Below are 54,676 nucleotides of genomic sequence, written 5' to 3' on the forward strand. Positions count from 1 at the left end.
ATCCGGTCAAGCCTTGATCGGGTCACGGCCTAGCGCGCGGGCTCACCGATACCGACCAGCGCGCGGGCGAAATCGCCGGCGTCAAAGGCATCCAGATCGTCGATCTGTTCGCCGACGCCGATGGCATGGATCGGCAGGCCAAAGCGGTCGGCCAGCGCCACCAGCACGCCGCCGCGCGCGGTGCCGTCCAGCTTGGTCATCACCAGACCGGTCACATCGGCCAGTTTCTGAAAGGTCTCGACCTGGCTCAGGGCGTTCTGGCCGGTGGTGGCGTCCAGCACCAGCAAGGTATTGTGGGGCGCCGAGGGGTCTTTCTTGCGGATGACCCGCACGATCTTGGCAAGTTCCTCCATCAGGTCCTGGCGGTTCTGCAACCGTCCGGCAGTGTCGATCATCAACAGATCCGCGCCCTCGGCCTCGGCCCGGGTCATGGCGTCGAAGGCCAGGCTGGCGGGGTCGGCGCCTTCGGGTGCGGTCATCACCGGCACGCCGGCGCGCCGTCCCCAAACCTGCAACTGTTCGACCGCAGCCGCCCGGAAGGTGTCGCCGGCAGCGATGACCACATTCTTGCCGGCGGCCTTGAACTGGCTGGCCAGCTTGCCGATGGTGGTGGTCTTGCCCGATCCGTTCACGCCCACCACCAGCACCACCTGCGGCCGCTTGGGGTATAGCGGCAGCGGCTTGGCCACCGGCGTCATGATCCGGGCGATTTCCTCGGCCAGCAGCTGTTTCAACTCGCTGGCCGAAATACGCCGCCCCATGCGACCTTCGGCGATATTGGCGGTCACGCGCAGCGCGGTTTCCACACCCATGTCGGCCTGGATCAGCATTTCCTCGAGCTGCTCGAGCATCTCGTCGTCAAGTTCGCGCCGCGGCTCGGCGCCGGCCTGTCCGAACAGGCGACCCAGCAGGCCGGACCGCTGGGCCTGCTCGGCCTCGGTCTGCGGCGCGGGTGGTGCTTCCGCAGGCGCGGCTGCGGCCGGGGCAGGGGTTTCGGCGGGCGCAACCGGGGCCTCGCCCGCCGTTGGCGGCGCGCCCTCGGCCACGATGTCGTCCAGCCCGGCGCCGATCCTTGACGAGGACCGCGTCAACCGGTCGCGCAGTTTGGAAAAAAACGACATGCACCCATCCTTCTGCCGATTGCCCGGAACCTAGGCGTTTCCGCCGCAAAGGAAAAGGGCGCCCCTTCGCGGGACGCCCGATTTGCGACAGGCCGACGCCGGTCGTGGCCGGCGCGGCGCGTGATCTCAGGCCTTGCCCAGATAGATGTCGACCAGCTTGGCCAGCATCGCCAGCGCATCCTCGCGCGAACGCTGGAAGCTGTTGCGGCCGATGATCGAACCGTTGCCGCCGCCGTCGCGAATGGCGCGGGCATCGTCATAAACGGCATCGGCTCCCTTGGCTGCCCCGCCCGAGAATACCACCAGCCGGCGGCCGTTGAAGGCCGCCTGCATGCAGTGCTCGACGCGCTTGGCCTGGGTCGAAATATCGATGCCCTTGGATTCGTATACTTTTTTCGCCTCGGGCAGTTCGAGGTGATCGGTGGACAGCTTGATCTTGATGATATGGGCGCCAATCAGCGCCGCGATCTGCGCGGCATAGGCGGCGATGTCGATGGCGGTTTCGCCATCCTTGCTGATCGCTTCGCCCCGCGGGTAGGACCAGATCACCGTGGCCACGCCCTTGGCAGCGGCTTCCTTGCGCATTTCCACGATCTCTTCGATCATGTCCAGCGCCATGTCGGACCCCGGATAGATGGTAAAGCCGATGGCCGAGCAGCCCAGCCGCAGCGCATCATCGACCGAGGCGGTGATTGCCTGGTTCTTGCCGGCGGTGTCCGACATCAGCGAATTGGCCGAGTTCACCTTGAGGATCGTCGGGATTTGGCCGGCAAAGGTGTCCGCGCCGGCCTCGATCATGCCCAGCGGCGCGGCATAGGCGTTCAGCCCGGCGTCGATGGCCAGCTGATAGTGGTAATGGGGGTCATAGCCCGCCGGGTTCGGGGCAAAGCTGCGCGCGGGGCCATGTTCGAAGCCCTGGTCGACAGGCAGGATGATCATCTTGCCGGTGCCGGCCAGCTTGCCGGTCATCAGCATCCGCGCCAGCTGGGCCTTTACGCCGGGGGTTTCCCCTTCGTAATTCGCCAGGATCTTGCGGACGGTGTCGGTCATCTGCATCGGGAACTCCATGTCTGAATGGCGGCTGATTAGCACGCCGGGCGGCAAGGGCAATCGGGATTGCGCTAACGGGAACCGGCCCCGCGCTGGCGCGTTGACTTCTGCCTCATACCTCAAGGAGGACGCCATGGCCAATGAGGATCCTGCGGGCATTCCCGAACAGATCAGGCAGAACCGACCGTTCTTTGCGGTGCTGGCGCTGGCATTCGTCATCGCCATCGGGACGTTCCTGTTCATCCTGTCGATGAATACCGAATCCCGCGACATCGAACGGAACGCGCCGCCGCCGCCGGCGGTATCGGCGCCCGCGCCGACGCCCGGCAACAACTGACAACAGACCAGGGGACGATTGCCCCCTGGCCCTTGCGTGTTCAGCGTTTCTGCAGCGCCGCGACGCCGGGCAGTTCCTTGCCCTCCATCCATTCCAGGAAGGCACCGCCCGCGGTCGAGATGAAGGTGAAGTCGCCGGCGACTCCGGCCTTGTTCAGCGCTGCCACGGTGTCGCCGCCCCCGGCGACGGAGATCAGCTTGCCCTCGCGGGTCAGGCGGGCGGCCTCTTGCGCGGCTGCGTTGGTCGCCGCGTCGAAGGGCGCGATCTCGAAGGCGCCCAGCGGGCCGTTCCAGATCAGGGTGCGCGCGGCCTCGAATACCTCGCGCAGGTGGGCCACGGTTTGCGGCCCGGCATCCAGGATCATCGCATCAGGGGGGCAGGCCTCGGCGGGCACGGTTTCGGCATCGGCGCCGGCCTTGAACTCGCGGGCGACCACCACATCGACGGGCAGGTGGATGCTGCACCCCGACGCCTCGGCCTTGGCCAGGATGTCGCGGGCGGTGTCGGCCATGTCGCGTTCGGCCAGCGACTTGCCGACCTCGATCCCCTGGGCGACCAGGAAGGTGTTGGCCATGCCGCCGCCGATCACCAGGTGGTCGACCTTGCTGATCAGGTTGCTGAGCAGTTCCAGCTTGGTCGAGACCTTGGCCCCGCCCACCACTGCCACCACCGGGCGCTGCGGGTTGCCAAGGGCCGCGTCCAGCGCCTTCAGCTCGGCCTCCATCAAGCGGCCGGCGGCGGCGGGCATCAGCCGGGCGATACCCTCGGTCGAGGCATGGGCGCGATGGGCGGCGGAAAAGGCGTCGTTGACATAGGCCTGGCCCAGCGCCGCCAGCGAGGCGGCAAAGGTCGCGTCATTGCTTTCCTCGCCCGGGTAGAAACGGGTGTTTTCCAACAGCAGCACGTCACCCGGCTGCAGTTCGGCCACGGCGCGCTTGGCCGGCCCGCCGATCGCCTCTTCGGCGAATTTCACCGGCTGGCCCAGGGCCTGTTCCAGCGCCGGAATCACGACACGCAGGCTCATGCTGTCCACGCGCTTGCCCTTGGGGCGGTCGAAATGCGCCAGCAGCACCGGGATGCCGCCCCGGGCCTGGATGTCCTTGACGGTGGGCACGATCTTTTCGATCCGGGTGGCATCGGTGACCTGACCGTTTTCCACGGGCACGTTCACGTCCACGCGGGTCAGCACCACCTTGCCGTCAAGATCCAGGTCGTCGATCGTGTTGAAATCCGCCATGTCGCATCCTTTCCTGCCGGGCTCACGCAGCCGTGCGCGGTTTTCCCGCATCATGACATTTTCGTCAACCGCCCCCGGCGGCGCCTTGCCGGGCAAGGCTGGCGTTGTCTGGCGGGCGCGAAATGCTTATCCATGACGCCAAGCCATCAGAAGGAGACGCCCATGGCCGAGATCAAGGATCCCGAAAACACCATCATCATCCAGCTCAAGGACGGGCGGGTGGTGATCGAACTGCTGCCCGATGTCGCCCCCAAGCACACCCAGCGGATGAAGGATCTGGCCCGCGCCGGGAAATACGACAATGTCGCCTTTCACCGGGTGATCGACGGTTTCATGGCCCAGACCGGCGATGTCGAACACGCCAACATGGAAAACAACTACAACCCGGGTCGCGCGGGCACGGGCGGTTCCGATTTGCCGGACCTGCCGGCCGAATTCTCGCGCTTGCCGCATGATCGCGGCACCCTGGGCGCGGCGCGGTCGATGAACCCCAACAGCGCCAACAGCCAGTTTTTCATCAACTTCAAGGATAACCATTTCCTGAACGGCCAGTATACCGTCTATGGCCGCGTCATCGAGGGGATGGAACATGTCGACAAGATCGCGCGCGGCGAGCCGCCGGCGAATCCCGATCGCATGATTTCGGTGAAGGTGGCTGCCGATGTGGAATAAGCTGCTGGCCCCGGCCCTGGTGTTCCTTGCCTGCGCCGCGCAGGCCGCGGGCCTGCCGGGCGTGACCGACGGCCCCGGCCCCAACCTTGTGATCGAGGTGGCCGACGCGTCCGGTGCCTCGAAAGGCAAGATCGTGCTTGACCTTTACAACGACAAGGCCCCCAAGCATGTCGAACGGCTGGTGACGCTGGCCAAGTCGGGCGCCTATGACGGGGTGGTGTTTCACCGCGTGATCGACGGCTTCATGGCCCAGACCGGCGATGTCGAATTCGGCAAGCACGGCGGCGACACCGTGCGCGCCGGCATGGGCGGGTCGAACCTGCCCGACCTGAAGGCCGAGTTCAACGACGTCAGCTTTCAGGCCGGCACGGTGGGCATGGCCCGCGCGCAGGATCCCGACAGCGCCAACAGCCAGTTCTTTATCGACCTGGCCCCGGCCGAGTTTCTGGACGGGCAATATACCGCCGTCGGGCAACTGGTCGACGGCTGGGACGTGCTGAACGCGATCAAGAAGGGCGATCCGGCCGCCAATGGCGCGGTCATCGGCCCCGATTACATGCTGAAGGTCACCGTGACCGAATAGGCGCGCTGATCTCGACCGGCCCCGCGCAATGCCGCTGGGCCGGTCGCCAAGTCCTGCGCGATGGCCATGGACAGCGGCCGCGGGGCGTGCATTGTCGCTGGCATGACCCGTCGCCTTTCACCCTATCTGACAAGTCTGCTGATCGTGGTGGCTGCCGCCGCCTGGCTGCTGTGGATCGGCCGCGAGCCGATCTGCAAATGCGGGCTGGTCAAGCTGTGGCATGGCCAGACCATGAGCCCTGAGAATTCGCAGCACATCAGCGACTGGTATACGCCTTCGCATCTGATCCACGGAATCCTGTTCTATGCGCTGCTGTGGCTGGTGGCGCGGCGGCTGCCGCTGGGCTGGCGGCTGGCCATCGCCACGCTGATCGAGGCGATCTGGGAGCTGGTCGAGAATTCCGACGCGGTGATCGAGCGCTATCGCGCGGTCACCATCTCGCTGGACTATTATGGCGACAGCGTGCTGAACTCGGTGGCCGATATTCTGGCGATGATGCTGGGCTTCTGGTTGGCGGCGCGGCTGCCGGTCTGGGCCTCGGTGCTGATCGTGCTGGGATTCGAGGCGCTGACCATCTGGATGATCCGCGACGGGCTGGCGCTGAACGTGCTGATGCTGCTGTGGCCGCTGCAGGCGGTGCGCGACTGGCAGGCGGGTCTGGCGGGGGGCGCATGACCACGCTTTACATCGATGCCGATGCCTGCCCGGTCAAGGCCGAGGCCGAGCGTGTCGCCACCCGGCTGCGCCTGCCGATGGTGCTGGTCTGCAACGGCGGCTTGCGACCGTCGCCCAATCCGCTGGTCACGGTGCAGATCGTGGCCGAGGGGCCGGATGTCGCCGATCAATGGATCGCGGCGCGCTGCGGGCCGGGCGATGTCGTGGTCACGGCCGATATTCCCTTGGCCGACCGCTGCCTCAAGGCCGGCGCGCAGGTGGTGCAGCCGGACGGCGAGGTGCTGAGCCCCGCCAATATCGGTGCGCGGCTGGCCACGCGCGACCTGATGCAGGACCTGCGGGCGGCAAACCCGTTCCTGCAAGGCCGCGGCGGTTCATTCGGCAAGGCCGAGCGCGCGCGTTTCCTGCAGGCGCTGGACCGGGTCTTGACCGCGGCGCTGCGGGGCAGGGGATAGACCGCCCCGGCGCTTGATTTCATTTGCCATGCACGCGGTTTCGTCGTGGAATAGGTCATGACAGACCCAGAAAACAGGCGAAATATCAGCCATGTGCATGACCTGCCTTGAACCCCATTCCGCCGGCGAAAAGCTGCGGTTTTGCCAATGCGGCAGCCCCGCCACCCTGGCCGCCATGGCCCGGATCGAGGCCGATATTTCCCGCCGGCAGATGATCGGCGGCATGGCGGCGGTGGTGGGGATGTTCGCGGGCTTCGGCCTAGCCCCGCGCGAATTGCGGGCGCAACCCGCCGACCGGCCGCTGCTTTTGACCAATCTGCGCTATTTCGACGGACATGCCGCGATCCTTCATGCCGGCAGCGACATCCTGGTCCAGGGCGGGCGCATCGTGGCTCTGCCACCCGGCGGACAAGGCCCGGCAGATGCCGAACGCATCGACTGCGGCGGGCGGACGGTGATTCCGGGGCTGATCGATACCCACTGGCATGCCACCCTGGTCGGGGTCAGCCAGATCGCGGCGATGACGCAGGACATCGGGTTTGTCCATCTGATGGCCGGCAAGCAGGCTGGCGATACGCTGATGCGCGGCTTTACCACGGTGCGCGATGTCGGCGGGCCTGCCTTTGGCTTGCAGGCGGCGATCGATCGCGGCGTGGTGACGGGTCCGCGCATCTTTCCCGCCGGGGCGATCCTGTCGCAAACCTCGGGGCACGGCGATTTCCGCTTGCGCAACGCGCTGCCGATGATGCCGTCGGACCCGGCCGATTACGCGACGCGCGAAGGCATGACCGCTTTGGCCGATGGTGTCCCCGAAGTTTTGCGGCGCACCCGAGAACAGCTGATGAAGGGCGCAAGCCAGATCAAGATTTCCGCCGGCGGCGGTGTCGCCTCGGCCTATGATCCGCTGGAGTCGCTGCAATTCACCGAGGCCGAGATGCGCGCCGCGGTGGATGCCGCGCGCGACTGGGGCACCTATGTCTGCGCCCATGTCTATACCTCGGCAGGGATACAGCGCTGCATCGAGGCCGGGGTGCGGTCGATCGAACACGGTCAGCTGGCCGACGAGGATACCGTGCGGCTGATGGCCGATACCGAAACCTGGTGGTCGATCCAGCCGTTCCTGGCAGACGAGGATGCCAATACCTACACCGATCCCGTCGCGGTCGCGGCGCAGAAGGCGGTGTCGGACGGAACCCTGCGAGCCTTTGAATGGGCCGACAAGCATCGCGTCAACTGGGCCTTTGGCACCGATATCCTCTTTGGCGGGGGCGAATCGCAGGGCCGGCAACTGGCCAAGCTGGCCCGTTTCATGTCGCCAATGGCGGCCTTGCATCGCGCGACCGGGGCGGCGGGGGAACTGCTGGCACTGTCGGGCGCACGCGCGCCCTATGACGGGCGGCTGGGCGTGATCGAGCCGGGCGCGCTGGCCGATCTGCTGGTCGTGGATGGCGATATCGAATCCAGCATGGACTGGCTGTCCGACAGCACCAACCTGCGGCTGATCATGAAGGACGGCCGGCTTTTCAAGAACAGCTTGTAACGGGGGATGATGATGGCACGCATGGCTTTGGGGTTGGGAATGGCGATCCTGGCGGGCGGAATGCTGCCCGCGGCCGCGCAGGAATGGAGCGGCCAGATCACTCCCTATGTCTGGGGGGTCGGGCTGGGTGGCGATCTGACGCCGTTTTCGGGTGCGCCGACGCTGTCCTTTGACCGTTCGCCGGCCGAGGTGATCAAGGACAGCCGCGGCGCATTCTTCGTGTCGGGGCTTGCGCGCCGGGACCGGCTGGTGCTGCTGGGCGACCTCAGCTGGTCGGAAAGCGCCAAGGATGGGCTGCTGCCCCCCGGGGTTCCGGCCGAAGGCAAGCTGACGCAGCGTTCGCTGACGCTGCTTGCGGGCTGGCGCGTGCATGACGACCAGCGCCTGACGATGGATGCGCTGGCCGGTCTGCGCGCCTGGCACATCCGGGGCCGCGTGGCTGTTGCCGGTGGTGCGGTGCAGTTGTCGCCAGGCAAGGATTTCGTGGACCCGATCGTCGCCCTGCGGGCGAATGTGAAGCTGGCCCCCGACTGGTCCGCCATATTCTATGCCGATGTCGGCGGTTTCGGCGCCGGATCGGAACAGACCAGTCAGTTCCTGGCAACGTTGAACTATCGCGTCAACGACCGGTTCTATGTCTCGGCCGGTTATCGGCAGTTGAATGTCGATTACCGCAGCGGTGGCACGCGGCTGGATGTGACCATGGCCGGGCCGATCCTGGGCGCGACCTGGCGGTTCTAAGGGGGCGGCAATCCAGGGGCGGACCGCCGCCCGCCGCTGTCAGGCCAGCTGCACCATCCGGTGCTTTTTCTTGCCCACCGAGACCTTCAGCCCGTCGCCGATCAGGGCGGCATCCACGGTCATCTGCGGGTCGCTGACAGCGGCGTTGTTCAGCCGCAGGCCGCCTTCGGCAATCAGGCGCTTGGCCTCCTTGCCCGAGGCGGTGATGCCCGTCTGCGCCAGCAGCTGGACGACGGTGATCCCCGATGCCAGCGCGTCGGCGGCAATGGTCACCACCTCAAGCTCGCCGCCGGCGCCGCCCTGCTCGAACACCTCGCGCGCGGTGGCCTCGGCGCGGGCGGCGGCCTCGGCGCCATGCAGCAGCGTCGTCACCTCATTGGCCAGAATGATCTTGGCGGCGTTGATCTCGGCCCCCGCCAGCGCGCCCAGACGGTCGCATTCGGCCACCGGCAGATCGGTATAGAGTTTCAGAAAACGGCCGACATCGGCATCGGTGGTGTTGCGCCAGAACTGCCAGAACTCATAGGGCGACAGCATGGCGCCGTTCAGCCAGACCGCGCCGCCCGCCGACTTGCCCATCTTGCGCCCGTCCGAGGTGGTCAGCAGCGGCGAGGTCAGGCCCCATATTTCCGCATCCAGCACCCGCCGCGTCAGGTCGATGCCGTTGACGATATTGCCCCATTGGTCGCTGCCGCCCATCTGCAGCCGGCAGCCATAGCGCCGATACAGTTCCAGAAAGTCATAGGCTTGCAGGATCATGTAGTTGAATTCGAGAAAGGACAGCGACTGTTCGCGATCCAGCCGCGACTTGACCGATTCAAAGGACAGCATCCGGTTGACGCTGAAATGCCGGCCGATGTCGCGCAGGAAATCCAGATAGTTCAGCCCGTCCAGCCATTCGGCATTGTTCAGCATCATTGCCCGGCCATCGCCGTAATCGAGATAGCGGGCAAAGACCTGCTGCATGCCGGCGATGTTTTCGTCGATCTTTTCGGGCGTCAGCAGCGGGCGCTCCTCGCTGCGGAAACTGGGGTCGCCGACCTTGGTCGTGCCGCCGCCCATCAGGGTGATCGGGCGGTTGCCGGTTTTCTGGAACCAGCGCAGCATCATGATGTTCAGCAGATGCCCGACATGCAGGCTGGCCGCGGTGGCGTCATAGCCGATATATGCCGTGACCGGACCTTCGATCAGCGCCTCGTCCAGGGCCTGCAGGTCGGTGCAATCCGCCAGATAGCCGCGTTCGATCATCACTTGCAGAAAGTCGGATTTGGCACGGTATGTCATGGGCTGTTCCTTTCCAATGGCGCGGATATACCGGGGGACGGATGAAAGGGGAACAGGCGAATGATCCAGGCTCTGGGGATGATGTCGGGAACCTCGCTTGACGGGGTGGATGCGGCGTTGATCGAAACCGACGGCATCCGCATCGGCGGCTTCGGACCCTGCGCCTATCGCGCCTATTCCGACAATGAGGCGGCGGTGCTGCATGCGGCGCTGGGTCAGTGGCCCGGTGGTGCCGGCGTGGCCGAGGCGGCCGGGCTGTCGGTGGCCGCGCATGCGGCGCTGGCCCAGGGCTTTCCGCAGGCGCAGGTGATCGGCTATCACGGCCAGACCTTGGCCCATGACCCCGGCGGCCGTGGCACGCATCAGGCTGGCGACGGTGCGGCGCTGGCCCGGCGGCTGGACCGGCCGGTGGTCTGGGATTTTCGCCGCGAGGACGTGCGGCAGGGGGGCGAGGGCGCGCCGCTGGCCCCGTTCTTTCATTGGGCCTGTGCCGAATGGGCGGTGGCGCGCGGAAAGCTGCCGCCGCGCCCCGTCGCGTTCCTGAACCTGGGCGGGGTCGGCAATATCAGTATCGTCGATCCGACTGCCCCTGGCCCCGAGGCGCCGGGCGCCTGCCTGGCCTTCGACACCGGACCGGCGAATGCCCCGCTGAACGATCTGATGCAGCGGCGCCGTCGCCAGGCCCGTGACGACGGCGGGGCGCTGGCCGAACAGGGCCGGCCGGACGAAGCGGTGATCGCAAAGTTTCTGAAACACCCCTATTTTGCCCGCCCCGCGCCCAAGTCCCTGGACCGCGATGCCTTTGCCAGGGCACTGGATGTCAGCGGGCTGGCCGATGCCGATGCCGCCGCCACCCTGACCCATGCCGCAGCGGCGGCGGTCGCGGCAGGGCTTGCGCAGGTGGCGGAAGCGCCGGATCTGGTGCTGGTTTGCGGCGGCGGGCGCCACAACCGCGCCATGATGGCGGCGCTGGCGGCGCGGCTTTCGGCGCAGGTGGCGCCGGTCGAGCAGGCGGGCCTTGATGGCGACATGCTCGAGGCGCAGGCATTCGGTTGGCTGGCGGTGCGGGTGCTGCGGGGGTTGCCGACCTCGGGGCCGGGAACCACGGGCGCGCCCGGGCCGGTCTGCGGCGGGCGGATCAGTCATCCGCCGCGTCGGGCATGACACGCGCAGGTGGCAAACCGGTGGGCGGATTCACGCCGGCGTGATCGCGGGGTGGGGACCATGCGGGAACAAAGCAAAGCTGGGCGACGTTAGGGGCGGGTAAGACGGCAGGCGCCGTCATCAACGAAAAGACAACCGGAAAGGACGCCGTCCATGAAACCTCTTGTCATCGCTGCCACCACGCTTGCCCTGGCTTCGCCGGTCTTTGCGCAGACCGCGACGCCCATGCCCAATGCCGAACAGGCCGCCGAGAACGCCGCCGCCACCGCGGAAACCGCAGCCGAGAACGCTGCCGAGGCGGCGGAAACCGCTGCTGACGAAGCCGGCGCCGCCGCCACCCAGGCCGCGGACGACGCCGCCGCCGCTGCCGACACGGCTGCGGATGCAGCGGCGACTGCGGCCGACAATGCCGCGAATGCCGCCGCCGGCATGGGCGAAGCGGCCGCCGAGAACGCTGCCGACGCGGCCGATGCCGCGGCCGATGCGGCTTCGGATGCTGCGGATGCCGCAAATGACGCTGCCGCGGCCGCGCCGGTGACGCCGCCCGATGTGAATCCGCCGGCGATTTCCGAGGCCGAGCCCGGAATGCTGTCCAGCTGGTTGACCGGCCGCCATATCTGGACCACGAACCAACCGTCCTCGACGGCCTGGGTCGATCCTGCCGTGACCGAACGTCCCGCGGATTGGCAGGATATTGCCAAGGTCAACGACATTGTTCTGGACGATTCGGGCCAGCTGGTCGGCTATGTCGCCGATATCGGCGGCTTCCTGGGCATTGGCGCCAAGAAGGTGCTGCTGGGTGCCGATGCGATTCACCTGATCACGGTGGGCAACGACACCTTCTTCGCCACCAACTACACCAAGGAAGAACTGCAGGCTCTGCCGGATTTCGACGAAAAGACGGTTCGGAAATAACCTTGATTTTCAATATCCATGGATTGAACGGGGGCGCCTTGCCGGGCGCCCTCGGCTTTTTTCCAAGATATGGTCTTGACGCCGCCTGCACCCGTGCGTAAACCCCCTCGCACCCCGGACGGCGATCTGGGGAAAGTGGTCTGCGCGGTTGTAGCTCAGTTGGTTAGAGTACCGGCCTGTCACGCCGGGGGTCGCGGGTTCGAGCCCCGTCAACCGCGCCACCACCTTAAGATATCGCCGGAAAAGATGCGCGGTTGTAGCTCAGTTGGTTAGAGTACCGGCCTGTCACGCCGGGGGTCGCGGGTTCGAGCCCCGTCAACCGCGCCAATTTTCCCGCAAACGATGCCGGGCGCCCCAGTGGCGCCTTTATCATTTTCCAGCCCCGCCAATCGCTTCGCCAGGGCTTTTCAAGCCGTCTCATTTCCCTATGCTGACCCCCAAAGGACGGAGGACGCCATGGCACGGGGAATCGATTACGGCGGAATGATGCACCGCGCCATGCAGCGGCTGATCGCCGATGTGCTGCAAGAGGTCGCCCGGCATGGGTTGCCTGGCGAGCACCATTTCTTCATCACCTTCGACACGCGCGACCCTGATGTCGAAATGGCCGACTGGCTGCGCCAGCGCTATCCCGAGGAAATGACCATCGTCATCCAGCATTGGTTCGAAAACCTCGAGGTGGACGAGGACGGGTTCCGCATCACGCTGAACTTCGGCAATTCGCCCGAACCGCTGGCAATTCCGTTCAGGGCGCTGCGCACCTTTGTCGATCCTTCGGTCGAATTCGGCCTGCGCTTTGAAAATCACGAGGAAGACCTCGACGAGGACGAATCCCCCGAGGACGATCCCGAAGAGGATCCTTCGGATGACAGCCCCAAGGGCGGGGCCGAGGTGGTCAGCCTGGACAAGTGGCGGAAGTAGCGGCGATTTCCGCATACCACGGCATACCGATTGCGAATCCCCACCGTTCTGCCTAGAACCCCACAAGATCGTGAGGGAGCAATGTCATGACCAAACCCACCCGCACCGAAACCGACAGCTTCGGTCCGCTGGAAGTTCCGGCCGACAAATACTGGGGCGCGCAGACCCAGCGTTCGATCCAGAACTTTCCGATCGGCTGGGAACGCCAGCCTGTGCCGATCATCCGCGCGCTGGGCGTGATCAAGCAGGCGGCGGCGCAGGTGAACATGGACAGCGGCAAGCTGGACCCGGCCATCGGCAAGGCTATGGTGCAGGCCGCGCAAGAGGTCGTGGCCGGCAAGTTCGACGACAACTTTCCGCTGGTGGTGTGGCAGACCGGTTCGGGCACGCAATCGAACATGAATGCCAACGAGGTGATCTCGAACCGCGCCATCGAGATCCTGGGCGGCGAGATGGGCAGCAAGAAGCCGGTCCATCCGAACGACCATGTGAACATGGGCCAGTCCTCGAACGACACCTTCCCGACGGCGATGCATGTGGCGATCGCCATGCAGGCGCGCGACGTGCTGCTGCCGGGTCTGGAAAAGCTGCACAAGGCGCTGGTCGCCAAGTCCGAGGAATTCCGCGATATCATCAAGATCGGCCGCACCCATACCCAGGATGCGACCCCGCTGACCCTTGGCCAGGAATTCGGCGGCTATGCCCATCAGGTCGCCAAGGGGATCGAGCGGGTCAAGCTGGCGCTGACCGACATCTACGAACTGGCCCAGGGCGGCACTGCCGTCGGCACCGGGCTGAACACGAAAAAGGGCTGGGACACCGCGATCGCGGCCGAGATCGCGCGCATCACCGGGCTTCCTTTCGTGACCGCGCCGAACAAGTTCGAGGCGCTGGCCGCGCATGATGCGATGGTGTTCTTCTCCGGCGCGCTCAAGACGGTGGCGGGTTCGCTGTTCAAGATCGCGAACGACATGCGGTTGCTGGGTTCGGGGCCGCGCTCGGGTCTGGGCGAACTGATCCTGCCGGAAAACGAACCGGGGAGCTCGATCATGCCCGGCAAGGTCAACCCCACCCAGGCCGAGGCGCTGACCATGGTCTGCGCCCATGTCATGGGCAACGATGCTGCCGTCGGCTTTGCCGGGTCGCAGGGCCATTTCGAGCTGAACGTCTATAACCCGATGATGTCCTACAATGTCCTGCAGTCGATGCAGCTTCTGGGCGATGCGGCCTCCAGCTTTACCGACAACATGGTGGTGGGCACCCAGGCCAATATTCCGCGGATCGAAAAGCTGATGAAGGAATCGCTGATGCTGGTGACGGCTCTGGCGCCGACCATCGGCTATGACAATGCGACCAAGGTTGCCAAGACCGCGCACAAGAACGGCACCACCCTGCGCGAAGAGGCGATTGCCCTGGGCTTTGTCGATGGCGAAACCTTCGACCGCATCGTGCGCCCCGAACAGATGATCGGCCCCGAGGATTGATCGGGAATGGCCGACAAGGTCATCAATCTGCGGGCGGCGCGCAAGGCGGCCGCCCGCGATGCCGCCCGGCGCCAGGGCGACGAGAACGCCGCCCGCTTTGGCCGCAGCAAGGCTCAGAAACAGGCCGAACAGCAGGCGCTTGACCGCGCGCGCCTGCATCTGGATCAGCACCGGCGCGACAGGGACGATGATTGACCGCCCGCCGCGTCCGCTGCCGCCGATGTCGGCACCCGGCAAACGGTCGGTGACGATCGGCGGCCATCGCACCTCGGTCAGTCTCGAGGATGGGTTCTGGCACGAACTGGGACGGATCGCGCGCCGCGAGGGCATGACCACTGCCGCGCTGATTGCCGCCATCGACGGCGTTCGTCCGCCGCAGGTGGGGCTGGCGACGGCGCTGCGGCTTTATGTGCTGGAGGATCTGCGCCAAATGCTTGCAGCGCAGGACCGGGCTGACTAAAAGCCGCTGCACAGATCCAGAATTTGGGATATATCATGGCAGGCCATAGCAAATGGGCCAATATTCAGCATCGCAAAGGCAAGCAGGACAAGCTGCGCTCGAAGCTGTTTTCTAAACTGGCCAAGGAAATCACCGTCGCCGCAAAGCTGGGCGACCCCGATCCCGACAAGAACCCGCGTCTGCGTCTGGCGGTCAAGGAGGCCAAGTCGAACTCCATGCCCAAGGACGTGATCGATCGCGCGATCAAGAAATCCCAGGGCGGCGATGCGGAAAACTACGATGAAATCCGCTATGAAGGTTACGGCCCCAACGGTATCGCGATCATTGTCGAGGCGATGACCGACAACCGCAACCGCACCGCCTCGAACGTGCGCAGCTATTTCACCAAATACGGCGGCGACCTGGGCCAGACCGGATCGGTCAGCTTCATGTTCGATCGCAAGGGCGAGATCCTGTATCCCGCCAGCGCCGGGGATGCCGATACGGTGATGATGGCCGCGATCGAGGCTGGCGCCGAAGACGTGGAAAGCGACGAGGATGGGCATTGGATCTATACCTCGGACACCGACCTGGCCGAGGTGGCGAATGCGCTGGAATCCAGTCTGGGCGAATCCGAACATGCCAAGCTGATCTGGAAACCGCAGGCGCCCACGCAGATCGATCTGGAAACCGCGCAGAAGCTGATGAAGCTGATCGACGCACTGGAAGAGGATGACGACGTCCAGACCGTCACCGGAAATTTCGACATTCCCGACGACGTCGCCGCCCAGCTGTAGCTTCGGGCCAGGAACCGACCGTCATCAGGGCCGCAGCAGTTCTGCTGCGGCTTTTTGTCTGATGGCGGCGGTCAGCGGGGCCAGTGCCGGTGCCATGGCGCGCTGGACGTGCCAGTATAATGGAATATCCAGCGGCAGATCGGGAAGCAGGGGCACCAGCCGCCCCTGATCCAGCGCCGGTTGCGCCATGGTTTCGGGCACCATGCCCCAGCCCAGCCCAAGTTCGACTGCGCGGGCGAAAGCTTCGGATGAGGGAATGGTGTGGCCGGTCGGATGCAGTCGTCGGCCGGTGGCCAGCTGCGCCCAGCGTGCCTGCGCAGCGTCCTTCATGTTGAAGATGATGGCCGGGGCGCGGCTCAGGCTGGCTTCGGTCAGACCTTGCGCGAAGTGCCTGGTGACGAACTCCGGCGTCGCCAGCGCCAGATAGCGCATATGGCCCAGCGCATGCACGTCGCAGCCCGGCACAGGATCGGCAACGGAGCTGATCGCGGCCGCCACCTCGCCCCGGCGCAGCCACTCGCGGGCGTGGTCCTGATCGTCCACCACCAGATCGTATAGCACCGCCAGCGCCTGCATCACCGGCGGGAACCAGGTGGCCAGGCTGTCGGCATTCACCGCCAGGCGCAGCATTGCCGGTCCCGTCTGCGGACGCAGGCCGGCGTCCAGGGTGGATTCCAGCAACCGCACCTGATCCAGATGCTGCATCAGCCGCAGCCCGATCTCCGTGCCGGTCGCCGGCGGGCCGCGATGGATCAGCACCTGGCCCAGGCGCTCTTCCAGGCTGCGGATGCGTTGCGACACCGCCGAGGGTGTGATCCCCAAGGCGGCAGCAGCGGCATCGAAGCTGCCGCGGCGGATGATTTCGGCAAGAGCGGTCAGGGCCTGATAGTCAAGCATTAGCAAAACTTAATCTGAACGACAATTTTGAATTTGTCTTAACGGTATCGAGATGACAACAACGGCCGCAAGGGGGTCGTCATGCACAGTTATCTTGCCGGAATGGGCACCAGCCTGTCCCTGATCGTGGCCATCGGGGCGCAGAATGCCTTTGTCCTGAAACAGGGTTTGATGCGGGCGCATGTGCTGGCGGTATGCCTGTTCTGTGCGCTGTCGGATGCCCTGCTGATCTCAGCCGGCGTGATGGGCGCGGGCGCGCTGGCCGCGCAGGCGCCGGGTGTGATGGCGGCGATGCGCTGGGGCGGGGTCGTGTTCCTGCTGGCCTATGGCGCGCGGGCCTTTGGCGCGGCCTGGCGCGGCGGCGATGCGTTGCGGGCCGGGCCGGGGCGGGCGACGGGTCTGGCGAGCACCTTGGCGGTGCTTGCAGCGCTGACCTGGCTGAACCCGCATGTCTGGCTGGATACGGTGGTGCTGATGGGCTCGATCTCGGCCAGTTGGCCGGACAAGCCCGCCTTTCTGCTGGGGGCGGTCACGGGATCGGTCCTGTTCTTCTTTGCGCTGGGCTATGGGGCGCGGCTGCTGGCGCCGCTATTTGCGCGGCCGGGCGCGTGGCGGGTTCTGGACGCGATGGTGGGTGTGGTGATGTGGACCATCGCGCTGGGGCTGATCCTGCACGGCTAAGCTTGCACCTGCGGTCAATCCCGGTCACGACTGTGGCATGACCGCAGTCGCGCCCAGCACACGCCAGGACATCATCGGCATCCTGTGGATGCTGACGGCGGGACTGTGTTTCGTGGCCGTCAACGGCACGGTGCGCTGGCTGGGTCAGGCGCTACCCGCCGCCGAGGGTGCCTTTATCCGCTTTGCCTTTGGTCTGCTGTTTCTGCTGCCGGTGCTGCGGCCCACGCAGTTGCGCGGCTTTTCGCCGCGAATCTGGCGGCTGTTCATCCTGCGCGGCGCGCTGCATGTGCTGGCGGTGATCCTGTGGTTCTTTGCCATGGCCCGGATTCCGGTGGCCGAGGTGACCGCCATCGGCTTTCTGAACCCGATCGTGGTCACGCTGGGCGCCGCGTTGCTGATGGGCGAACGCATCTCATGGCGGCGGGGCCTGGCCATTCTGGTGGCTCTGGCCGGTGCGATGGTGGTGCTGCGCCCCGGTTTTCGCGAGCTTGCGCCCGGCCATCTGGCGCAGCTGGGCGCCTCTGTCACCTTTGGCGCCTCGTATCTGGTCGCAAAGCGCCTGTCCGAGCGGGTGCCGGCCAGCGTGGTGGTGGCGATGATGTCGCTGACCGTCTGTATCGGGCTGGCGCCCATTGCGGCCTTGAACTGGGTGGCGCCCAGCCTGCTGCAATGCGCGACCCTTGCCTGCACCGCGTTTTTCGCCACCGCCGGGCATTATGCGATGACGCGCGCCTTTGCCAGCGCGCCCCTGCAGGTGACCCAGCCGGTTACATTCCTGCAACTGATCTGGGCCAGCCTGCTGGGCGCGCTGGTCTTTGCCGAGCCGGTGGACATCTGGGTGCTGGTGGGCGGCGCCATCATGATCGGCGCCATCAGTTATATCACCTGGCGCGAGGCGCGCCTGCGGCGGGGCCCGATCACCCCGCCGCCGAACGCCACACGCGACTAGCGCAGTTCCCAGGGCTGCGAGATCCGCGGCTGGGCCGGGTCCAGCCCGATGTCGCGCCGCAGATGCTCTGACAGGTGATCGACTGGCGGAGGTCGGTTTCGCCCCCGCCGCAGCGCCGCGCGCAGCAATTCACCCGTCACCCGCAGCAGGCCATGGGTGGCGATCAGTTCATCCAGAGGTGCGCGCAGATCCCGCGCGCGGGGCAGTTCGGACAGGGTCATGGAATCACGCCGCCGGCGATCGCCGGTCGGCCCCTTTTCAGATGGTTGAAAATGACGGCCATAGGCGCGCGTCGAGGCGCGGGCCGGTTGGACGTCGGGTCAGGGGGTGATCGGCGGGCCGGCCTGGCAGGCCACCGCTCGATCGGGTTCCGTCAGGCGCGCAGGGCGCCGTTTCGGCTGCTTCGCGAGGCGAAGATGCCGAACAGGGCTGCTGCCACAGCGGCGGTGTGCTTGCTCATGCCAGGGCCCCTTCTCTTGAGGTTGCGGAACAGGGGCTTGATAGGCACAGGCGCAGATTCGCCGCAACCCGCCCGGCACAGGAACCGGGCGGGTGATGGCGTTGCGGCAACAGGGGGTCAGGCGTGGTTTTCGACCGCGCCGCCGCGCTGGCGTTCGGCCACCAGCCGGCACAGGATGCCCTGGCGGGTGACGCGCCCGCCGCCTTGCAGCGGCAGGGCATCGACACCGGTTTCGGTCATCATGCGGATCACGTCGCGCACGGCAGTCTCGCGGTCGATGGGGGTGCCGGCGGCGGGCTCGGCCTCGGCCATGTCCTCGGCGGTCAGCACCGCCAGCGGATTCATGTGTGCGACGAAGTCCTCGACATAGGCATCGACGGGGTTGGCGATGATTTCGCGTGCGGTCCCGACCTGGACGATGCGCCCGCCCTCCATCAGCGCGATTCGGTTGCCGATGCGAAAGGCTTCGTCGAGATCGTGGCTGACAAAGACGATGGTGCGGCGGAACCGTTCCTGCAGTTCCAGCAATTCGTCCTGCAACCGGTTGCGGATCAGCGGGTCCAGCGCCGAAAACGGCTCGTCCATCAGCAGGATGGGGGCTTCTGTGGCAAAGGCCCGTGCCAGGCCCACGCGCTGCTGCATGCCGCCGGACAGATCGCCCACCCGGCGGTCGGCCCATTCGGTGAGGTTCACGGTCGCCAGCTGCGCGTCCACCCGTTGGGCGCGCTCCGCCGCGGGGACGCCGGCCAGTTCCAGCCCCAGGCCGACGTTTTCGCGCACCGTGCGCCAGGGCAGCAGGCCGAATTGCTGAAACACCATGGCCACACGTTCGCGCCGCAGCCTGCGCAGCTCGGCGCTGCCGGCCTTGCTGACCGAGGCCATGCGGTCGCCGTCCCAGATGCGCACCTCGCCCCGGCAGACGGCATTGAGCCCGTTCACCGCCCGCAGCAGCGTGGACTTGCCCGAACCGCTGAGCCCCATCAGCACCAGGATCTCGCCCTCGCGCACGTTCAGCGAACAATTGTGGACGCCCAGCACCTGACCGGTCTCGGCCTTGATCGGACCGCGCGCCAGCCCCTGATCCATCAGCGGCAACGCGGCCTGCGGGTTGTCGCCAAAGACGATGTTCACATTGTCGAATTCGACGGCGTTGCGATCAGTCATGATGTTTTCCCACACGCAGCATCCGGTCCAGCATGATGGCGACGACGACGATGATGAAGCCGCTTTCAAAGCCCAGGGCGGTGTTGACGCTGTTCAACGCCCGCACCACCGGCACCCCGAGGCCCGAGGCCCCGACCAGCGCCGCGATGACCACCATCGACAGCGACAACATGATGGTCTGATTGAGGCCGGCCATGATCTGCGAGGTGGCGCTGGGCAGTTCCACCTTCCACAGCAGTTGCCGTGGCGTGGCGCCGAAGGCGGTGGCGGCCTCGACCAGCGCCTGCGGGGTCGAACTGATGCCCAGATGCGTCAGCCGGATCGGCGCCGGCAGCACGAAGATCACCGTGGCGATCAGCCCAGGCACGGTGCCGATGCCAAAGAACACGATCGCGGGGATCAGATAGACAAAGGTGGGCAACGTCTGCATCAGGTCCAGCACCGGGCGCATCCAGGCGTAAAGCCTGGGCCGATGCGCGGCGGCGATGCCCAGCGGCACCCCGATCGCCATGCATACCACGCAGGCCGACAAGACCAGGGTCAGCGTCTGCATGGTTTCCTTCCAGTAGCCCTGATTGAGGATGAACAGGAAGCCCAGACCGACCAGAAGGCAGGTTTTCCAGCTGCGCTGCAAGAACCACGCCAGCACCACGGCCAGCAGCGTGAAGATCAGCGGATGCGGAAGTTCCAGCAGGTGCAGGATGGCATTGATAAGTGAATCCAGCACCTTGGAAATGAATGCGAAAATCACCGCTGCATGGGCGTTCAGCCAGTCGAAAGCGGCCTTGGCGGTCTTGCCGACCGGGATCTTGGTCTCGGTCAATAGCGCGGTAAGTTGGTCCATACGTCCTTTGCTACCGTTCTGGCGGGCCGGGCCGACCCGGATGTGTCTGAGTGGCGAAGTCGGGAAGTGGGATCGCTTCAGGGCGCCGGGCGCAGGCCGGGGCCAGGGCGGTCCGATGCGGGGCATCGCAGACGGGCGCGGCGGTGCGACCGAAGGGCAGGGGCGAACAAGGCCGCCCCTGGCGCGGGTGACAGGGTTGCGGGCAGTGCCGAACCTTGTCGCCTGATCATTCGGCCAGCGCCTTGTCCAGCGCGGCCTGGGCGTCGCCACCGTCAAAGGTGGTCACACCCGCCAGCCAGGGCTTGGCGGCATCGGGGTTCTTTTTCAGCCATGTCAGCGCGGCATCGCCCGGCTGGGCGCCGTCGTTCAGGATCAGCCCCATCACCTCGTTTTCCATGGGCAGGGTGAATTCCAGGTTCTGCAGGAACTTGCCGACATTGGGGCAGGCGGTGGCATAGCCGGCGCGGATGTTGGTATCGACGCGCGCCCCGCCGAAATCGGGGCCGAACACATCGTCGCCGCCCGACAGATAGGTCATCTGGAACTGGGTGTTCATCGGATGCGGTTCCCAACCCAGGAACACCACCGGCTTTTTGGCACTGTCGGCGCGTGCGACCTGGGCCAGCATGCCCTGTTCGCTGCTTTCGACCACCTCGAACGTGCCCAGGTCGAACTTGTTTTCGGCAACCATCTCCAGCAACAGTCGGTTGCCGTCATTGCCGGGCTCGATCCCGTAGATCTTGCCGTCCAGCTCGGCCTTGTGCGCGGCGATCTTGGAAAAATCGGTGATTCCCAGATCGGCGCCGGCCTTGTTGGTGGCCAGGGTATATTTGGCGCCGGTCAGGTTCGTGCGCAGCACCTCGACGGTTCCGGCGTCGCGATATGGTTTGATGTCGTTTTCCTGGCTGGGCATCCAATTGCCCAGGAACACGTCCACATCCTGCTTGGCCATGGCGGTATAAGTCACCGGCAAGGACAGGATCTTGGTTTCGGGCTGATAGCCCAGCGCCTGCAGGACGGTCGAGGCCAGGGCCGTGGTGGCGCTGATATCTGTCCATCCCACATCCGAAAAGACGACCTTGCGGCACTCGGGCGGCTCCTGCGCAAGCGCGCTGTCGGCAAGCCCCAGCGTTACGGCCAGTCCTGCGGCACACAATGCGGCGGTGCGGCAAAACGTCATATGGTATTTCCCCCTGTTTGTTGACTGGCGAGTCAATTAACACGTATATTGATTGACGAGTCAATCAAAGATCGGTTAGCCCGGTCTCAGATCCGCAAGTTTCACGAAATGAAGGCAAACGGTGTCCTGTCATGCCCAAGCTGGGTGCTGAGCCTATCCGAAAAGCCGCATTAATCAACGCCGCCATCGCGGCGGTGGGGCGGGCAGGCTCGTTGGACGTCACCGTTGCGCAGATCGCCCGCCAGGCGGGGATGTCGCCAGCCCTGGCCCATCACTATTTCGGCTCAAAGGAGCGAATCTTTCTTGCCGCGATGCGGCATATCCTGTCGCAGTATGGCGAGGCGACGCGTCAGGCCCTGGCGGGTGCCAACGGGCCGCAGTCGCGGCTGGCTGCCGTGGTTCATGCCAGCTTCGACGTGCGCAATTTCGACCGAGACACCATTGCCGCCTGGCTGAACTTCTATGCGCTGGCCCTGGTCGAGCCCGAGGCGGCGCGGCTCTTGCGTGTCTATCACCGGCGGTTGCGATCGAACCTGCTGGTGGGGTTGCGCCCGCTGGTGGCCGATCGCGCGGCAACCGTGGCCGAGACGTTGGCGGCGCTGATCGACGGGCTATACCTGCGCGCGGCGCTGGGCAGTGCCACCACCGCCGCCGAGGCCGAACGCATGACCCTGGATTATCTGGACAAGGTGCTGACATGAGCCATTCCGCCCAACCCGCCGCCAGCCTTTACATCGCCGGCACCCATGTCGAGGGGCAGGGGCCCGAGTTGCCAGTGCACTACCCCTTCAGCGGCGAGGTGATCGCCCGCCTGCACGAAGCCAGTCCCGAACAGGTGGCGCAGGCAACCGCGGCCGCGGCGGCGGCCCAGCCGGCCTGGGCGGCCTTGCGTCCGGTGGAACGCGGCCGGGTGCTGATCCGCGCCGCCCAGATCATCCGCGACCGGGCCGAGGAACTCGCCCGCCTGGAAACGCTCGATACCGGCAAGCCCATTCAGGAAACCCGGGTCGCGGACTGGCCCTCGGGGGCGGATGCGCTGGAATATTTCGGCGGGCTGGCTCCGACCGTCACCGGCCAGACGATCCCCCTGGGCGGGGATTTCGTCTATACGCTGCGCGAGGCGCTGGGGGTCTGCGCCGGCATCGGCGCCTGGAACTATCCCAGCCAGATCGCCTGCTGGAAGGCGGCGCCGGCGCTGGCCATGGGCAATGCCATGGTGTTCAAGCCCAGCGAGGAAACCCCCCTGGGCGCGCTGAAACTGGCCGAGATCCTGACCGAGGCCGGTCTGCCCCCCGGCATCTTCAACGTCGTTCAGGGACGCGGTGCGGTGGGCGCGGCGCTGGTCGCCGATCCGCGCGTGGCCAAGGTTTCGCTGACCGGATCCGTCGCCACCGGCCAGCGCGTCTATGCCGCCGCCGCACAAGGGATGCGCCATGTCACCATGGAACTGGGCGGCAAGTCGCCGTTGATCGTGTTCGAGGACGCCAATCTTGACGACGCGGTGGGCGCCGCGATCCTGGCGAATTTCTATTCCTCGGGGCAGATCTGTTCCAACGGCACCCGGGTTTTCGTGCAAGAGCCGGTGATGCAGCCGTTTCTTGAACGCCTGGCGGCGCGGCTGTCATCGGTGCGGATGGGCGACCCGCTGGACGAGACGACCCAGCATGGCCCGATCATCAGCCCCACCCAGGCCGAAAAGGTTCGCCAGGCCATCGCCCGCGGCCTGGATGAGGGCGCGCGGCTGGTCTGCGGCGGGCCGGGTGAGGGACCGTTCATTCCCCCCACGGTCTTTGCCGAGGCGCGCGACGACATGTTCATCGCGCGCGAGGAAATCTTTGGCCCGGTGATGACGGTGCTGGGCTTCGATACCGAAACCGAGGTGCTGGCCCGCGCCAACGACACCCCCTATGGGCTGGCGGCCGGGGTGTTCACGCGCGATCTGGCGCGCGGACATCGCATGGCCGCAGCGCTGCAGGCCGGCACGACCTGGATAAATGCCTATAACCTGACCCCGGTCGAGGCACCCTTTGGCGGCGTCAAGCTGTCGGGGATCGGGCGCGAGAATTCGGCCGCGGCCATCGAACATTATTCGCAACTGAAATCCGTCTATGTCGGCACCGGGGGTGTCGATGCGCCCTATTGAGTGAATGCAGGGCCGGATGGATCGAAACATCATCGCCCCTTGTGGGCACAAGGAGAGCAGGGATGACGCCTGATTATGTGATCGTCGGGGCAGGCTCGGCCGGCTGTGCGCTGGCCTATCGGCTGGTGATGGCGGGCAAGCGCGTCGATCTGATCGAATATGGCGGGTCGGATGTGGGGCCATTCATCCAGATGCCGGCGGCGCTGAGCTATCCGATGAACATGCGCCGCTATGACTGGGGGTTTTCCTCGGAACCCGAACCGCATCTGGGCAACCGCCGCCTGGTGACGCCGCGCGGCAAGGTGATCGGCGGGTCCAGTTCCATCAACGGCATGGTCTATGTGCGCGGCCATGCCAAGGATTTCGACCACTGGGCCGAAACCGGCGCAACCGGCTGGGCCTATGCGGATGTGCTGCCCTATTTCAAGCGCATGGAAACCTCGCACGGCGCGATCAGCGATTATCGCGGCACCGAAGGGCCACTGCATGTCACCCGCGGTTCGCGCAAGAACCCGCTGTTCAATGCCTTCATCATGGCGGGACGCCAGGCCGGCTATCCGCTTACCGAGGATTACAACGGCGCCCGGCAGGAAGGGTTCGGCGCCATGGAGGCGACGATCTGGGAAGGCCGGCGCTGGTCGGCGGCCAATGCCTATCTGCGGCCGGCCCAGGAAACCGGGCTGCTTCGGCTGCGTCGCGGGTTGGCGCAGCGCGTCGTGTTCGAGGATGGCCGCGCCGTCGGGGTCGAGGTGCGCAACACCCGCGGCGTCAACGTGTTCCGTGCCCGGACCGAGGTGATCCTGTCGGCCAGCTCCATCAATACCCCCAAGCTGCTGATGCTGTCGGGGATCGGCCCGGCCGACCATCTGCGCGAACATGGCATCGAGGTGCTGGCCGACCGGCCGGGGGTGGGCGCTAACCTGCAGGACCACCTTGAAATCTACATGCAATATACCGCGACCAAGCCGATCACGCTTTACAAGCATTGGAACCTTTGGGGCAAGGGTTCGATCGGGGCGCAGTGGCTGGCGACAGGGACCGGGCTGGGGGCCTCGAACCAGTTTGAAAGCTGCGGTTTCATCCGTTCGGCCGCCGGGGTCGAATATCCCGACATCCAGTATCATTTCCTGCCGCTGGCCGTGCGTTACGACGGCAAGGCCGCGGCCGAGGGGCACGGTTTCCAGGTGCATGTCGGCCCGATGCGGTCCAAGTCGCGCGGCACCGTGCGGCTGAAATCGGCCGATCCCAAACAGCCCCCCGAAATCCGTTTCAACTACATGTCGCATCCCGACGATTGGGCAGAGTTTCGCGCCTGTGTCCGCCTGACCCGCGAAATCTTTGCCCAGCCGGCCTTTGCCGAATACAAGGGCCATGAAATACAGCCCGGCGAGCATGTGCAGACCGACGAGCAGATCGATGCCTTCATCCGCGATCATGCCGAATCCGCCTATCACCCCTGCGGCACCGCCCGGATGGGCCGCGCCGACGATCCGATGGCGGTCGTCGATCCCGAATTGCGGGTGATCGGGGTCGAGGGCCTGCGTGTCGTCGACAGTTCGGTGTTTCCCCGCGTTACGAATGGCAACCTGAACGCGCCCTCGATCATGACGGGGGAAAAGGCGGCAGATCACATTCTGGGTCAGGGGATGCTGGCGCCGCTGAACCTGGGCCCCGAGATGTCACCGGACTGGCGCGAACGCCAGCGCAGCGCCTGAGGCCAACCCCTAGCCGGGCTTGGGCCCTTTCAGCAGGTCCGCCAGCCCGGCAAAGGGCCTGCGGGTCTGCCCGGCCGCTTCCTCGGTCGGGGCAGACTCGGGCGCATCCAGCGCCGCATCGGGCGCGCGCGGATAAAGCGGCAGCGCCAGTGTCAGTTCCTCGGCCAGAATCGCGGCCAGGTCGATGAACTGACCCAGGGGCTCAAGATCGTCGTCGGGCATTTCCACCTCGTCCGCATCGGGGATCGACACATGCGGCGAAAAGACCCGATGCACGTCCTGCTCGAGATCGGTGGTGACGGGGGCAAGTGTTACCACGCAAGGCTGAACCACACGTGCGCTCAGCTGACCCGACACCTCCCAGGCATCGCCTTCGACGGCGCGAATCTCGCCTTGAAAGCGCAGGCGCGACAGTCCCCTCAGGCCCAGATCGTCGGCCAGCGCCTGACGCGCCGCCGCATCCGGGGTCAGTGCGAAGCCCGTCGGCTGACGCGGGTTGAGATGCGCCACCCGAAGCCGGGTCTGCGGGGTCTTGCGGTCGGTCATGGCGGGCCTTTCGTCGTGCTGCGCGCGTGGCAGGGATATTCTTGAGCGCGGGGCACGAGTTTGCTAAGCCGGTCGCGCGGCGTCAACAGGCGCGTAAAGGGGCAGGATCGAGATGAAGTTTTCCCGGCGGCGGATGATGGGTGTTGCACTGATCGCGTCCCTGGCGCTGTCGGCCTGCCAGGCGACCTATCGCAACCACGGCTATGTCCCGCCGGAAGAGGATCTGGCTCAGGTCGTGGTCGGCCGGACCACCCAGCCCGAGGTCGAAAGCCTGATCGGGCGGCCGTCGGCGCAAGGCCTGCTGACCGGATCGGGCTGGTATTACGTCGGCTCGCGCTGGCAATTCTATGGGCCGCGGGAACCGCGCGAGGTTCAGCGTCAGGTGGTGGCGATCAGCTTCAACGAAAATGGCACCGTGACCAACGTCGAACGGTTCGGCCAGGAACGCGGTCGCGTGGTGGTGCTGTCGCGGCGCGTCACCGATACCGGCGTCACCAGTCTTGGACTGATTCGCCAGCTTCTGGGCAATATCGGCCGGGTCTCGGCAGGTCAGCTGCTGGATGACTGATCGCGCGCCGCAGAGCTGGCTCGTCCGCCGGGTTGGACGGCCGCTCAGGCCGGGTCGGGGACAAAGCGCAGCGCCACCCCGTTGATGCAGTAGCGCAGCCCCGTGGGCGGCGGTCCGTCGGGGAACACATGGCCCAGATGCGCATCGCAACGGTGGCAGCGGACCTCGGTGCGGATCATCCCGTGGCTGGTGTCGCGATGTTCGTCGATGGCGCCACCGGGGCGCGAAAAGCTGGGCCAGCCGCAATGGCTTTCGAACTTGGCATCCCCATCGAACAGGCGTGCCCCGCAGCAGACGCATTCGTAATGCCCCGGCCCGGCGGGAAATCCGGGATGGGAAAACGGACGCTCGGTGCCGGCCTGGCGCGTCACCCGATAGGTTTCGGGGTCCAGTTCGGCGCGCCATTCGGCATCGGATTTGATCACGCGATCTGTCATGCGGCCCCTTCAATCCTGTGCTGCTGCTGATACAAGATAGAAGCGCAAGGCGCAGGAACAAGACATATCTGATCACAGGCCGGACCCCTCATGGACAGCTTGCGCAAGGGGCGATACGAATTGCGCCCGGCCCTGGACGACAGCGATCTGCGCAAGACGCAGGCGTTGCGATGGCAGGCTTTTGTCGCCTGCCGAAGCGCGGCGGCCGAGCGCGAGGGCATCGAGGCGGACGATCACGATTCGCGCTGCCAGCACATGATGATCCATGATCTGCCTTCTGGGCGTCTGGTCGGCAGCTTTCGGTTGCTGCTGCTGGCCGGCGGGGCGCAGGTCGGCGACAGCTATGCGGCCGGTTGTTACGATCTTTCGGCCCTGTCGCGCATGCAGGTGCCGATGCTGGAGCTTGGCCGCTTCTGCATCCACCCCGATTGCCACGACCCGGATGTGCTGCGCCTGGCCTGGGGGGCATTGGCGCGGCTGGTAGATGCGCAGGGCATCGGCTTCATCTTTGGGTGTTCCAGTTTTGCCGGCACGCAGCCTGACCGCTTTCGGGCGGCCTTTGCCCTGCTGAACCAGCGTTATCTTGCGCCGCCCGCCTGGGCGCCGGGGCGGCGGGCGGAACGTATCTGTCCGCTGGCCTCGGGCGACGATGGCCAAGGCGGCGATCCGCGCCTTGCCCTGCAACAGCTGCCGCCCTTGCTGCGATCCTATCTGGCGATGGGCGCGCGGGTCAGCGATCATGCCGTTGTCGATACCCGCCTGGACACGCTGCATGTGTTCACGGGGCTGGAGATTGCGGCCATTCCCGCGAACCGCGCGAAACTGTTGCGCGCTGCCGGCGCATGAGCGGCTTTGCATCCGGCGCGCAAAGCGCCTATGTGCCCGGGTCATGAGCGACAGATTCCAGTTTACCCTGCAGGCCACCGACGGCCGCGCCCGCTGCGGCGTGATCCACACCCCGCGCGGCGAGATCCGCACCCCCGCCTTCATGCCGGTCGGCACCGCCGCCACGGTCAAGGCCATGTTGCCCGAATCGGTGCGCGCCACAGGCGCCGACATCCTGCTGGGCAATACCTATCATCTGATGCTGCGCCCCGGCGCGCAGCGAATCGCCCGGCTTGGCGGGTTGCACAAATTCATGAACTGGCCGCGCCCCATCCTGACCGACTCGGGCGGCTTTCAGGTGATGTCGCTGTCCAGCCTGCGCAAGCTGACCGAAGAGGGCGTGACCTTTTCCAGTCACATCGATGGCAGCAAGCATTTTCTGTCACCCGAAACCAGCATGCAGATCCAGCGCGATCTGGGCTCGGACATCGTGATGGCCTTTGACGAATGTCCGGCGCTGCCGGCCGATGATGCACGGGTGGCGCAATCCATGCGCATGTCCATGCGCTGGGCGCAGCGGTCGCGCGACGCCTTCGGCGACCGGCCGGGACATGCGCTGTTTGGCATCATGCAGGGCGGCGTCACGCGCGAATTGCGCGAGGAATCGGCCCAGGCGCTGCAAGCCATCGGCTTTGACGGCTATGCCATCGGCGGCCTGGCAGTGGGCGAGGGGCAAGAGGCGATGTTTGGCGTGCTGGACTATGCCCCCGGTCTGCTGCCCGCCGACAAGCCGCGCTATCTGATGGGCGTGGGCAAGCCCGACGACATCGTGGGCGCGGTGCAGCGCGGCGTCGACATGATGGATTGCGTTCTGCCCTCGCGCTCGGGACGGACGGGGCAGGCCTGGACCCGGCGCGGTCAGGTCAATATCAAGAACGCGCGCCACGCCGACGATCCCCGCCCCCTGGACGAGGCCTGCGGCTGCCCCGCCTGCACCGGCTATTCCCGCGCCTATCTGCATCATGTCTTTCGCGCCGGGGAAATGATTTCCGGGATGCTGCTGACCTGGCACAACCTGCATTATTTCCAGGAGCTGATGTCGGGCCTGCGCGCAGCCATCTCCGAACAGCGGCTAGAGGCCTTTGTCGCCGACTTCCACGCCACCCGCGCACAGGGCGATATCGCGCCGCTGTAACGGCGAGGGCGCGGGCTGTGTCGACGGCGATGCCGCGGCAATGCGGGCACATCCCGGCGATGATGCGCGGAAAACGCGGGGTATCGCCTTGAACTTCGGCGCGGCTTGGATAATTGCGGGGAATCGCCGGCGGACGATCCGCCACATCGAAAGAACCAGATGCCAGCAAATCAGACTGCGCCCCAGATCCGCACCATCACCACCACCGCCGAACTGGCCGAATTCTGCGCGCTGGCCAAGACCCATCCCTATGTGACGCTGGACACCGAGTTCCTGCGCGAACGCACCTATTATTCGCGGCTGTGCCTGATTCAGGCGGCGCTGCCGCCGGCGGGCAATGGCAAGACTCCCGGCGGGCCTGCGGTGCTGATCGACCCGCTGGTCGAGGGGCTGTCGCTAGAGCCGCTGTATGACCTGTTCCGCCACCGCGGCACGGTCAAGGTGTTTCACGCCGCGCGCCAGGATCTGGAAATCTTCTTTCACGATGCCGGGGTATTTCCCGACCCGCTGTTCGACACCCAGATCGCGGCGATGGTCTGCGGCTTCGGCGAACAGGCGGGCTATGAAACCCTGGTCAAGAAGATCGCGCGCCAGCCGCTGGACAAGTCCTCGCGCTTTACCGACTGGTCGCACCGGCCGCTGTCGGATGCGCAGGCCACCTATGCGCTGGCCGATGTGACGCATCTGCGCGCGATCTACGAATTTCTTGCAGCGCAGCTGGAAAAGACCGGTCGCGGTCCCTGGCTTGATGAAGAGGTCGCGGTGCTGTTGGACCCCGAAACCTATATCACCCGGCCCGAGGATGCCTGGGAGAGGGTGCGCACGCGGTCGGGTTCGCCCCGATTTCTGGCGGTGGTGCGCGAACTGGCGCGTTTCCGCGAGACATTCGCCCAGGAACGCGACATTCCGCGCGCCCGCGTGTTCAAGGATGACGCGCTGATCGAACTGGCCTCGACCAAACCCCTGACCGAGGCCGATCTGGCCAAGTCGCGGCTGCTGCTGCGCGATGCCCGGCGCGGCGAAATCGCCAGTGGCATCCTGGCGGCGGTCAAGGCCGGGCTGGACAGCAAGGATCCGCCCAAGCCGCAGCCCGAGGAACCGGGACGGCCGGGAAATGCAGCGCTGGCAGAATTGCTGCGCGTGCTGTTGAAGGCCAAGGCCGATGCCGCCGGCGTGGCGCCGCGCCTGATCGCCTCGGCCGCGGATCTGGATGCGATCGCCGCGGGGGCGCGCGATGTGCCGGCGCTGAGCGGCTGGCGGGCCGAGGTTTTCGGTCGTGATGCCTTGCGGCTGGCGGCGGGGGAAATCGCGCTGTCGGCACAGGGCGGCGCGGTCAGGGTGGTGCCGGTGGCGGGCTGACCCGCCCGCCGGCGCTATTTGCGCGCGGCCTTTTCGTCGATGCCCGAACGCCCTTCGCGGCGGTCCAGTTCCTGTTCCACCTCGGCCAGGGTCACGCCGCGCGCGGCCAGCATCACCAGCAGGTGATAAAGCGCATCCGCGGCCTCGCCGATCAGCTTCTGACGGTCGCCCCTCACCGCCTCGATGATCGCCTCGACCGCTTCCTCGCCGAATTTCTCGGCGCATTTTTCCGGGCCGCGGGCCAGAAGGCGCGCGGTCCAGCTGGTGTCGGGATCGGCGAACTTGCGTTCCTCGATCGTGGCGGCCAGGCGCTGCAATCCGGTCATGTCAACCTCATCGGGATGCCGGCGGCGGCCATGTGCTGCTTGGCCTCGCGGATGGTGAAGGTGCCGAAGTGAAAGATCGAGGCGGCCAGAACCGCGCTGGCATGACCCTGGATCACGCCTTCGACCAGATGGTCCAGCGTGCCGACCCCGCCCGAGGCGATCACCGGCACCTCGACCGCGTCGGCAACGGCCCGCGTCAGCGCCAGGTTGAAGCCGGCGCGGGTGCCGTCGCGATCCATGCTGGTCAGCAGGATTTCCCCCGCCCCCTTGGCCGCCACGGTGCGGGCAAATTCGACGGCATCGATGCCGGTGGGCTTGCGCCCGCCATGGGTAAAGATTTCCCATTTTCCCGGCGCGACGGTCTTGGCGTCGATGGCACAGACGATGCACTGGCTGCCAAAGCGGTCGGCTGCCTCGGCAATGACATCGGGGTTGGCGACGGCGGCGGAATTGAAACTGACCTTGTCGGCCCCGGCCAGCAGCAGGTCGCGCACGTCGCGGTGGCTGCGCACGCCGCCGCCCACGGTCAGCGGCACGAAGCAGGCCTCGGCCGTGCGGGTTACCAGATCGAACATGGTGCCGCGATTTTCATGCGTGGCGTGAATGTCGAGAAAGCAGATCTCGTCCGCCCCGGCCGCATCATAGGCGCGTGCCGCCGCGACCGGATCGCCGGCATCGACCAGGTCGACGAAATTCACCCCCTTGACCACGCGGCCGTCGGCCACGTCCAGACAGGGGATCACCCGCGTCTTGAGCATGCTGTCCCTCCGTCAGGCCAGGGCACGCAGCGCCTGACCAAGGTCGATCGCCCCATCATAAAGCGCCCGGCCCGAGATGGCACCCGCAATCACGCCGCTGTCGCGCAACGCGATCAGGTCATCGAGGCTGCTGACCCCGCCCGAGGCGATGACGGGGATGTTGACGGCCCGCGCCAAGGCCTCGGTCGCGGCAATGTTGGGGCCCTGCATCGCCCCGTCGCGGTCGATGTCGGTGTAGATGATCGCGGCCACGCCGGCATCCTGGAACCGCTGCGCAAGATCGGTTGCCAGCACATCGGTTTCCTCGGCCCAGCCACGGGTTGCGACGCGGCCCTGCCGGGCGTCGATGCCAACCGCGATCTTGCCGGGAAAGGCCATCGCGGCCTCGCGCACCAGTTGGGGGTTTTCGACGGCGACCGTGCCCAGGATGACCCGCGCCAGCCCGCGTTTGAGCCAGGATTCGATGGTGGCCATGTCACGGATGCCACCGCCCAGCTGGGCGGGGATGTCGATGGCGGCCAGAATCGCCTCGACCGCATCGGCATTGACGGGCCGGCCAGCGAAGGCCCCGTTCAGGTCGACCAGATGCAGCCATTCCGCCCCGGCATCCTGAAAGGCCCGCGCCTGCGCGGCCGGATCGGTGCCAAAGACGGTCGCCGCCTGCATGTCGCCGCGCAGCAGCCGCACGCAATTGCCGTCCTTGAGGTCGATGGCGGGATAAAGGATCATCGCATCTCTCCTGATAACGTCGCGTTCCTTTGCCACAGGATGCGGCGGACCGAAAGGCCCGGACCCGACGTCAGGCTTGATCGGCGGCTGCCCGCACCCGCATCCTGCGCCGGCAAACAATCCCTTGGGGAGGGGGAATCATCATGCGCAAACTGGCATTCGCCGCAGCCCTGATCGTGGCCGGCGGTGCGGCCCAGGCCGAAGGCATCAGCGGCATCTTTCAGACCCAAGCCAATGACGACGGCAATGTCGGCATGGTCCAGTTCTATGACTGCGGCGGCAAGTATTGCGGCAAGCTGATCAAGAGCTTTGACAAGACCGGCAAGGAGATCAAGTCGCCGCACACCGGCAAGAACATCGTTGCCGGCATGAAGGACGACGGCAATGGCCAGTTCTCGGGCGGCACCATCTGGGATCCGGGCGCAGACAAGACCTACAAGTCCAAGATGACGCTGAGCGGCAAGACGCTGAGCGTGTCGGGCTGTATCGCCGTTTTCTGCAAGACCCAGCGCTGGACGCGGGTGAAATAGCGGCAGGGCGCGCGCCGCCCGCCCCATCGAGGGCCGGGCGACGCGGGGGCTTCGCCCCGGGCGTTGGCACCGCCGGGTGCTGGCGCGGCGGCCTTAGGGTTGCCAGCGCAGGAAATTGCCGATGATGCGCAGCCCCACCGCCTGGGATTTTTCCGGGTGGAACTGGGTTCCGACGATGTTGTCGCGACCGACCACGGCGCTGACCGGCCCGCCATAATCGGCAATGGCCAGCTGATGCGCCGGATCGCTGACCCGAAACTGCCAGCTGTGCACGAAATAGGCGTGATCTCCCGAGGCGATGCCGTCCAGCACCGGATGCGGGCGCAGCACCACCAGATCGTTCCAGCCCATGTGCGGCACCTTGAGCCCCGGCGCGCGGATCGGGTCGATTTCGCCGCCGATCCAGTCCAGCCCGGCGGTGTCGCGGTATTCATGCCCCAATGTCGCCAGCATCTGCATGCCGACGCAGATGCCCATGAAGGGCACGGCGCGGTCCAGCACTGCCTCGCGCAGCGCCTCGACCATGCCGGGCACCGCGTCCAGCGCCGCGCGGCAGGCCGGAAAGGCGCCGTCGCCCGGCAGCACGATGCGGTCGGCACGAGCGACCATCTGTGGGTCAGATGTCACCACGACCTCGGCCCCGGCTTCGCGTCCCATCAGGGCAAATGCCTTTTCGGCGGAATGCAGGTTGCCGCTGTCGTAATCGACCAGCGCCACCCGCATTACAACGCCCCCTTGGTCGAGGGCAGGCTGCCCGCCATGCGCGGGTCCGGCTCGACCGCCTCGCGCAGGGCGCGGGCCACCGCCTTGAAGCTGGCTTCGGCGATGTGATGGGCGTTCAGCCCGTGCAGCAGGTCGACATGCAGAGTGATGCCGCCATGCGTGGACAGGGCCTGGAAGAACTCGCGCACCAGTTCGGTATCGAAATTGCCGATCTTGGCGCTGGGGAAATCGACGTTCCAGACCAGGTAGGGCCGCGCCGACAGGTCCAGCGCCGCCCGCACCAGCGAATCGTCCATCGCCAGATGAAAGCTGCCATAGCGGCGGATGCCGCGCTTGTCGCCCAGGGCCTGCGCCAGCGCCTGGCCAAGGGCGATGCCGGTATCCTCGACCGTGTGGTGATCGTCGATGTGCAGGTCGCCCTGGGCGCGCACGGTCAGGTCGATCAGCGAATGGCGCGACAGCTGATCCAGCATGTGATCGAAGAACCCGACCCCCGTCTGGTTGTCGTAGCGGCCTGTGCCGTCCAGATCCAGGCTAAGCTCGATCCGGGTTTCGGCGGTCTGGCGGGTGATGGTGGCGCGGCGCATCGCGTCTCTCCGTGCGGGGGCGGCTTGGCGCCTTATAGGCGGCGGACAGGCGGGTGAAAAGACATGCGGCGGGGATTGGCGCATCATCGTTGTCCCTGGCACATGTCCTTGTCATGCGGGCAGGGGGATGCCAAAACGGAGCGGGCGACACGCATGACAAGCAACCCGGGAAGGACCGTGGCTGATGAGAAATGACCTGAGCGCCAGCGAAAAGCGGCTGATTGCAGCCCTGGATCGCATCGACCGTTCGATCGATCGTGCCGCCGCGCGCGGTGCAGCCGCGCAGGGGGCTGTCGAGTCGGAACTGTCCGAGGCATTGGCCCAGGCGCGGGCCGAGAACCAGCGGCTGTCGCAGGAGCTTGTCGCCCTGCACGAAGCCCAGGCACAGACTCTGGCCAGTTGTGAATCCCGTCTGGCCGAGGCGCATCAACGTCTGGTCGCCAGCGGCCACGAGGTCGCGCGTCTGGCCAGTGCCAACGAGGCGCTGGTTGCCGCAAACCGGGCGCTGATGCAGCCGGGCGACAAGGCTGACGATGCGCTGCATGCCGCGTTACAGGCCGAAATCGATTCGTTGCGTGCATCCCGCGCCGCCGAACAGGCGCGTCTGGGCGATATGATCGACACGCTCGACCGCATGGTCGGCACGCCGAGGGGCCTGAACCCGCTGTCGGGCGAGGGTGAGGACAAGGCGGCCGCCGTGCCGGCGGTGCCGCATGTCCCGATGCCGCCCGACCCGGCCGCGCTGGCCGAGGCGATTGCAGAACATGTGGCCATCGACCACCGCCCCGAAACCGCGCAAAAGGATTGATCCAATGGCTGTGGTCGAATTTTCCATCGGACACAAATCCTATTCCCTGTCCTGCCAGGATGGCGAGGAGCGCCTGCTGAAGCGGGCCGCGGGTCTGCTGGACGCCGAGGCGCGGGTGATCCTGGAACAGGCGGGCCGGATGCCCGAGGCGCGGCTGCTGTTGCTGGCGGCGCTGATGCTGGCCGATCGCACCGCCGGGATCGAGGATCGGCTGGCCTCGACCGAGCGCGAACTGGCGCGGCTGAAGGCCAATCCGCCGCGAGTCGAGGTGCCGGTGGTGCCGGCCAGCCTGTCCGAAGCCATGGCCGAGCTGGCCGCCCGCGCCGAGGCGCTGGCCCAGAAGGCCGAGGATCAGATCCCGCGCGACTGACCGGGCAGGGGGCCGCGGCTCAGGCGCCGATGGCCCCGCCCAGCAACGTGGCGGCCACCACAGCCAGCCAGCATGCGGCCGCGCGCTGCACGATCAGGCCGTCGCCGCGACCGCAGCGCCCCAGGCTGCCCGCGACGCCCCACAGCGCCGCCACCATCGCCACCAGCAGGCAGAACCAGGCCAGCCGTGGCAGAAAGGCCGGATCGCCCATCGGCGGCAGGATCACCAGACCCAGGACCAGCGCCTTGGGATTGAGAAGGGTGGTGACAAGGATGCGTCGCGCCCCGATCCGCCCGCCATGGCCCGCCCGCGGGCTGATCCGCCACAGCCGCAGCGCCAGCCAGCCAACCCAGGCCGCCGCCGCCAGCTTCAACACCACCGCCGCGCCCGGGAAATGTGCCAGCAAGGGCGCACCCAGCCAGGTCAGGGGCAGGATCGCCGCCAGATAGCCGGCCAGTTCGGCCGGAATCAGGCGCAGCGGCCGCTGCCATCCGCCCTGAAGCCCCGCCAGCGCCATCAGCGTATTGGTGGGGCCGGGCGCCAGCAGCAGCGCCAGGACGGCCAGCAGGAATTCGGCTGTGGTCATTGTCAGGGCCTTCAGTCTGCGCGCAAGAAGCATTCCGGAAATGCCGTGTGCGGGCCGCGCAAGCCTTGATCTGGATCAGATCGCCGCCGATCTCGCCTGCAAGATCGTGACCGCCGGAAGCGTCCCGGCCGCTGGGGCGGTTTTTTCCGGATGGGCCCGGCGCGAACCCTTGCGACTTTGCCGCTCATGGCTATAACCCCGGTCGATTTACCTGCCGCCAGCCCGAGGGACCGCCATGCCGAAAAGAACCGATATCAAATCCATCCTGATCATCGGTGCCGGACCCATCGTCATCGGTCAGGCCTGCGAATTCGACTATTCCGGCGCCCAGGCCTGCAAGGCGCTGCGCGAGGAAGGCTATCGCGTCATCCTGGTGAACTCGAACCCCGCCACGATCATGACCGATCCCGAAATGGCGGATGCCACCTATATCGAGCCGATCACCCCCGAGGTGGTCGAAAAGATCATCGCCAAGGAACGCCCCGACGCGCTGCTGCCGACCATGGGCGGTCAGACCGGCCTGAACACCGCCCTGGCGCTGGCCGACATGGGGGTGCTGACGCGCTATGGCGTCGAGCTGATCGGGGCCCAGCGATCCGCCATCGAGATGGCCGAGGACCGCAAGCTGTTCCGCGAGGCGATGGAGCGGATCGGCCTTGAAAACCCCCGCGCCACCATTGTCGCGGCGCCCAGGCTGGCCAATGGCAAATACGACATTCAGGCAGGGATCGCCCAGGCGCTGGTCGATCTGGAACAGATCGGCCTGCCGGCGATCATCCGCCCGGCCTTTACCCTGGGCGGGACCGGGGGCGGCGTCGCCTATAACCGCGACGATTATGAGCGTATCGTGCGCTCGGGCCTGGAAGCATCGCCGGTGGCACAGGTTCTGGTCGATGAAAGCCTGCTCGGCTGGAAGGAATACGAGATGGAGGTCGTGCGTGACCGCAACGACAACGCCATCATCGTCTGTTCGATCGAGAACGTCGATCCCATGGGTGTTCATACCGGGGATTCCATCACCGTAGCGCCTGCCCTGACCCTGACAGACCGCGAATATCAGCGCATGCGCAATGGCTCGATCGCGGTGCTGCGTGAAATCGGCGTGGAAACCGGCGGCTCGAACGTGCAATGGGCCATCAACCCGCGCGACGGGCGCATGGTGGTGATCGAGATGAACCCGCGGGTGTCGCGCTCCTCGGCGCTGGCTTCCAAGGCCACGGGCTTTCCCATCGCCAAGATCGCCGCGAAACTGGCTGTGGGCTATACGCTGGACGAACTGGACAACGACATCACCAAGGTCACGCCGGCATCCTTCGAGCCGTCAATCGATTATGTCGTGACCAAGATTCCGCGCTTTGCCTTCGAGAAATTCCCCGGCGCCAAGCCCGAACTGACCACGGCGATGAAATCGGTGGGCGAGGTCATGGCCATCGGCCGCAGCTTCCATGAATCGCTGCAAAAGGCGCTGGCCTCGATGGAAAACGGGCTGACCGGGCTTGACGACATCGAGATCCCCGGCGCGCCCGACAAGGCCGCCATCGTCAAGGCGATCAGCGTTCAGACGCCCGACCGGCTGCGCCTGATCGCGCAGGCCATGCGCCATGGTCTGAGCGATGACGAAATCCAGCAGGCCACCAGCTTTGATCCCTGGTTCCTGGCCCGGCTGCGCGAAATCGTCGATGCCGAAAATACGGTGCGCGCAGGCGGACTGCCCGCGGATCTGGACGGGCTGCGCCGGCTGAAGATGATGGGCTTTACCGATGCCCGCCTGGCTGCCCTGACCGGGCAGTCGGAAAAGGCCGTGCGTGACGCCCGCCGCAAGCATGAGCTGCATCCGGTGTTCAAGCGCATCGATACCTGCGCGGCCGAGTTCGAGGCCCAGACCCCCTACATGTATTCCACCTATGAGATGCCCGCGATGGGCGAGGTGGAAAACGAGGCGCGGCCGTCGGACCGCAAGAAGGTGGTGATCCTTGGTGGCGGCCCCAATCGCATCGGCCAGGGGATCGAATTCGACTATTGCTGCTGCCACGCCTGTTTCGCACTGACCAAGGCCGGCTATGAAACCATCATGGTCAACTGCAACCCGGAAACGGTTTCGACCGACTATGACACCTCGGACCGGCTGTATTTCGAGCCTCTGACGCTGGAACATGTGCTGGAAATCCTGCGTGTCGAACAGGAAAACGGCACCTTGCACGGCGTCATCGTGCAGTTCGGCGGTCAGACGCCGCTGAAGCTGGCCAATGCGCTGGCCGATGAGGGCATTCCGATCCTGGGCACCAGTCCCGACGCCATCGACCTGGCCGAGGACCGCGAGCGGTTCCAGAAACTGCTGCACGATCTGGGCCTCAAGCAGCCGATCAACGGAATCGCCGCGACAGACGCGCAGGCCATCGAGATCGCCGAGCGCATCGGCTTTCCGCTGGTCATCCGCCCCTCATACGTTCTGGGTGGGCGGGCCATGGAAATCGTGCGCGACATGGATCAGCTGAACCGTTACATCCGCGAGGCCGTGAAGGTGTCGGGCGACAGCCCGGTGCTGCTGGACAGCTATCTGGCCGGCGCGATCGAGGTGGACGTGGATGCGCTGTCGGATGGCAAGACGGTGCATGTCGCCGGCATCATGGAACATATCGAGGAAGCCGGCGTCCACTCGGGTGACAGCGCCTGCTCGCTGCCGCCCCATACTCTGGACCAGGACACCATCGCCGAACTCAAGCGCCAGACCGAGGCCATGGCCCGGGCGCTGAACGTCGTCGGCCTGATGAACGTGCAGTTCGCGCTGAAGGATGGCGAAATCTATGTGCTTGAGGTGAACCCGCGCGCCAGCCGCACCGTGCCTTTCGTCGCCAAGGCGACCGACAGCGCCATCGCTTCGATCGCGGCGCGGCTGATGGCGGGCGAGCCGATGTCGAACTTTCCGGCGCGTCCCGCCTATCCCGAAGGTGTCGGCCCCGAGGACAGTTTGCCCTTTGCCGATCCGCTGACGCTGGCCGATCCGAACACGCCCTGGTTCTCGGTCAAGGAGGCGGTGCTGCCCTTTGCCCGCTTCCCCGGAGTCGACACGCTGCTGGGTCCGGAAATGCGCTCGACCGGCGAGGTGATGGGCTGGGACCGCACCTTTGCCCGGGCCTTCCTGAAGGCGCAGATGGGGGCGGGCACTCAACTGCCCGAAACCGGTCTGGTGTTCATTTCGGTGCGCGATGCGGACAAGACCGATGCCCTGGCCCAGGCCGCGCGGGATCTGACGCAAATGGGCTTTACGCTGGTGGCGACCCGCGGCACAGCCGAATTCCTGCGGGAAGCGGGCGTTGAAACCGAACTGGTGAACAAGGTCTATGAGGGGCGCCCGAACATCGTGGACCGCCTGAAGAATGGCGAGATCGCGATGGTGCTGAACACGACCGAGGGGGCACAGGCCATTGCCGACAGCCGCGACATCCGCGCCGTGGCGCTGAACGACAAGATTCCTTATTTCACCACCGCTGCCGGCAGTATCGCGGCCGTGGCGGCCATCCGTTCGCGCGGCGAAGGCGAAGTGGGGGTGCGCTCGCTTCAGGCCTGAGCCGCGGCCGGGCGGCTGAGCGCATCTTTGGAAATGTTCGCGGGCGTCGCGCATTGCGCGATGATGGCTGCTGCATGCCCGGGGCCTGCCCGAAGATGCCAACCCCTTGCCGGCCATGCGGAGCTGAAGGCAAGATCGTATTCCCGTGTTCAGGACAAGGAGAGTTTGCCGCCATGATTATCCGGATTTCCAAGGCATCGATGGTTCTGGCAATCGCGTTCTTCGCATCACTGGTGGTTTTCGGGAATGTCACCGATTACGGATCCAACTTCAACTTTGTCCATCATGTCTTTCTGATGGATACCATTTTCCCGGATGCGACGATCAAGTATCGTGCGATCGAAGCGACTTGGATCCACCATGCCGGATATATCTTCATCATCTCGCTCGAGGCGCTGACGGCGATCTTGTGCTGGATCGGGGGTATCCGGCTGCTTTCGGCGCGCAATCGTCCGGCAAGGGAGTTCAATCGAGCCAAGAACTGGGCGGTTGCCGGTCTGACGGTCGGCTTTCTGACCTGGCAGGTGGGCTTCATGTCGGTGGGCGGCGAGTGGTTCGGCATGTGGATGTCGAAGGAATGGAATGGCGTGCCCGATGCCTTCCGATTCTTCATGACCATTCTGGCGGTGCTGATCTATCTGGTTCTGCCGGATCAGGATGAGGCATGAGTGTGGGCGATCAACATGGAGCCAAATGAAAGGTTCTGTGCATTTTATTGATATCGCAGGGCAAAGGCGCAGGTTCGATGACCTGCGCCCTTGATTTTCAACCTGCTGCCAGGCGCGGGATGTCCCGCGAGCTTACAGCAGGAAGTCGCTTGCGCTGTATTGACTGGCGGTGACGGCGCCGTCGATGATGCGAATGGTCATCTCTGCCGCCGCATCGGCGTCTACATTGGCCATGACCCAGGTTTCCGCACCATTGTTGGTCACCCAGACCCTGCCCGCGCCACCGGCAGTCGTGCCGTTGAACACGAATGCCTGATTGCCCGCAAGCAGCGTATTGGCGTCGATGGCGAGCAGGTCGATGAGATCGCCGACCAATGCGCCGGGGTTGTCAAAGCCCTGGATCGCATCCAGACCCGTCCCGATGCTGGAATCGGTCAGCGAGGTAAAGCGAAACACGTCCGCGCCGCCCCCGCCGATCAGCAGATCGGCATTGGCACCGCCCAGCAGCGTGTCATTGCCCAGACCGCCATCAAGCCTGTCGATCCCCGCACCTCCGCCGAGGTAGTCGTTCCCGGCCGCGCCGACCAGCGTGTCATTGCCTGCCTGACCGAACAGGAAGTCATTGCCGGCGCCGCTGTTCAGCACATTGGCGCCGCTGGTGCCTGTAAGCGTGTCGTTGCCCGATCCGCTGAGGACATTCTCGAAGCTGACAAAGCTTTCTCCGACGAAATTGGTGGCGCCGGTGCCCAGGTTCATGGCGTAATTGCCGTTATAGGTGCGCAGATCCAGCGTGTCCGTGCCAAGTCCGCCGTTCAACGTCTCGTTCACGCCCAGACCGGCGATGACCCAGTCGTTGCCGTCCTCGCCGTAGTAAAGGCCGGCGCCGCTGGACGAAATCCGGTCATTACCGGTGCCACCGTAGACAGTATCGGTGCCGGTGCCCGCGGTCAGGGTGTCATCGCCCGCGCCGCCCGACAACAGGTCGTTGCCGTTACCGCCGCTGATGTTGTCGTTCCCGTCCTGGCCATACAGCGCATCATTCCCGTCCAGCCCGGAAATCACGTCATTGCCCGCGCCCGCCACGATCGTGTTGGCTGCCGCGGTGCCGGTCAGGGTGTCGTTGGCGGATCCTGAAACCAGGTGTTCGAAGTTCACGAAGCTTTCACCGCTGTAGTTCGTGACACCTGTGCCCAGGTTGATCGAATAGTTGCCGTTCCAGCTTGTGGTGTTCAGCCAGTCGATACCGGTCCCGCCATCCAGCGTCTCGCCGCCGCCGACACCGGCATAGACATAGTCATCGCCGTCACCGGCCGAATAATAGCCGTAACCGCTGGACAGCAGCGTGTCGTTGCCCGCGCCGCCATAGACGGTATCGGTCCCGGTGCCGGCGTTCAGGTAGTCGTTTCCATCGCCGCCCGAGATGTAATCGTTACCCGCAAAGCCGTAGATCTGGTCGTTGCCGGCATTGCCATACATGTAATTGGCCGCCGCGGTGCCATAAAGCGTGTCGTTGCCCGCGCCGGAATAGATGTGCTCGAAGTTGACGAAGCTTTCGAAGCTGAAGTTGGTTGCGCCCGTTGCCAGGTTCACCAGGTAGTTGCCGCTGTAGCTTGCGGTGTTCAGCCAATCGACCCCCGCGCCGCCATCCAGCGTCTCGCCGCCGCCGCTGCCGGCATAGACATAGTCGTCGCCGTCGCCTGCCGCGTAGTAACCCCAGCCGCTGGACAACAGCACGTCATTGCCGAATCCGCCATAGACCGTGTCCACGCCGGTGCCGGCGCTGATATAGTCATTGCCGTCGCCGCCGCTGAGATAGTCGTTCCCGGCGGCCCCGTAGATCGTGTCATTGCCGCCCAGACCATAGACGGTGTCATTGCCACTCAATGCGTAAAAGACTTCGCTGGCGGCGGTGCCAACCATGAAGTCGTTGCCATTCGTACCGGTCGGCATCCTCTCCTCCTGTCATGGGTGTTTTGTTTCGCGCGGGTCATCCCCGCTTCTGCACTATGCTCGGCCGGCGTGAAACCGGCGTGAATGGAATCCAGCCAGGGCAAGGCACCTGCGTTCGGGTGCGGGGGCTTGCCCCGGCTGCGGCGCGCCGCTATCGCAGGGGGAAAAGGGGGCCCGGAACCATGAGCTTCAATACCTTCGGTCGCGTTTTCCGCTTTACCACCTGGGGGGAAAGCCATGGTCCGGCATTGGGGGCGACGGTCGATGGCGTGCCTCCGGGGATTGCGGTCGACGAGGCCTATCTGCAAGGGTTTCTGGACCGGCGCAGGCCCGGCACCTCGCGGTTCACCACCCAGCGGCAGGAGCCCGATCAGGTGCGCATCCTGTCGGGCACCTTCGACGGCCGCACCACAGGCACGCCGATCCAGTTGATGATCGAAAACACCGATCAGCGCAGCAAGGATTACGGCGATATCGCCCAGGCATTCCGACCGGGTCATGCCGACATTACCTATCACCAGAAATATGGCATCCGCGACTATCGCGGGGGTGGGCGGTCCTCGGCCCGGGAAACGGCGGCGCGAGTGGCGGCGGGCGGCATCGCCCAGGCGGTGCTGGGCGAGTTGCTGCCTGACCTGCGCATCACCGCCTATATGATCCAGATGGGGGAGCTGCATCTGGACCGGGCGAGATTTGACCCGCAACAGATTGACCAGAACCCGTTTTTCCTGCCCGATGCCAGTGCGGTGCCTGAATGGGAAACCTATCTGGACGGTATCCGCAAGGCGCAGGACAGCGTGGGCGCGGCCATCGAGGTGGTGATTCACGGCTGCCCGCCCGGCCTCGGCGCGCCGATCTATGCCAAGCTGGACACCGATCTGGCGGCGGCGATGATGTCGATCAACGCCGTCAAGGCCGTAGAGATCGGCGAGGGCATGGCGGCGGCTGGGCTGACCGGCACTGCGAATGCCGATGAAATTCGCATGTCGGCCGACGGGCCGCAGTATCTGTCGAACCACGCCGGCGGCATCCTGGGTGGAATTTCGACCGGGCAGGACATTGTCCTGCGCTTTTCGGTCAAGCCAACCAGCTCCATCCTGACCCCACGCCGCACCATCAACCAGCGCGGCGAGGAAATTGACCTGATGACCAGGGGCCGCCACGATCCCTGCGTGGGCATCCGCGCCGTGCCGATCGCCCAGGCCATGGCAGCATGTGTGATTCTGGACCACCTGATGCTGGACCGGGCCCAAACCGGCGGGATCCGCGGAAAAATAGGGATCTGATTTCATCGGCTTGAGCGGCAAGGGCGGATTGTCGCACAACTGTCACAATTGTTTCGCATAAGCGTCGCATTCCGGGCCTAAACAGCGCCCAGGCCGCGAGGGCCCATGTGAAATTCAGGAGTGATCCGATGAAATCCGCCAAACTGACCGTATCGGCCCTGGCCGTTATTGCTGCCTCGGCCACCGTGGCCTCGGCGCGCGACCAGATTCAGGTCGCCGGTTCGTCCACGGTGCTGCCCTATGCCACCATCGTTGCCGAGGCTTTTGGCGAGAATACCGACTTCCCGACCCCGGTCGTCGAATCGGGCGGTTCCTCGGCCGGGCTGAAGAAGTTCTGCGAAGGTGTCGGCACCAACACCATCGACATCGCCAACAGCTCGCGCGCCATCAAGGACAGCGAGAAAGAGGCCTGCAAGGCCGCCGGCGTCACCGACATCATCGAGGTCCGCATCGGCTATGACGGCATCGTCTTTGCCAGCGACATCGCCGGCAATGAATTCGCCTTTACCCCCGCCGACTGGTTCAATGCCCTGGCGGCCGAGGTGGTCAAGGACGGCAAGATCGTCCCGAACCCCTACACCAAGTGGAACGAGATCCGCGCCGAACTGCCCGACCAGGAAATCCTGGCCTTTATCCCCGGCACCAAGCACGGCACCCGTGAAGTGTTCGAGGAAAAGGTGATCGCCGCCGGGTGCAAGGAAACCGGCGCCCAGGAACTGTTCGCGACCGAAAAGGGCGACGAGGACAAGGCCAAGGAGGCTTGCCTTGCGCTGCGCACCGACGGCAAGTCGGTCGACATCGACGGCGATTACACCGAAACCCTGGCCCGCATCCAGTCGGCCAAGAACGGCATCGGCGTGTTCGGCCTGTCGTTTTATGAAAACAACACCGACAAGCTGAAGGTGGCGACCATGGGCGGCGTCACGCCCAGCACCGAAACCATCGCTTCGGGCGAATACCCGGTGTCGCGGCCGCTGTTCTTCTATGTGAAGAAAGCCCATATCGGCCAGGTTCCGGGCCTGAAGGAGTTCGCCGAATTCTTCGTGTCCGATGAAATGGCTGGCCCGGAAGGCCCGCTGGCCGCCTATGGCCTGGTGGCTGATCCCGAACTGGCTGCCACGCAAAAGGCCGTGGCCGACGAGGCGACCATCGCCCAGTGATGCAGATGGCGCGGGCTGACCCCCGCGCCTTTTCCCTTTCCGCAATCGAGGGCACCATGCCAGTCCTGTGGACCCTGCTGATCGTGCTGATTCTGGCGATCGCAGGCTTTTTCGTGACCCGCGCCCGCGCAGTGGTCCTGGCCGACGGCGATACCCGCCGCCTGCATTCCCGCCCCGGCTATTACGGCTGGAACGCGGCGCTGCTGATCGCGGTTCCGGCGTTTCTGGTGATGGCGATCTGGCGCTTTGTCCAGCCTGCCGCCAATGGCACGCTGCTTGCCCTGGTGGCGATCGGGCTGGCGCTGGCGGGAATGGTCTATGCCTATGGCCGCACCGCACCGCAGTATCGCGCCCGCAATGCGGTCGAGACGATGGTGCGCGGGCTTTTGATCCTGTGTTCCTCGATCGCGATCCTGACCACTCTTGGCATCGTGCTGTCGATGCTGTTCGAGACCGGGAATTTCCTCAAGCAGTATCCGCTGCAGGACTTCCTGTTCGGCAGCACCTGGTCGCCGAAATTCGGCGGCGGCTCGCAGCTGGGCATGTTGCCGCTGCTGTGGGGCACGCTTTATATCTCGGCCATTGCGCTGGCGGTCTCGGTGCCGATTGGCCTGTTCGCGGCGATCTACTTGTCGGAATACGCCTCGGGGAGGCTGCGCAGCATTGCCAAGCCGGCGATCGAGGTGCTGGCGGGTATCCCGACCATCGTTTATGGCCTGTTCGCGCTGATTACCGTGGGGCCGTTCCTGCGCGACTATTTCGCCCAGCCGCTGGGCTTGGGCAGTTCCGGGTCGTCGGTGATGACCGCCGGGCTGGTCATGGGCATCATGCTGATCCCCTTTGTCAGCTCGCTCTCTGACGACATCATCAACGCGGTGCCGCAATCGCTGCGCGACGGGGCGCTGGGTCTGGGATCGACGCATTCGGAAACCATTCGCAAGGTGGTGCTGCCGGCGGCGCTGCCCGGTATCGTCGGCGCCGTGCTGCTGGCCGCCTCGCGCGCCATCGGCGAAACCATGATCGTGGTTCTGGGCGCGGGGGCTGCCGCCAAGCTGAGCATGAATCCGTTCGAGGCGATGACCACGATCACCGTGAAGATCGTCAGCCAACTGACCGGAGACACCGATTTCGCCGCCCCCGAAACCCTGGTCGCCTTTGCCTTGGGGCTGACGCTGTTCATCATCACCCTGGGGCTCAATGTCATCGCCCTTTACGTCGTGCGCAAATATCGGGAGCAGTACGAATGACCGATGCCACCCTGAATCCGGCGCCCTCGGGTTCGCTGCTGGTCGCCGATGCGCGCACCCGCCGGCGCAACGCGGCCGAGGCACGCTTTCGCGCCTATGGGCTTGGCGCGATCATCATCTCGATGCTGGCCTTGGTTGTGTTGCTGTTCACCATCGTGACCGGCGGGATCGGCGCCTTTCGCCAGACCTATCTGACATTGCCGGTCACGCTTGATGCCGCGCAACTGGACAAGCAGGGCAACCGCGATCCCGAACAGATCAAGAAGGTGCTGACCCTGACCTATGGCAAGCTGCTCGAGGACGCGCTGCGCCAGACCATCGCCCAGCGCAAAATCGATGTGCCGGACCTGAGCGACAAGGACATCGGCCAGCTGATTTCCAAAGAGGCGGCGGCGCAACTGCGCGCCCAGGTGCTGGACGATCCGCAGCTGATCGGCCAGACCATCGAGGCGCGGGTGCTGGTGAATGGCCGCATCGACGGCTATTACAAGGGCCGCGTCAGCAAGGACAGCGCCGCGCGCGACGGCAACACCTCGCCCGCACAGCTGGAACTGGCCGATGCGCTTAAGGCGCAGGGCCTGCTGGGCACGCATTGGAACTGGGCTTTCCTGACCAGTCCCGATGCCTCGGACCAGCGCCCGGAAGCCGCCGGGGTCGGGGTGGCGATCCTGGGCTCGCTTTACATGATGCTGGTCGTTCTGCTGCTGGCGGTGCCGATCGGTGTGGCCGCGGCCATCTATCTTGAGGAATTCGCGCCCAGGAACCGCCTGACCGATATCATCGAGGTGAATATCTCGAACCTGGCCGCGGTGCCGTCCATCGTGTTCGGCATCCTGGGCCTGGCGGCTTTCATCAACTTTGCGCATCTGCCGCAGTCGGCGCCTATTGTCGGCGGTCTGGTGCTGGTGCTGATGACGCTGCCCACGGTCATCATTTCGACCCGCGCGGCGCTGAAGGCTGTTCCCCCGTCCATTCGCGATGCGGCGCTGGGGGTTGGGGCATCCAGGATGCAGTCGGTGTTCCACCACGTCCTGCCGTTGGCGATGCCGGGCATCCTGACCGGAACCATCATCGGCCTAGCGCAGGCCCTGGGCGAAACCGCGCCGCTGCTGCTGATCGGCATGGTCGCCTTTGTCAAGAACTTCCCCGCCGCGCCGCCGCAGGGCTTGTTCGATCCCGCCTCGGCCTTGCCGGTCCAGGTCTATAACTGGACCCAGCGCGCTGACCCGGCCTTCATCGAACGTGCCTCGGGGGCGATCATCGTGCTGCTGGTCATGCTGATGTGCATGAACCTCTTGGCCATTTTCCTGCGCCGCAAGTTCGAGCGTCGGTGGTAAAACTGCAACGGAGACCCGATATGAACGACATGACCATGCTGGAGCGCGCCGTGCAGCAGACAGAAACCAAGATTTCGGCCCGCAACGTCCAAGTCTATTATGGCGACAAGCACGCCATCAAGGACGTGAACGTGGATATTCTGGACAAGGCGGTCACCGCCTTCATCGGGCCGTCAGGCTGCGGCAAATCCACCTTCCTGCGCTGCCTGAACCGGATGAACGACACCATCGACATCTGCCGCGTCGAAGGGCGGATCGCGCTCGACGGCGAGGATATCTATGACCGCCGCGTCGATCCGGTGCAGCTGCGGGCCAAGGTCGGGATGGTGTTTCAGAAACCGAACCCGTTTCCGAAGTCGATCTACGACAATGTGGCCTATGGGGCGCGCATCCACGGCCTGGCGCGCAATCGCGCCGAACTGGACGAGATTGTCGAGAACGCGCTGCGTGGTGCGGCGCTGTGGAACGAGGTCAAGGACAGGCTGTCCGATCCCGGCACCGGCCTGTCCGGTGGCCAGCAGCAGCGCCTGTGCATCGCCCGGGCGGTGGCTACCCAGCCCGAGGTGCTGCTGATGGATGAGCCCTGCTCGGCGCTGGACCCCATTGCGACCGGCCAGGTCGAGGATCTGATCGACCAGCTGCGCGCCCGCTTTTCGGTGGTCATCGTGACCCATTCGATGCAGCAGGCTGCGCGCGTCAGCCAAAAGACCGCCTTCTTCCACCTGGGCAACCTGGTCGAATACGGCGACACCGAGGACATCTTCACCCGGCCGCAGGATCCGCGCACCGAAAGCTACATTTCGGGCCGTATCGGCTGATCGGCAAAGGATTGCACATGAACAACGAACGCCACATCCTCTCTGCCTTCGACCGTGACCTGGAAAGCGTGCAGGCGCTGGTCGTCAAGATGGGCGGCATGGTCGAAAGCGCCATCCACGATGCCGCCATCGCCCTGGAAACCCGCGACGATGATCTCGCGCAGGATGTCCGCCGCCGCGACAAGGCCATCGACGCGCTGGAAATGCAGATCAACGAAGAGGCCGCGCGCCTGATCGCCCTGCGCGCGCCGCGGGCGACCGACCTGCGCATGGTGCTGTCGGTCATCAAGATATCCGGCATTCTCGAGCGGGTCGGCGATTACGCCAAGAACATCGCCAAGCGCAGCGACGTGCTGGCCGACCTGCCGGTGATCGACGGCGCCGGCATGGCGCTGCGCCGGATGTCGGCAACGGTCGAGACGATGATGAAGGATGCGCTGGACAGCTATATCCAGCGCGACGCCGCCCTGGCCGCGGATGTGCGCAAGCGCGACCTGGAAGTCGACCAGATGTATAACGCGCTGTTTCGCGAGTTCCTGACCCACATGATGGAGGATCCGCGTAATATCACCGCCTGCATGCATCTGCACTTCATCGCCAAGAACATCGAGCGCATGGGCGATCATGCGACCGGAATCGCCGAACAGGTGATATACTTGGCCACGGGCGAGCTGCCCGAGGACAACCGCCCCAAGGGCGAAAGCGTCCCGCGTCTGCAGGGGGCCTGAGCCATGGCGCAATCGCAGCCCTGCGTTCTGGTGGTCGAGGACGAAGGCGCGCAGCGCGAGGTGCTGCGCTACAACCTCGAGGCCGAAGGATTTCAGGTGGTGCTGGCCGAAAACGGTGACGAGGCCATGCTGCTGGTGGCCGAGGAGCAGCCCGATCTGATCGTGCTGGACTGGATGCTGCCGAATGTCTCGGGGATCGAGGTCTGCCGCCGCGTCAAGGCCGATCCCAGCACCCGCCAGATCCCCATCATCATGCTTTCGGCCCGCTCCGAGGAAGTGGACCGTGTGCGCGGCTTGGAAACCGGCGCCGACGATTATGTCGTCAAACCCTATTCGGTGGTCGAACTGATGGCGCGCCTGCGCACTCAGCTGCGCCGCACCCGCCCAGCCTCGATGGGCGAAAGGCTCAGCTTTGGCGACATCATCCTGGATGCGGCCGAACATCGGGTGTTCCGGGCCGGGCGCCCGCTGCATCTGGGGCCGACCGAATTCCGGCTCTTGTCGACGCTGATGGAAAAACCCGGCCGAGTCTGGACGCGCGAACAGCTGCTGGACCGGGTCTGGGGTCGGGACATCTATGTCGACACCCGCACCATCGACGTGCATGTCGGCCGGCTGCGCAAGGCGCTGATGGCCCATGGCGGCGCCAACCCCGTGCGCACGGTGCGCGGGACCGGCTATTCGCTGGGCTAACCCACCCGCCGCCGCATCAAGGATGTCAGATCAAAAAGAAAGCCAGCGCCGGGGCGCTGGCTTTTCTGTCTGGCTGGTTCGTGCGTTACCGCTGCGCCAGCAGGTCGGTGATGCGGCGCACGGCCACCCGACGGTTGGCGCGTTCCGGTCCTTCGGTCGGGACCAGCAGGAACTGTTCGCCATAGCCCTGCACCACCATGTTTTCCGGCGGCACCTGGAAATATTCGGTCAGTGCCAGCGCCACCGATTCCGCGCGCCGGTCCGACAACGCCAGGTTGGCCGCATCCGACCCCACCGCATCGGTGTAACCTTCGATCATGAAGATCTCGCGCGGGTTCTGGTCGATGCTTTCGCGGATCACCTTGCCCAGTGCTGCAAGCTGCTGCGCCTGGTCCGAGGTGATCGCTGCCGATCCGGTTTCAAAGGTGATCTGCGGCACGTTGACCGGCGCAACCAGGGCACGCACCTCGGGGATGTCGCGAATCTGGCCCAGGGTAAAGCGCCGGTCGATCGCCGCCTCGCGCCGCAGGGCTTCGCGCAAGGCCGCTTCGTCCATGCGATCGCGGTTGATCTGCACCTTGGCCGGGGGCGGCAGTTCGGACACGCGAACGGGTTGGGCCTGGGTATCATCGATCAGCACGACCTCGGTGCCATCAGGGCGTTGCAGTGTCCGCCGCAGGATGTTCATGTTCGCGTCGCGGATGGTTACCACCTGACTTCCATCTTCCCGCACAACCGTGGTGCGGGTCGAACCGTCTTGGAAGCTTTCGGTGCGAACGTTCGAGCCGGGGCGATAAAGCAGGGTGTTGTCATCCTTGATCAGCTGCTGGCTGCCATCGGGCAGGGTGACGACCACGCGATCCCCGGTGTTCAATGCGACCTGGCGATTGTCGGACAGCATCTTGCCCACCGCCATGCCGGCCGCGCCGGCAAGCAGCAGCTTCGCCACATCCTTAAGCCGGTCATCCTTGTCGCGCGCTTCGGGCTGAGCCTGACCTTCCTGCAGGCCCTGGGCCACGCTGGTGGCAAAATCCTCGGCCGAACTGCGGGCGTTTTCCTGGGTGATCTGCACCTCGGCGCTGTCGGCGACCTGGTCCTGAGCGGTGGCGGTCAGGGCAGCGGCGCTGGTCTGGGGCAGCTGTTCTGCGGCGCGCTCGGCAACCGCATTGGGGGTGGCCTGTGCCTCGGGCGCGGGTTGCGCCTGCGTCTGGTCGCCCTGTTGCTGAACGCTGTCAGTCGTCTTGGGCGCGTCCTGCTGCAGACGCTGTTCCAGTTCGGCCGCAGTCGGCGCCTGCGGCGCGGCAGGCGCAGGCGGCTGGGGCGCGGCCGGAGCAGGCTTTGGCGCCGGCTTTGTGGCGGTTTCGGGCTCGGCTGCGGTGTCAGCGGCAGAAGCGGGCTTCGGCGCCGGGGATTTATCTTCCAGCGCCTTTTGCAGGGCCTCGGCGTCCGGCAGATCCTCGGTTTGTGCCTTGGGCAAACGAGGTTTGGGCGCGGGTTGCTCTGCGCCAGCAGTATCGGGCACAGGTTGCGCAGCTGGCGCCGGCTCAGCCGGGCTTGCCGCCGGCTTTTCCTGCGGGGCCTCGGCGTTGACCACAGGGGGTTTCGGTGCGGGCTCTTCGGCCTGGGTCACTGGAGGCTTGGGCTCGGGTGCCGGCGCGGCTGTTGCCTCTGGCTGCGCATCAGGGTTGGTTTCGGTAGATTCTGCTGCGGGCTGTTCCGGTGGCGGGGCGGGTTCTGCGGGTTGTGTTTCCGCGGCAGCCGGCGCAGGCTCGGCAGGCTCGGCAGGCTCGGCAGGCTCGGCAGGCTCGGCAGGCTCGGCAGGCTTTGCGGGCTCATCTTCTGTCGGTTCAGCTGCCGGGGGTTCGGCCGGTTCAGCGGCTGTCGTTGGCTGACTTGCCGCATCGGTACCTGATTGGTCCTGAGCGTCGTCCTGCCCCTCGACCGGTGCTTCCTTCTTGGCGCCCGGGGGCAGGATCACTTGCTGTTCCGCTTCCTCCTGCTGCTGGTCCTGGGCGAGCGCCAGATGCGGCGTCAGAAGCGAAACTGAAGCCACGATGGCGGTGGTGGTGTTCAATATACGGCGCATGTCGGTCCTTCTCCGAATGGTCGTGTCATCGCAGCTTAACCGCCTTGCCCGTGGCGGGTTCCCAACAATGCTGTGACCGTTCCGTGACCGTTTACGCCAGACAAAGGGCCAGACGCCCGCCGGGCAACCGTTGCACCCGGCCGGAAAGTTCCAGGTTGAGCAAGGCCGGCGCCAGCGCGGCAGCGGGCACGCCAAGATCGCGGATCAACATGTTTTCTTCGGTCGGAGAGGGGCCCAGACTGGCAAGGATACGCCTTTCCAGATCGGCTGGCCCGCCGCTGTCGCGCGCAGTCATCGAAGAGGCGGCAGCACGCGGGGGTGCCATCGGCGAGGCTGCCCGGGGCGGAGGATGCCCGGGCGGCGTTGCCGTGCCGATCGCTGCCAGCACGTCGGCGGCGTTGCGCACCAACAGCGCGCCATCGCGGATCAACGCATTGCATCCCGCCGCCCGCGCATCCATCGGATGCCCCGGCACCGCCATGACTTCGCGCCCCTGATCCAGCGCGCAGCGTGCGGTGATCAGGCTGCCCGAGCGATGCGCCGCCTCGACCACGACCACCGCCCGTGCAAGTCCCGAAATGATGCGGTTACGGGCGGGAAAGTGTCTGGCGACGGGCTCGGTTCCGGGGGGCTGCTCGGAAATCAGCAAGCCGGTTTCGCATATGCTGGCGGCAAGGCCCGCGTTTTCCGAAGGATAGATCATGTCGATGCCGCCGGCCATCACCGCGACGGTGCCTGTATTCAGAGCAGCCTGATGCGCAATGGTGTCAACGCCCCGCGCCAGGCCGGCGATCACCACGGCACCGGCTTCCGCCAATCCCGCAGCCAGTCCGCGTGCCATGCGCAATCCCAGCGACGAGGCATTGCGGGCGCCAATGACGGCCACTGCCAGCCGGTCCAGCACGCGCAGGTCGCCCCTGACCCACAGAACCGGGGGTGCATCGGCAAGATCGCGCAAAGCCAGCGGATAATCCGGGTCGCCCCAGACCAGCAGCCGGGCGCCCGCGCGACGCCCTGCCTGGATTTCGGCCTGCGCGACCGCGGCGGGGCAGGGCTGATAATCCGCGATTCCGGCTGCACGTGCCAGTTCAGGCAATGCCAGCAGCGCCCGTTCGGCGCAGCCGTGTTCGCCCATCAGCCGATGAAAGGTCGTCGGGCCGACACGGCGCGAACGGATGAGGCGCAGCGTTGCCAACCTGTCGGCAGCCAGCCCGGCTGGTCTGTGGTGGGTATCGATTGCCTTGGGCCATGCTGTCATGGTCGGTCCCTGCCTCATCCGCAGGCGACTCATGGCACAGGATTGGTTAAAAATACGTTAGCGCTCGCCGACGCTGGCCGAGCCGCCGACGGTGAGCCCGCCAATGCGCAGCGTGGGCAGGCCAACCCCAACAGGCACCCATTGTCCCTGCTTGCCGCAATTGCCGATTCCGGGGTCCAGCGCCAGATCGTTGCCGATGGCGGAAACATGCTTCAAGGCCGTCGCGCCGTCGCCGATCAGCGTGGCGCCCCGGATCGGATCGCCAATCTTGCCATTGCGGACCTGATAGGCCTCGGTGCAGGAAAACACGAACTTGCCGTTGGTGATGTCCACCTGTCCGCCCCCAAAGCCGACAGCATAAATCCCTGCGTCCAGCCCCGACAGAATATCGGCAGGATCGTCGCGTCCAGGCAGCATGAAGGTATTGGTCATGCGCGGCATCGGCACATGGGCGTAACCCTGACGCCGGCCGTTGCCGGTGGGCTCGACGCCCATCAGCCGTGCATTCTGGCGATCCTGCATGTAGCCGACAAGAATCCCGTCCTCGATCAGCACGTTGCGCCCTGGGGGCGTGCCCTCGTCATCGACCGAGATCGAGCCGCGGCGCTGGGCCATGGTGCCATCATCGATCACCGTAACCCCCGGTGCTGCAACGCGCTGCCCCATCAGCCCCGCAAAGGCCGAATGCCCCTTGCGGTTGAAATCGCCCTCCAGTCCGTGACCGACGGCCTCGTGCAGCAGGATGCCTGGCCAGCCCGGGCCCAGCACGACATCCATCACCCCTGCCGGTGCCGGAACAGAACGCAGGTTTACCAGCGCGATGCGCAGCGCCTCGCGCACCAGGCCCTGCCAGTGATCGGGCGCAATCAGGCCATCCAGCATGATCCGCCCGCCACCGCCGGCCGTGCCTGATTCGCGCCGGCTGTTCGATTCAACGATCACCGAGACGTTGATGCGCGCCATCGGCCGAATGTCGGTCATCAGCCCCCCTTCGGGACGCAGGATGGCAATCTCCTGAAGCGAGCTGGCCAGGCTGGCCGATACCTGCACGACGCGCGGGTCAAGTTCGCGCGCAAAGGCATCGATTTCGCGCAGAAGCTTGACGCGGGCGGCAAAACTGATGCCTGCTGCGGGATCCTGCGCCGCATAGAGAGGCGTTGACGAGCCCGAAGGCGGCAAGGCCAGCTGCCCGCCACCGTCGCCCACTGCCAGACGCGCTGTTTCCGCCGCCCTGCGCAAGGCGGCGCGGCTGATCTCGGTCGAATGGGCATAGCCGGTGACCTCGCCCCGGACGGCGCGAAGACCGAATCCCTGCTGCGCGTCGTAGCTGGCGTTGCGCAGCCGGCCATCGTCGAAAACCAGCACCTCGCCGCGCGCGCGCTCCAGGAACAGCTCGCCGTCGTCGGCACCGGCCAGAGCCGTGCGCAGGATGCGCAGGGAATCGTCAAGATCCAGGTGGGTGTCAAAGGGCGAAAAAGCAGCGTCAGTCATGCGAGCGGTCCTTGCCTGAAAGCATCGCCTATGGGTTTTTTGGCAGGAAGTCGATAGCTATGGCTTGCCCGTGGCGGTAAGATATGGTTCTGAAACACCACCGATGCCGGCCAGGCTGCAAGACCATGGCCTGCCGGCGGCACAGTAGGTAACGGGATGGGAAGATGGCAATTGCGCAGATGCGCCGCGCGCTGGCGGCGGTAACTGGTCTTGGACTGGCAACGATGACCGCCTTGCCTGCCATGGCGCAGGACGTGCTGGGCGACCTGCCGGTGATCGGCAAGCCGCATAACGGCGGCATGGGCTTTCAGCCGGCTGCGACCTCGCTTGCGCATGAACAGCAATGGCTGGACCATTTTGTCCTGTATATCATCACGGCGGTGACGATCTTTGTCTGCCTGCTGCTGCTGATCTGTATCGTTCGCTACAATCGTCGTGCAAACCCGGTCCCGGCGCGGTTCACCCACAACACCCCGATCGAGGTGATCTGGACGCTTGTTCCGGTGCTGATTCTGGTGGCGATCGGTGTTTTCTCGCTGCCGGCGCTGTTCCGCAGTCAGGAAATGCCCAACGATCCTGATCTGGTCATCA

The 54,676-nt window shown here is 65.6% G+C and carries 58 protein-coding genes and 2 tRNA genes (2 of these 60 only partly in view); 39 read left to right on the forward strand and 21 right to left on the reverse strand.

The window, feature by feature from the left end; translation table 11 throughout:
- Positions 1-17, forward strand: partial view of a hypothetical protein gene (locus tag GB880_RS08500; RefSeq protein WP_154494477.1) — the 3' portion only. The gene continues 349 nt to the left of window position 1, outside the view; the window shows 17 of its 366 coding nt (coding positions 350-366); the start codon falls outside the window, past its left edge; its stop codon occupies positions 15-17.
- A 12-nt stretch (positions 18-29) separates the two neighbouring features.
- Here GB880_RS08500 and ftsY read toward each other — a convergent pair whose 3' ends face one another.
- Positions 30-1,121, reverse strand: coding sequence for a signal recognition particle-docking protein FtsY (gene ftsY / locus GB880_RS08505; RefSeq protein WP_263467049.1), 1,092 nt, complete (start codon positions 1,119-1,121; stop codon positions 30-32).
- A gap of 126 nt (positions 1,122-1,247) precedes the next feature.
- Positions 1,248-2,177, reverse strand: coding sequence for a class I fructose-bisphosphate aldolase (locus GB880_RS08510; protein ID WP_154494235.1), 930 nt, complete (start codon positions 2,175-2,177; stop codon positions 1,248-1,250).
- A 127-nt stretch (positions 2,178-2,304) separates the two neighbouring features.
- On the opposite strand from GB880_RS08510, the gene GB880_RS08515 reads away from it, so the two are divergent.
- Entirely contained in the window at positions 2,305-2,508 is a 204-nt protein-coding gene (locus GB880_RS08515) for a hypothetical protein (RefSeq protein WP_154494234.1), read from the forward strand.
- Between the two features lie 40 nt (positions 2,509-2,548).
- Here GB880_RS08515 and GB880_RS08520 read toward each other — a convergent pair whose 3' ends face one another.
- Entirely contained in the window at positions 2,549-3,745 is a 1,197-nt protein-coding gene (locus GB880_RS08520) for a phosphoglycerate kinase (RefSeq protein ID WP_154494233.1), read from the reverse strand.
- A gap of 162 nt (positions 3,746-3,907) precedes the next feature.
- Here GB880_RS08520 and GB880_RS08525 point away from each other — a divergent pair, with 162 nt between their 5' ends.
- The 6 genes from GB880_RS08525 (at position 3,908) to GB880_RS08550 (ending at position 8,411) form a co-directional block, all read left to right on the forward strand.
- Positions 3,908-4,417: a peptidylprolyl isomerase gene (locus GB880_RS08525; protein ID WP_154494232.1), complete on the forward strand. Its 510-nt coding sequence runs from the start codon at positions 3,908-3,910 to the stop codon at positions 4,415-4,417.
- Positions 4,407-5,000, forward strand: a complete 594-nt coding sequence (locus GB880_RS08530) for a peptidylprolyl isomerase (RefSeq protein WP_154494231.1) — start codon at positions 4,407-4,409, stop codon at positions 4,998-5,000. Before GB880_RS08525 ends, GB880_RS08530 begins: the two co-directional genes overlap by 11 nt.
- A gap of 102 nt (positions 5,001-5,102) precedes the next feature.
- On the forward strand, positions 5,103-5,675 hold the full coding sequence (locus GB880_RS08535; RefSeq protein WP_154494230.1) for a DUF2585 domain-containing protein: 573 nt from the start codon (positions 5,103-5,105) through the stop codon (positions 5,673-5,675).
- Positions 5,672-6,130: a YaiI/YqxD family protein gene (locus tag GB880_RS08540; protein ID WP_154494229.1), complete on the forward strand. Its 459-nt coding sequence runs from the start codon at positions 5,672-5,674 to the stop codon at positions 6,128-6,130. Before GB880_RS08535 ends, GB880_RS08540 begins: the two co-directional genes overlap by 4 nt.
- A gap of 97 nt (positions 6,131-6,227) precedes the next feature.
- On the forward strand, positions 6,228-7,670 hold the full coding sequence (locus GB880_RS08545) for a metal-dependent hydrolase family protein (protein ID WP_229774455.1): 1,443 nt from the start codon (positions 6,228-6,230) through the stop codon (positions 7,668-7,670).
- A 12-nt stretch (positions 7,671-7,682) separates the two neighbouring features.
- Positions 7,683-8,411 carry a hypothetical protein gene (locus GB880_RS08550; RefSeq protein ID WP_229774454.1) on the forward strand — a complete coding sequence of 243 codons (729 nt, stop codon included), beginning with the start codon at positions 7,683-7,685 and terminating at the stop codon, positions 8,409-8,411.
- 39 nt (positions 8,412-8,450) lie between these two features.
- Here GB880_RS08550 and tyrS read toward each other — a convergent pair whose 3' ends face one another.
- Positions 8,451-9,695, reverse strand: coding sequence for a tyrosine--tRNA ligase (gene tyrS / locus GB880_RS08555; protein WP_154494227.1), 1,245 nt, complete (start codon positions 9,693-9,695; stop codon positions 8,451-8,453).
- A 60-nt stretch (positions 9,696-9,755) separates the two neighbouring features.
- On the opposite strand from tyrS, the gene GB880_RS08560 reads away from it, so the two are divergent.
- The 9 genes from GB880_RS08560 to GB880_RS08600 all read left to right on the forward strand — a co-directional run bounded on the left by GB880_RS08560 (position 9,756) and on the right by GB880_RS08600 (position 15,415).
- Positions 9,756-10,859 carry an anhydro-N-acetylmuramic acid kinase gene (locus tag GB880_RS08560; RefSeq protein ID WP_154550654.1) on the forward strand — a complete coding sequence of 368 codons (1,104 nt, stop codon included), beginning with the start codon at positions 9,756-9,758 and terminating at the stop codon, positions 10,857-10,859.
- Positions 10,860-11,012: 153 nt separating this feature from the next.
- Positions 11,013-11,774 (forward strand): PRC-barrel domain-containing protein, encoded by a 762-nt coding sequence (locus tag GB880_RS08565; protein ID WP_154550653.1) that lies wholly within the window; start codon positions 11,013-11,015, stop codon positions 11,772-11,774.
- A gap of 144 nt (positions 11,775-11,918) precedes the next feature.
- Positions 11,919-11,995 (forward strand) — tRNA-Asp (locus GB880_RS08570).
- A 29-nt stretch (positions 11,996-12,024) separates the two neighbouring features.
- Positions 12,025-12,101, forward strand: a tRNA-Asp gene (locus tag GB880_RS08575).
- A 129-nt stretch (positions 12,102-12,230) separates the two neighbouring features.
- Entirely contained in the window at positions 12,231-12,695 is a 465-nt protein-coding gene (locus GB880_RS08580) for an SspB family protein (protein ID WP_154494456.1), read from the forward strand.
- Between the two features lie 86 nt (positions 12,696-12,781).
- On the forward strand, positions 12,782-14,179 hold the full coding sequence (gene fumC, locus GB880_RS08585; protein WP_154494455.1) for a class II fumarate hydratase: 1,398 nt from the start codon (positions 12,782-12,784) through the stop codon (positions 14,177-14,179).
- Between the two features lie 6 nt (positions 14,180-14,185).
- On the forward strand, positions 14,186-14,374 hold the full coding sequence (locus GB880_RS08590; protein ID WP_154494454.1) for a DUF4169 family protein: 189 nt from the start codon (positions 14,186-14,188) through the stop codon (positions 14,372-14,374).
- On the forward strand, positions 14,367-14,639 hold the full coding sequence (locus GB880_RS08595) for a ribbon-helix-helix domain-containing protein (RefSeq protein ID WP_154494453.1): 273 nt from the start codon (positions 14,367-14,369) through the stop codon (positions 14,637-14,639). Before GB880_RS08590 ends, GB880_RS08595 begins: the two co-directional genes overlap by 8 nt.
- A 35-nt stretch (positions 14,640-14,674) precedes the next feature.
- Positions 14,675-15,415 carry a YebC/PmpR family DNA-binding transcriptional regulator gene (locus GB880_RS08600; RefSeq protein ID WP_154494452.1) on the forward strand — a complete coding sequence of 247 codons (741 nt, stop codon included), beginning with the start codon at positions 14,675-14,677 and terminating at the stop codon, positions 15,413-15,415.
- Positions 15,416-15,439: 24 nt separating this feature from the next.
- Here GB880_RS08600 and GB880_RS08605 read toward each other — a convergent pair whose 3' ends face one another.
- Positions 15,440-16,312, reverse strand: a complete 873-nt coding sequence (locus tag GB880_RS08605) for a LysR family transcriptional regulator ArgP (RefSeq protein ID WP_154494451.1) — start codon at positions 16,310-16,312, stop codon at positions 15,440-15,442.
- Positions 16,313-16,393: 81 nt separating this feature from the next.
- On the opposite strand from GB880_RS08605, the gene GB880_RS08610 reads away from it, so the two are divergent.
- Positions 16,394-16,993 carry a LysE/ArgO family amino acid transporter gene (locus tag GB880_RS08610; RefSeq protein WP_263467050.1) on the forward strand — a complete coding sequence of 200 codons (600 nt, stop codon included), beginning with the start codon at positions 16,394-16,396 and terminating at the stop codon, positions 16,991-16,993.
- 37 nt (positions 16,994-17,030) lie between these two features.
- Positions 17,031-17,942, forward strand: coding sequence for a DMT family transporter (locus GB880_RS08615; protein ID WP_195840725.1), 912 nt, complete (start codon positions 17,031-17,033; stop codon positions 17,940-17,942).
- On the opposite strand, the gene GB880_RS08620 is transcribed toward GB880_RS08615, so the two are convergent.
- From GB880_RS08620 to GB880_RS08635, 4 genes are all read right to left on the reverse strand, one after another.
- Positions 17,939-18,163, reverse strand: a complete 225-nt coding sequence (locus GB880_RS08620) for a hypothetical protein (RefSeq protein WP_154493766.1) — start codon at positions 18,161-18,163, stop codon at positions 17,939-17,941. The genes GB880_RS08615 and GB880_RS08620 overlap by 4 nt on opposite strands.
- 356 nt (positions 18,164-18,519) lie before the next feature.
- Positions 18,520-19,566 (reverse strand): choline ABC transporter ATP-binding protein, encoded by a 1,047-nt coding sequence (gene choV, locus GB880_RS08625; protein ID WP_154493767.1) that lies wholly within the window; start codon positions 19,564-19,566, stop codon positions 18,520-18,522.
- Complete coding sequence (gene choW, locus GB880_RS08630) at positions 19,559-20,410, reverse strand: choline ABC transporter permease subunit (RefSeq protein ID WP_154493768.1); 852 nt, start codon at positions 20,408-20,410, stop codon at positions 19,559-19,561. The genes choV and choW overlap by 8 nt, the downstream gene beginning before the upstream one ends.
- Positions 20,411-20,636: 226 nt before the next feature.
- Positions 20,637-21,590: a choline ABC transporter substrate-binding protein gene (locus tag GB880_RS08635; protein WP_154550488.1), complete on the reverse strand. Its 954-nt coding sequence runs from the start codon at positions 21,588-21,590 to the stop codon at positions 20,637-20,639.
- 131 nt (positions 21,591-21,721) lie between these two features.
- On the opposite strand from GB880_RS08635, the gene betI reads away from it, so the two are divergent.
- The 3 genes from betI (at position 21,722) to betA (ending at position 25,448) form a co-directional block, all read left to right on the forward strand.
- Positions 21,722-22,291 (forward strand): choline-binding transcriptional repressor BetI, encoded by a 570-nt coding sequence (betI, locus tag GB880_RS08640; RefSeq protein ID WP_154493769.1) that lies wholly within the window; start codon positions 21,722-21,724, stop codon positions 22,289-22,291.
- Positions 22,288-23,733 carry a betaine-aldehyde dehydrogenase gene (betB, locus tag GB880_RS08645; RefSeq protein ID WP_154493770.1) on the forward strand — a complete coding sequence of 482 codons (1,446 nt, stop codon included), beginning with the start codon at positions 22,288-22,290 and terminating at the stop codon, positions 23,731-23,733. Before betI ends, betB begins: the two co-directional genes overlap by 4 nt.
- Positions 23,734-23,795: 62 nt before the next feature.
- Complete coding sequence (gene betA / locus GB880_RS08650) at positions 23,796-25,448, forward strand: choline dehydrogenase (RefSeq protein ID WP_154493771.1); 1,653 nt, start codon at positions 23,796-23,798, stop codon at positions 25,446-25,448.
- A gap of 9 nt (positions 25,449-25,457) precedes the next feature.
- Here the strand turns inward: betA and GB880_RS08655 are convergent, their stop codons facing one another.
- A complete protein-coding gene (locus tag GB880_RS08655) occupies positions 25,458-25,994 on the reverse strand; it encodes a YceD family protein (protein ID WP_154493772.1) in 537 nt (178 codons plus the stop codon).
- 112 nt (positions 25,995-26,106) lie between these two features.
- Between GB880_RS08655 and GB880_RS08660 the strand changes: the two genes are divergently transcribed.
- Positions 26,107-26,562 carry an outer membrane protein assembly factor BamE gene (locus GB880_RS08660; RefSeq protein ID WP_154493773.1) on the forward strand — a complete coding sequence of 152 codons (456 nt, stop codon included), beginning with the start codon at positions 26,107-26,109 and terminating at the stop codon, positions 26,560-26,562.
- A gap of 44 nt (positions 26,563-26,606) precedes the next feature.
- On the opposite strand, the gene msrB is transcribed toward GB880_RS08660, so the two are convergent.
- Positions 26,607-26,999, reverse strand: coding sequence for a peptide-methionine (R)-S-oxide reductase MsrB (gene msrB, locus GB880_RS08665; RefSeq protein ID WP_154493774.1), 393 nt, complete (start codon positions 26,997-26,999; stop codon positions 26,607-26,609).
- 90 nt (positions 27,000-27,089) lie between these two features.
- Here msrB and GB880_RS08670 point away from each other — a divergent pair, with 90 nt between their 5' ends.
- From GB880_RS08670 to rnd, 3 genes are all read left to right on the forward strand, one after another.
- Positions 27,090-27,845 carry a GNAT family N-acetyltransferase gene (locus GB880_RS08670; protein WP_154493775.1) on the forward strand — a complete coding sequence of 252 codons (756 nt, stop codon included), beginning with the start codon at positions 27,090-27,092 and terminating at the stop codon, positions 27,843-27,845.
- A 43-nt stretch (positions 27,846-27,888) separates the two neighbouring features.
- Positions 27,889-29,019 carry a tRNA guanosine(34) transglycosylase Tgt gene (gene tgt / locus GB880_RS08675; RefSeq protein WP_154493776.1) on the forward strand — a complete coding sequence of 377 codons (1,131 nt, stop codon included), beginning with the start codon at positions 27,889-27,891 and terminating at the stop codon, positions 29,017-29,019.
- A gap of 186 nt (positions 29,020-29,205) precedes the next feature.
- A complete protein-coding gene (rnd, locus tag GB880_RS08680) occupies positions 29,206-30,378 on the forward strand; it encodes a ribonuclease D (RefSeq protein WP_263467377.1) in 1,173 nt (390 codons plus the stop codon).
- Positions 30,379-30,392: 14 nt separating this feature from the next.
- Here rnd and GB880_RS08685 read toward each other — a convergent pair whose 3' ends face one another.
- Genes GB880_RS08685 through hisA form a run of 3 tightly spaced genes read right to left on the reverse strand, consistent with a single transcriptional unit; the run spans position 30,393 to position 32,191 of the window.
- Positions 30,393-30,704: a phosphoribosyl-ATP diphosphatase gene (locus GB880_RS08685; RefSeq protein WP_154493778.1), complete on the reverse strand. Its 312-nt coding sequence runs from the start codon at positions 30,702-30,704 to the stop codon at positions 30,393-30,395.
- Positions 30,701-31,462, reverse strand: a complete 762-nt coding sequence (hisF, locus tag GB880_RS08690) for an imidazole glycerol phosphate synthase subunit HisF (protein WP_154493779.1) — start codon at positions 31,460-31,462, stop codon at positions 30,701-30,703. The genes GB880_RS08685 and hisF overlap by 4 nt, the downstream gene beginning before the upstream one ends.
- Positions 31,463-31,474: 12 nt before the next feature.
- Entirely contained in the window at positions 31,475-32,191 is a 717-nt protein-coding gene (gene hisA, locus GB880_RS08695; RefSeq protein WP_154493780.1) for a 1-(5-phosphoribosyl)-5-[(5-phosphoribosylamino)methylideneamino]imidazole-4-carboxamide isomerase, read from the reverse strand.
- Positions 32,192-32,334: 143 nt separating this feature from the next.
- On the opposite strand from hisA, the gene GB880_RS08700 reads away from it, so the two are divergent.
- Positions 32,335-32,721 carry a DUF2147 domain-containing protein gene (locus GB880_RS08700; protein WP_154493781.1) on the forward strand — a complete coding sequence of 129 codons (387 nt, stop codon included), beginning with the start codon at positions 32,335-32,337 and terminating at the stop codon, positions 32,719-32,721.
- Between the two features lie 93 nt (positions 32,722-32,814).
- Here GB880_RS08700 and hisH read toward each other — a convergent pair whose 3' ends face one another.
- Together hisH and hisB are read right to left on the reverse strand one after the other, a co-directional pair.
- Positions 32,815-33,444: an imidazole glycerol phosphate synthase subunit HisH gene (gene hisH, locus GB880_RS08705; protein WP_154493782.1), complete on the reverse strand. Its 630-nt coding sequence runs from the start codon at positions 33,442-33,444 to the stop codon at positions 32,815-32,817.
- Positions 33,444-34,031 (reverse strand): imidazoleglycerol-phosphate dehydratase HisB, encoded by a 588-nt coding sequence (gene hisB, locus GB880_RS08710; RefSeq protein WP_154493783.1) that lies wholly within the window; start codon positions 34,029-34,031, stop codon positions 33,444-33,446. The genes hisH and hisB overlap by 1 nt, the downstream gene beginning before the upstream one ends.
- 184 nt (positions 34,032-34,215) lie before the next feature.
- On the opposite strand from hisB, the gene GB880_RS08715 reads away from it, so the two are divergent.
- Complete coding sequence (locus GB880_RS08715) at positions 34,216-34,839, forward strand: hypothetical protein (RefSeq protein WP_195840724.1); 624 nt, start codon at positions 34,216-34,218, stop codon at positions 34,837-34,839.
- A 4-nt stretch (positions 34,840-34,843) separates the two neighbouring features.
- Entirely contained in the window at positions 34,844-35,209 is a 366-nt protein-coding gene (gene zapA / locus GB880_RS08720; RefSeq protein ID WP_154493784.1) for a cell division protein ZapA, read from the forward strand.
- Between the two features lie 19 nt (positions 35,210-35,228).
- Here zapA and GB880_RS08725 read toward each other — a convergent pair whose 3' ends face one another.
- Entirely contained in the window at positions 35,229-35,795 is a 567-nt protein-coding gene (locus tag GB880_RS08725; protein ID WP_263467052.1) for a hypothetical protein, read from the reverse strand.
- Positions 35,796-36,030: 235 nt separating this feature from the next.
- Here GB880_RS08725 and carB point away from each other — a divergent pair, with 235 nt between their 5' ends.
- Complete coding sequence (gene carB / locus GB880_RS08730; RefSeq protein ID WP_154490985.1) at positions 36,031-39,363, forward strand: carbamoyl-phosphate synthase large subunit; 3,333 nt, start codon at positions 36,031-36,033, stop codon at positions 39,361-39,363.
- A gap of 173 nt (positions 39,364-39,536) precedes the next feature.
- Complete coding sequence (locus tag GB880_RS08735; protein WP_154490988.1) at positions 39,537-40,031, forward strand: DUF2165 family protein; 495 nt, start codon at positions 39,537-39,539, stop codon at positions 40,029-40,031.
- Between the two features lie 132 nt (positions 40,032-40,163).
- Here GB880_RS08735 and GB880_RS08740 read toward each other — a convergent pair whose 3' ends face one another.
- Positions 40,164-41,981, reverse strand: a complete 1,818-nt coding sequence (locus GB880_RS08740) for a calcium-binding protein (protein WP_154490991.1) — start codon at positions 41,979-41,981, stop codon at positions 40,164-40,166.
- Positions 41,982-42,163: 182 nt separating this feature from the next.
- On the opposite strand from GB880_RS08740, the gene aroC reads away from it, so the two are divergent.
- From aroC to phoB, 7 genes are all read left to right on the forward strand, one after another.
- On the forward strand, positions 42,164-43,267 hold the full coding sequence (gene aroC / locus GB880_RS08745) for a chorismate synthase (RefSeq protein WP_154490994.1): 1,104 nt from the start codon (positions 42,164-42,166) through the stop codon (positions 43,265-43,267).
- 128 nt (positions 43,268-43,395) lie between these two features.
- Entirely contained in the window at positions 43,396-44,427 is a 1,032-nt protein-coding gene (locus GB880_RS08750) for a substrate-binding domain-containing protein (protein ID WP_154490997.1), read from the forward strand.
- A 56-nt stretch (positions 44,428-44,483) separates the two neighbouring features.
- Positions 44,484-45,674: a phosphate ABC transporter permease subunit PstC gene (gene pstC, locus GB880_RS08755; protein ID WP_154491000.1), complete on the forward strand. Its 1,191-nt coding sequence runs from the start codon at positions 44,484-44,486 to the stop codon at positions 45,672-45,674.
- Positions 45,671-47,011, forward strand: a complete 1,341-nt coding sequence (pstA, locus tag GB880_RS08760) for a phosphate ABC transporter permease PstA (RefSeq protein WP_154491003.1) — start codon at positions 45,671-45,673, stop codon at positions 47,009-47,011. Before pstC ends, pstA begins: the two co-directional genes overlap by 4 nt.
- A gap of 20 nt (positions 47,012-47,031) precedes the next feature.
- Positions 47,032-47,829, forward strand: a complete 798-nt coding sequence (gene pstB, locus GB880_RS08765) for a phosphate ABC transporter ATP-binding protein PstB (protein WP_154491006.1) — start codon at positions 47,032-47,034, stop codon at positions 47,827-47,829.
- 17 nt (positions 47,830-47,846) lie between these two features.
- On the forward strand, positions 47,847-48,557 hold the full coding sequence (phoU, locus tag GB880_RS08770; protein ID WP_154491009.1) for a phosphate signaling complex protein PhoU: 711 nt from the start codon (positions 47,847-47,849) through the stop codon (positions 48,555-48,557).
- 3 nt (positions 48,558-48,560) lie between these two features.
- A complete protein-coding gene (phoB, locus tag GB880_RS08775) occupies positions 48,561-49,250 on the forward strand; it encodes a phosphate regulon transcriptional regulator PhoB (RefSeq protein ID WP_154491012.1) in 690 nt (229 codons plus the stop codon).
- A gap of 85 nt (positions 49,251-49,335) precedes the next feature.
- Here the strand turns inward: phoB and GB880_RS08780 are convergent, their stop codons facing one another.
- From GB880_RS08780 to tldD, 3 genes are all read right to left on the reverse strand, one after another.
- Positions 49,336-51,336, reverse strand: coding sequence for an OmpA family protein (locus GB880_RS08780; protein ID WP_154491015.1), 2,001 nt, complete (start codon positions 51,334-51,336; stop codon positions 49,336-49,338).
- 91 nt (positions 51,337-51,427) lie between these two features.
- Entirely contained in the window at positions 51,428-52,594 is a 1,167-nt protein-coding gene (gene dprA, locus GB880_RS08785) for a DNA-processing protein DprA (RefSeq protein WP_154491017.1), read from the reverse strand.
- Between the two features lie 57 nt (positions 52,595-52,651).
- The gene (gene tldD, locus GB880_RS08790) at positions 52,652-54,085 is read right to left on the reverse strand and encodes a metalloprotease TldD (protein WP_154491020.1); all 1,434 of its coding nucleotides are present in this window, start codon (positions 54,083-54,085) and stop codon (positions 52,652-52,654) included.
- A 164-nt stretch (positions 54,086-54,249) separates the two neighbouring features.
- Between tldD and coxB the strand changes: the two genes are divergently transcribed.
- On the forward strand, positions 54,250-54,676 hold the 5' portion of the coding sequence (coxB, locus tag GB880_RS08795; protein ID WP_154491023.1) for a cytochrome c oxidase subunit II. It continues 467 nt past the right edge of the window; 427 of the gene's 894 nt are visible here — the first part of the coding sequence; the start codon lies at positions 54,250-54,252; its stop codon lies beyond the right edge, outside the window.

It is taken from the genome of Paracoccus sp. SMMA_5_TC, assembly GCF_009696685.2.
Lineage (GTDB): Bacteria > Pseudomonadota > Alphaproteobacteria > Rhodobacterales > Rhodobacteraceae > Paracoccus.

Coding starts and splice junctions, on each gene's coding strand:
- hisH (WP_154493782.1), bottom strand. CDS start 33,444: ATGCGGGTGGCGCTGGTCGATTACGACAGCGGCAACCTGCATTCCGCC.
- GB880_RS08700 (WP_154493781.1), top strand. CDS start 32,335: ATGCGCAAACTGGCATTCGCCGCAGCCCTGATCGTGGCCGGCGGTGCG.
- choV (WP_154493767.1), bottom strand. CDS start 19,566: ATGACTGATCGCAACGCCGTCGAATTCGACAATGTGAACATCGTCTTT.
- GB880_RS08590 (WP_154494454.1), top strand. CDS start 14,186: ATGGCCGACAAGGTCATCAATCTGCGGGCGGCGCGCAAGGCGGCCGCC.
- GB880_RS08560 (WP_154550654.1), top strand. CDS start 9,756: ATGATCCAGGCTCTGGGGATGATGTCGGGAACCTCGCTTGACGGGGTG.
- GB880_RS08510 (WP_154494235.1), bottom strand. CDS start 2,177: ATGCAGATGACCGACACCGTCCGCAAGATCCTGGCGAATTACGAAGGG.
- GB880_RS08515 (WP_154494234.1), top strand. CDS start 2,305: ATGGCCAATGAGGATCCTGCGGGCATTCCCGAACAGATCAGGCAGAAC.
- GB880_RS08620 (WP_154493766.1), bottom strand. CDS start 18,163: ATGACCCTGTCCGAACTGCCCCGCGCGCGGGATCTGCGCGCACCTCTG.
- hisB (WP_154493783.1), bottom strand. CDS start 34,031: ATGCGCCGCGCCACCATCACCCGCCAGACCGCCGAAACCCGGATCGAG.
- msrB (WP_154493774.1), bottom strand. CDS start 26,999: ATGACAGATCGCGTGATCAAATCCGATGCCGAATGGCGCGCCGAACTG.
- GB880_RS08565 (WP_154550653.1), top strand. CDS start 11,013: ATGAAACCTCTTGTCATCGCTGCCACCACGCTTGCCCTGGCTTCGCCG.
- GB880_RS08535 (WP_154494230.1), top strand. CDS start 5,103: ATGACCCGTCGCCTTTCACCCTATCTGACAAGTCTGCTGATCGTGGTG.
- GB880_RS08740 (WP_154490991.1), bottom strand. CDS start 41,981: ATGCCGACCGGTACGAATGGCAACGACTTCATGGTTGGCACCGCCGCC.
- GB880_RS08615 (WP_195840725.1), top strand. CDS start 17,031: ATGACCGCAGTCGCGCCCAGCACACGCCAGGACATCATCGGCATCCTG.
- GB880_RS08520 (WP_154494233.1), bottom strand. CDS start 3,745: ATGGCGGATTTCAACACGATCGACGACCTGGATCTTGACGGCAAGGTG.
- fumC (WP_154494455.1), top strand. CDS start 12,782: ATGACCAAACCCACCCGCACCGAAACCGACAGCTTCGGTCCGCTGGAA.
- hisA (WP_154493780.1), bottom strand. CDS start 32,191: ATGATCCTTTATCCCGCCATCGACCTCAAGGACGGCAATTGCGTGCGG.
- betI (WP_154493769.1), top strand. CDS start 21,722: ATGCCCAAGCTGGGTGCTGAGCCTATCCGAAAAGCCGCATTAATCAAC.
- GB880_RS08600 (WP_154494452.1), top strand. CDS start 14,675: ATGGCAGGCCATAGCAAATGGGCCAATATTCAGCATCGCAAAGGCAAG.
- choW (WP_154493768.1), bottom strand. CDS start 20,410: ATGGACCAACTTACCGCGCTATTGACCGAGACCAAGATCCCGGTCGGC.
- GB880_RS08735 (WP_154490988.1), top strand. CDS start 39,537: ATGATTATCCGGATTTCCAAGGCATCGATGGTTCTGGCAATCGCGTTC.
- pstB (WP_154491006.1), top strand. CDS start 47,032: ATGAACGACATGACCATGCTGGAGCGCGCCGTGCAGCAGACAGAAACC.
- GB880_RS08610 (WP_263467050.1), top strand. CDS start 16,394: ATGCACAGTTATCTTGCCGGAATGGGCACCAGCCTGTCCCTGATCGTG.
- tyrS (WP_154494227.1), bottom strand. CDS start 9,695: ATGACATACCGTGCCAAATCCGACTTTCTGCAAGTGATGATCGAACGC.
- GB880_RS08750 (WP_154490997.1), top strand. CDS start 43,396: ATGAAATCCGCCAAACTGACCGTATCGGCCCTGGCCGTTATTGCTGCC.
- GB880_RS08605 (WP_154494451.1), bottom strand. CDS start 16,312: ATGCTTGACTATCAGGCCCTGACCGCTCTTGCCGAAATCATCCGCCGC.
- betA (WP_154493771.1), top strand. CDS start 23,796: ATGACGCCTGATTATGTGATCGTCGGGGCAGGCTCGGCCGGCTGTGCG.
- dprA (WP_154491017.1), bottom strand. CDS start 52,594: ATGACAGCATGGCCCAAGGCAATCGATACCCACCACAGACCAGCCGGG.
- aroC (WP_154490994.1), top strand. CDS start 42,164: ATGAGCTTCAATACCTTCGGTCGCGTTTTCCGCTTTACCACCTGGGGG.
- GB880_RS08540 (WP_154494229.1), top strand. CDS start 5,672: ATGACCACGCTTTACATCGATGCCGATGCCTGCCCGGTCAAGGCCGAG.
- phoU (WP_154491009.1), top strand. CDS start 47,847: ATGAACAACGAACGCCACATCCTCTCTGCCTTCGACCGTGACCTGGAA.
- GB880_RS08655 (WP_154493772.1), bottom strand. CDS start 25,994: ATGACCGACCGCAAGACCCCGCAGACCCGGCTTCGGGTGGCGCATCTC.
- GB880_RS08525 (WP_154494232.1), top strand. CDS start 3,908: ATGGCCGAGATCAAGGATCCCGAAAACACCATCATCATCCAGCTCAAG.
- phoB (WP_154491012.1), top strand. CDS start 48,561: ATGGCGCAATCGCAGCCCTGCGTTCTGGTGGTCGAGGACGAAGGCGCG.
- tgt (WP_154493776.1), top strand. CDS start 27,889: ATGAGCGACAGATTCCAGTTTACCCTGCAGGCCACCGACGGCCGCGCC.
- GB880_RS08660 (WP_154493773.1), top strand. CDS start 26,107: ATGAAGTTTTCCCGGCGGCGGATGATGGGTGTTGCACTGATCGCGTCC.
- pstC (WP_154491000.1), top strand. CDS start 44,484: ATGCCAGTCCTGTGGACCCTGCTGATCGTGCTGATTCTGGCGATCGCA.
- GB880_RS08635 (WP_154550488.1), bottom strand. CDS start 21,590: ATGACGTTTTGCCGCACCGCCGCATTGTGTGCCGCAGGACTGGCCGTA.
- carB (WP_154490985.1), top strand. CDS start 36,031: ATGCCGAAAAGAACCGATATCAAATCCATCCTGATCATCGGTGCCGGA.
- GB880_RS08725 (WP_263467052.1), bottom strand. CDS start 35,795: ATGACCACAGCCGAATTCCTGCTGGCCGTCCTGGCGCTGCTGCTGGCG.
- GB880_RS08685 (WP_154493778.1), bottom strand. CDS start 30,704: ATGACCGGATTGCAGCGCCTGGCCGCCACGATCGAGGAACGCAAGTTC.
- hisF (WP_154493779.1), bottom strand. CDS start 31,462: ATGCTCAAGACGCGGGTGATCCCCTGTCTGGACGTGGCCGACGGCCGC.
- GB880_RS08580 (WP_154494456.1), top strand. CDS start 12,231: ATGGCACGGGGAATCGATTACGGCGGAATGATGCACCGCGCCATGCAG.
- GB880_RS08780 (WP_154491015.1), bottom strand. CDS start 51,336: ATGCGCCGTATATTGAACACCACCACCGCCATCGTGGCTTCAGTTTCG.
- GB880_RS08595 (WP_154494453.1), top strand. CDS start 14,367: ATGATTGACCGCCCGCCGCGTCCGCTGCCGCCGATGTCGGCACCCGGC.
- ftsY (WP_263467049.1), bottom strand. CDS start 1,121: ATGTCGTTTTTTTCCAAACTGCGCGACCGGTTGACGCGGTCCTCGTCA.
- GB880_RS08550 (WP_229774454.1), top strand. CDS start 7,683: ATGGCACGCATGGCTTTGGGGTTGGGAATGGCGATCCTGGCGGGCGGA.
- betB (WP_154493770.1), top strand. CDS start 22,288: ATGAGCCATTCCGCCCAACCCGCCGCCAGCCTTTACATCGCCGGCACC.
- GB880_RS08545 (WP_229774455.1), top strand. CDS start 6,228: ATGACCTGCCTTGAACCCCATTCCGCCGGCGAAAAGCTGCGGTTTTGC.
- GB880_RS08530 (WP_154494231.1), top strand. CDS start 4,407: ATGTGGAATAAGCTGCTGGCCCCGGCCCTGGTGTTCCTTGCCTGCGCC.
- GB880_RS08715 (WP_195840724.1), top strand. CDS start 34,216: ATGAGAAATGACCTGAGCGCCAGCGAAAAGCGGCTGATTGCAGCCCTG.
- pstA (WP_154491003.1), top strand. CDS start 45,671: ATGACCGATGCCACCCTGAATCCGGCGCCCTCGGGTTCGCTGCTGGTC.
- tldD (WP_154491020.1), bottom strand. CDS start 54,085: ATGACTGACGCTGCTTTTTCGCCCTTTGACACCCACCTGGATCTTGAC.
- zapA (WP_154493784.1), top strand. CDS start 34,844: ATGGCTGTGGTCGAATTTTCCATCGGACACAAATCCTATTCCCTGTCC.
- GB880_RS08670 (WP_154493775.1), top strand. CDS start 27,090: ATGGACAGCTTGCGCAAGGGGCGATACGAATTGCGCCCGGCCCTGGAC.